Source organism: Nocardia sp. NPDC047038, from assembly GCF_040644075.1.
GTDB classification, from domain to species: Bacteria; Actinomycetota; Actinomycetes; order Mycobacteriales; family Mycobacteriaceae; genus Nocardia; species Nocardia sichangensis.
Window position 1 is genome coordinate 886,690 of record NZ_JBEYVQ010000002.1, and the last position, 57,518, is coordinate 944,207.

Consider the following 57,518-nt stretch of genomic DNA (forward strand, 5'->3'; position numbering starts at 1 on the left):
TCACGAGCAGGCGTCGGCGCATCATGTGGTCGTAGGTGTCGACTTCTCGCCGCACTTGCGGTCGCGGCCCGACCACGCTCATGTCGCCGCGCAGCACGTTGAGGAACTGCGGCAGCTCGTCGAGACTGTACTTGCGCAGGAATCGTCCGACCGGCGTGACGCGGGGATCGATCTTCATCTTGAAGAAGACCGGATTTGCACCCTGCTGTGCGATCAAAGCTTCGGCATATCGGTCGGCATCGTCGTGCATACTGCGAAACTTGATCATGCGGAAGGGCAGGCCGTATCGGCCGATGCGTTCGGACAGGTAGAAGACCGGGCCGCGGCTGGTGGTCTTCACCGCGATCGCGATCACGAGGAACACCGGCAGCAGCAGTAGCAGGCACATCGTCGCGAAGACGATGTCGAAGGCCGTTTTGCTGACCGACCGAGCCCGCTCGTACTGCGGTTCGGCGATGTGCATCATCGGCATTCCCGCGACCTGCCGATTGGTGAGCCGGGATATGGCGATGTCGACCGCCCCTGGCGCCAGCATGAACTCGACTCCCAGCGCATCCAGTTCCCAGGCGAGCCTGCGCAACTCGGTCGGACCGAGATGCCGGGTCGGACCGATGGCGACGGTGTCGGCGTGGGTGTGCAGGACCGCCCGCAGCACGGCGCTGTCGTCGCCGACGACCGCGACCGTGCCGCCGGTGAACGCCAGCGGCGCATCTCCTGGTTGCCCACCCGGCACGCAGGCGCCGACAACGTTGTACCCGGCGCCCGGGTCTGTGGCGAACGCCGCGGATATCGCCGCGGCCGCTTCGGCCGTACCGACCACGAGTACGGCCGAACGATAGCGTCCCCGGCGGCGTGCCCTGGCAAGCTGGTGGCGCCACCACAGTCGTCCACCGACCACCGCGAGTACGCCCGCCGGAAAGGCGATCGCGAGATACCCTCGGGCGAACTTGATTTCGAGTGCCAGTGACGTGAATGCCAGTACGCCGAACAGGTGCATCGTCGCCGACATCAGCCGCCGGAATTCCTCGACACCGCTGCCGACCAGCTGCGGCGCACGGCTGCCCGCACTACCGAGGATCGCGAACCAGCCCGCGACCAGCGCCCCGGACACCATCGTGTAACCGACCCGGTACGGCCCTTCCCAGGCCAGCGGCGGAGCGCCGCCCTCATTGAAACGGATCAGCTGCGCACTCCCCACGGCGATGGATACGGCGGCGAAATCGGTGATGGCGAGGCGGCGTACGTACTCCGATCGCCAGGCCTTACGGGTCGAGACGGTAACCGGGGTAACCGTGAGGGATCGTGGGATTTCGGCGGTCCCATGCCATTCCGGGACAGCCTTGGATTTCATCAAGAGAACACCCCTCCTGGGGCAACGGTGGAATTGCTACCCGATCCGAGGATCGGCTGTCCCGGCAGCGTCCCGACCGCCTCTACCGAGCGCTTCCTCGGCACTTGATCGGCAAGTGTCACAACATTTCTCGCCGGTCAGAAGGTGTGCGCGAGGCAGCGTGATCGGGATGTTAACTGATGCGAATCCACCCAGCGACCCATTGTGATGCGCGTTTGGAATAACACCACGAGTTCGAATATGAAATGTGCCCTATATCACAGTTAGTAACGCGGATGTGTAACCCGGCCGATATTGCCGTCGGTACGCTGAAGGTCGCAAACAGGTGCGGTCGGTACTACGAATGACGTTCTCGTCGCGCGCATCTCGTGATACGCCGGGCAGCTTCTGCTTCCGTGTGCCGCGACAGGCGTTCCGGCGGGCCGGGGCGTTTCGAGCAAAGGATCGGATCTGTGCGCTGTCGACTCTGTGACTCCGACAGGCTGTCCAGCATTCTGGACCTCGGCGCCACACCGCCGTGCGAATCGTTCCTCACCGCCGATCAGCTCGACCTGCCCGAGCCGACCTATCCCTTGCACCTCCGGGTGTGCGCCGACTGCCTGCTACTGCAGATTCCGGCGCTGATCACGCCGGAGGACACCTTCACCGAATACGCCTACTTCTCCTCCTACTCCGACAGCTGGGTCCGGCACGCGGGCGAGTTCGTCGACACCGCGACCGCACGGCTGGGGCTGGGTAGGAACTCCTTCGTGGTAGAGGTCGCCAGCAACGACGGCTACCTATTGCGCCACGTCGTCGACCGCGACATCCGATGCCTGGGCATCGAGCCATCGGCCAACGTCGGAGCGGCGGCTCGCGAGTCGGGCGTGCCCACCGAAACGGCCTTCCTCGACGAGGATTCCGCACGCCGCGTCCGTGCCGAACACGGCCCCGCGGATCTGGTGATCGCGAACAACGTCTACGCCCACATCCCGGATCTGCGCGGGTTCACTCGTGCGCTGCGCATCCTGCTGGCGGATGACGGCATGCTGACCATCGAAGTCCACCATGCGCTGAACTTGGTCGAGTTCGGTCAGTTCGACACCATCTACCACGAGCATTTCCAGTACTACACCGTGCTGTCGGCGCAGCGTGCGCTCGCTGTCGCCGGATTGACCGTGGTAGATGTCGATCGGCTACCGACGCACGGCGGATCGATCCGGCTGTGGGTGCGCCCCGACGCCGCCGCGGAGGCGGTGAGCGACCGGGTGCGGGTGGTGCTCGACCTCGAGCGCGCCGCCGGACTGCACTCGGTGGCCGGCTACACATCGCTGCGGGAGCGTGCCGAGTCGGTGCGGCACGAGTTGCTTCGGTTCCTGCTCGACTGCAGGCGCCAGCGCAAACGCGTCGCCGGATACGGTGCACCGGGCAAGGGCAACACACTGCTCAACTACTGCGGGATCCGACCTGACCTGCTCGAGTACACCGTCGACCGCAACCCCTACAAACACGGCAGATTCACACCGGGAACGCGAATCCCGATCCACCCGCCAGCCCGGCTCGACGCCGATCGCCCGGACGTGATCGTGGTGCTGCCTTGGAATCTCGAGTCCGAGATCACCGCACAGTTGCGGCATGTCGCCGAGTGGGGCGGTCGGCTCGCCTATCCCTTGCCCGAGCTGCACGTGATCGACCCGGCGTTCCCGGCTCGCACGGTGCAGGCCGGAGCCGAGTCGAAAGGAAACCGGCGCCGATGAAAGTCGTCTTGTTCTGCGGTGGCTACGGCATGCGCATGCGCGGAGGCAGCGATGACATGGTGCCCAAGCCGCTGCAACTCGTCGGCCCGCGCCCCTTGCTCTGGCATGTGATGCGGTACTACGCGCACTACGGCCACACCGAATTCATCTTGTGCCTCGGATACGGCGCCGAGCACATCAAGAATTTCTTCCTCACCTACCGGGAGTCGGCGTCCAACGACTTCGTGATCCGCAACGGCCGGGTCGAGTTGCTCGGCAGCGACATCGATGATTGGACGATCACCTTGGTCGATACCGGCGTGGAGTCGGCCATCGGGGAGCGCCTGCGCCGGGTGCGCGAGCATCTCGGCGACGACGAGCACTTCCTGGCCAACTATGCCGACGTCCTCACCGACGCTCCCCTGGACGAGATGATCACCCAGTTCCACGCTTCGGGGGCGGCGGCATCTCTCATGGTGGTGCCGCCGCAATCGTCGTTCCACTGCGTGGACCTCAGCCCTACCGGTGAGGTCAAGGACATCGTTCCCGTGGCGAATATGCCATTGTGGGAGAACGGCGGCTATTTCGTGCTCGGCCGGGAGATCTTCGACCTGCTGCCACCCGGCGGAGATCTGGTGGAGGACGCTTGCGGAGCGCTCGCAGGCCAGGGCCGGTTGTTCGGTTACCGCCACGACGGATTCTGGAAGCCGGCGGATACATTCAAGGAGCGCGCCGAACTCGACGCGGCCTACCACAGCGGACACCGGCCATGGATGGTGTGGGAGCCGTGATCGCGCTGTTTCCCCCGCGGCCCGCCGAGATCGCCCTGCTCGGCGCGCACTGCGATGACATCCCGATCGGCATGGGCGCCACGCTGTTGTCGCTGACCCGCGCCCATCCGAGTATGCGGGTGCGCGCGCTGGTCCTCTCCGGTGCGGGCACCGAGCGCGAAGAGGAGGAACGGGCGGCGCTCACCGCCTTCTGCGCCGGACGGACACCGGAGTTGACGGTGCTCGACGTCCCGGACGGACGAGCACCGGCGCACTGGGATCGGATCAAGACGGCCGTAGCGGAGTTTCGCCGGGCGGGTGAACCGGACCTGGTGTTCGCCCCGCAACCGGGCGACGCGCACCAAGATCACCGCACGCTCGCGGAGCTGGTGCCGACCGAGTTCCGCGACCACCTGATCCTCGGCTACGAGATCCTCAAGGCGGAGGTCGACACACCGGCGCCGACCGTGTTCCACCCGGTCGACGCGGAGCTGGTCCAGCGGAAGTCGCAACTGCTGCACCGGCATTACCCGTCCCAGACCGGTCGCGACTGGTTCGACGAAACCGCGTTCCTCGCCTCCGCGCGGATCCGCGGCGTGCAGTGCCGCACCGAGTACGCCGAAGCCTTCGTGGTGAACAAGGCCGTCATTCGATGGGAGAAGCAGTGACAACGATGCGAGTCCTGGTCACCGGGCATCAGGGATACCTGGGCACCGTCATGGTCCCGATACTGCGGGCCGCCGGGCACGAGGTCATCGGGCTCGACACCGGGTGGTTCGCCGACTGCCTGCTCGGCGAGTTCGCCGGTGACCCGGTGGGCCTGCGCCTCGATCTGCGATCGGTGGGGATCGAAGACCTTCGCGGCATCGATGCGGTCGTCCATCTCGCCGCGCTGTCCAATGATCCTTTGGGCGCGCTCGCGCCGGAAGTCACCCACGAGATCAACCATCGCGCCTCGGTGCGTCTGGCTCGGCTCGCGAAAGAAGCCGGTGTGTCACGGTTCCTGTACGCCTCCACCTGCTCGGTGTATGGGGCCGCCGGAGACGAGCTGGTGACCGAGTCGGCGCCGCTGCGGCCGATCACCCCGTATGCCGAGTCGAAGGTGCGGGTCGAAGACGACGTCGTGGCGCTGGCCGACGACCACTTCGTTCCGGTGTTCCTGCGCAACGCCACCGCGTTCGGATTCTCGCCTCGCCCCCGCGCTGACATCGTGCTCAACAATCTCGTCGGTCACGCCGTCCTCACCGGTGTGGTCAAGGTGCTCTCCGACGGCACGCCCTGGCGGCCGCTGGTCCACGCCCGCGACATCGCGGCAGCCTTCGAACGCTGCCTCACCGCACCGGCATCGGCCGTCGCCGGCCGGGCGTTCAACATCGGGACCGAGCGAAACAACCTCACCGTTGCCGAGATCGCCGAGTCGGTGGTGGCCACCGTGCCGGGGTCGCGGCTGCTGGTCACCGGCGAGACCGGGGCCGACCCACGCTCCTACCGGGTCGACTTCTCCGCCGCTCGCACGGTGCTCGGGTTCGAGGCGCGGTGGTCGGTGCCCGACGGCGCCGCCGAACTCTACCGTGAGTACACCGAACGCGGCCTCACCCAGGACGCCTTCTTCCAGCGATTCACGCGACTCACGTGGCTCCAGCGGCTGCGCGCGTCCGGCGCGCTGGACCCGCGGCTGTGTGCGGTCACCGCGCCGGCGACAGGGTAGCCCGCAGATGCTCCCATCGTCCGGCGTTCGCGTCGCGATCCGACATCACCGTCACCGGCAGCGGCCAGGCGATCGCCAAGTCCGGATCATCGAAGGCGACGCCGAGATCCTCGGCGGGATCGTGCGGCCGATCGATGCGGTAGCACACGTCGGCGGTGTCGGTGAGTGCTTGGAATCCGTGCAGGAATCCCGGCGGCACGTACAGGTGCCGGAACTCCTCGTCGTCGAGCCGGAACGCCTGCGTCCGGCCGAACGTCGGCGACGACGGCCGGATATCGACCAGCACGTCGTGCACCGCGCCGTGTGCGCAGCGGACCAGCTTGGCCTCGCCGCGCCCGGATCGGCCGTGCATGCCGCGCACCACCCCCCGGCGCGACCGGGACTGCGAGTCCTGCACAAAACTGGCGGAAATTCCCGGAATCCCCAGGTGAGAGTCGAATTCGGCGGCATCGAAGGTCCGGGTGAAAAGGCCCCGGTCGTCCCGGACGGGCGCTGGGATCAGCACCACCACGTCGGCCAGGTCGGTCTGCTCGATACGCACACCGGCATCGTGTCATGACCGGCCGCTGCCGCGCCTGCTCCGGCGCCGTTCTGCACACCGTCCTGGATCTCGGGACGGTGCCCGCGGCCGATGATTTCCCGCCCGCGGCACGACCGGTGACGCCGGCGGAGACCACGCATCAGCTGCGGATGGTGCGGTGTGCGCGATGCGAGCTGGCACAACTCGCCGAAGACGAGACCGTGGGGTCCGAACCCCGCGGAGTGGAGCCGCGGGCTCTCCGTGATCAGGCCGCTGACGCGATCGCGCGGGTCGACGCGGCCGGCCTGCTGCGCGGCGACACGGTCATCGAATTCGGCAGCCCGCACGGTGGTTCGTGGCTGCCGTTGCTGGCCGAGCGTGGCTGCGCGGAAGCCGACGCCGCGCAGGCGGAGCTGGTCCTGGACTGTTTCGGCATCATGCACGAACCCGACCAGCGTGCAGCCTTCGCCGCCCGCGCCGCGGCCGTCGCCCCGGGCGGATTGTTGCTGTTGCAGTACCACTCGCTCGCCGCCATCGTGGCACAGCGGCAGTGGAACGCGTTGCGCCACGGGCATTTCGCGTACTACTCCCTGCATGCGCTGAGCCTGGCGCTCACCGGCGCGGGCATGAGCGTGACCACCGCGTGGGAGTTCGACCTCTACGGCGGGACGGTGCTGGTGGCAGCTCGACGCGGGCCCGCAGCGCCCGACCGCACCGTGCGCGAGATCCTGTCCCGCGAACGCGAGATCATCACCCCGGAATCGCTGCGCCTGCTACAGCGGTTCGTGGACGATCACGTGCGCGCGCTGCGGACCTGGCTGATCGATGCGGCCGCAGCCGGGCAGCGAGTCTATGCCTACGGGGCGGCGTCCCGGGCGGTTGCCCTGCTGTCGCTGGCTGGTGCGCACCAGGGGCTTGTCGCAGGCGTCGCCGACGTCGCGCCCGCCAAGCAGGGACGCCGAATGCCCGGTACCGACATCCCGATCATCAGCCCACGGGAGCTGATCGAGTCAGCACCCGACCGGGTGCTGTTGACGCTGCCCGACCTGCTGGGTGAAGTGTCGTCCGGACTTCCGGAACTCGACGGTCGCTGGTTCCTCGACGATCCCCGCGGACCCAGAAAAGGAGGTGTGGACGACCGCCACACCCCCTGGGCCGCCCCCGGCCAGCAGTTCACGAGCGAAGGACAGCCGTACCGATGAACACCACCCCTCGGATACGCCGACACCGGCTGCACTGGCCGGCTGACTCGGTCGCACCGGCCACTGCGCTGATGATCGTGGCTGTCTTGCCGATGTGCGGCGGCACCGCCGCTGTCGACGGCACGAGCTCGACGGTGTGATCGACAGTGGACCCTACCGGACAGAAGCAACCGCGATCGTGCTCAGCGGCCTACCGTGGCCCGCGCTCGCACCCGCAGCCGCGTCCCCAACGCCCGGACCAGACGCAGATCACCGGCCAGCACGTCGGCCGGACGCACGAGATCCGGGTGATCGGCGCCCAGGCGATGATGGAATCGCAGCTGCTCGGTGAGCTTGCTACGGGTCGAGGTGCGACTGCACAGGTTGAACGAGGAGTTCCGCCACGCGGCAACGATGTCGCCGAGCCCGACGAAAGCGCCGCGGCTGCCGACGCGGGCGAACAGGTCCACATCCATCGGAAACACCAGGTCGCCGCGCAGTCCGCCGACGGCGTCGTAGTCGGTACGCCGGAACATGGCGGCCGCGGTGGGGCCGAAGTCGGCCGGTCCGCGACGCACGATCATCCGGGCCAGATGGCGGCTGCCGTGCCTGCCGACCAGCTGCGGCAGCCCAAGCCCCGTCTCGAGCATGTCGCCGGACTCGTCGATCACGTCGAACCTGCCCGCGCACAACGCGATCGCGTCGTCGTCGAACTCCGCCGACTGCGCGGTGAGGGCGCCGGGACGCAGGATGTCGTCGGCGCAGACCACCTTCACGAGGTCCCCGGTGGATTCCCGGATCGCCCGGTCCCAATTGGCGCCGATCGGCAGTACCCGATCGTTGCGCAGCACACGCACGCGCGGATCGCGCCGCGCTCGCGCGATGTCACCGGTGCGGTCGGTGCTCGCGTTGTCGAGGATCACGACTTCGAAATCGAGATCTTGGGCCAGCACCGAGTCCAGGGTCGCGGACAGAGTTCGTTCCGCGTTGTAGGCCGGCACGCACACCGACAGTTTCCGCATCCCAAGCCGCCCCTTTGCCAGAATCGCGATCGGACATTGCCTCGTAATTGCCGAAACTATGCCACATTTCACCGCGAGTTGGCATCTGCATTCGGAATTCCCAGTGCTGGATATCGGTTAACGCACCTCTGCGCGACCAGGATGAATCCGGCGTGCAGCCTTATACTTTCCGGCCGTGAACGAGTTCGGCAGACGACTTCACGGTGCGGCGAACGGGACGAAGGGATCGGGTCATGACGAGTGCGTCCGGCGCGGTGAAGGTGCACATGACCGGATCGGAATGGTTCGGCGCCGCGCCCGGCGGGCTGGGCCGATATTTCACGGACTTACACGGCGCTTTATCGGATATACCAGGGATTTCGATGTCGGCCGCCGCTTTCGGCCTGCCCGACCGGACGCATGCCGGGGCGCGATCCTGGGGGCCGGTCGGCGGGTCGACCCTGCGCCGCGCCCGCACCGCGTTCTGCGCTCGCGACGCATTGGACCCCGGCACGGTCGTGGATCGCCACTTCTGCCTCTACGGCCCGGCCGCCAGGGACGGGCGTGGTCGCCGGCTACCACTCGTCGTTCATTTCCACGGCCCGTGGGCGGCGGAAAGTCGAATGCACGGACAGCATCCCGTCGCAGCCTTCGCCAAATACCTCATCGAACGTATGCGATACGTTTGCGCGGATCGTTTCGTTGTGCTCTCGGAACACTTCCGCAACGTGCTGTGTGACGATTACCGCATCGCGCCCGATCGCATCGAGGTGATCGCGCCCGGGGTCGATCTCACCCGGTTCCGCCCCGCCCCGGTCCCCGCGTCTGCGCCGGTCGTGCTCTGTGTGCGTCGGCTGGAGCGCCGGATGGGGATCGATGTGTTGCTGCGCGCCTGGCCCGGGGTGCTCGCCGAACACCCGGAGGCTCGTCTGGTCATCGTCGGAACCGGCAGCGCCGAGGCGGATCTCCGGCGCGCAGCCACCGAGGGTGGGCTCGACGGCAGCGTCGAGTTCACCGGCCGGATTCCCGACCATGAGCTGGCCGCCCGCTACACCTCCGCCGCACTCACGGTGGTGCCGACCGTAGCCCTGGAGGGATTCGGCCTGATCGCCCTCGAGTCGCTCGCCGCGGGCCGGGCGCCGGTGGTCACCCGGTGCGGTGGTTTGCCCGACGCCGTGCAGGGCCTGGATCCGTCGCTGATCGTGCCGCCCGGCGACCCCACCGCGCTCGCGGCTCGGATCAGCGCGGCGATCGCGGGCTGTCGGCCCACACCGGCGCAATGCCGCGCCCACGCGGAGACTTTCAGCTGGCATGTCGCCGCCCGGCGGCACGCGGCGCTGTACCGGGAGCTCGTATGAGCGGACCCGCCGTCTTCCTCGGCCATACCGCCGCGCCCTCCGGAGCCGAATTGGCCACCCTGCGGCTGCTGCGCACACTGCGGACGCAGGGCACCGAAGTGGCGCTGGTGTGCACCGAGGACGGCCCGGTGATGGCTCGTGCCCGCGACGCGGGGATCGAGACTCGGGTCGTGACAGGCCGATTCGACAGCCGGGCGATGACCACCGCATCCGGCCCGTTGCGGCTGATCACCGGGTTTCTCGCGTTGCTGCGGCTGGGCTGGACGGTCGGTGGCGCGGTCCGCGAGCTGCGCGCTCGGGTATTGGTCGCGGAGAGCAGCAAAGCGCTCGTGCTGGGGGCGGTCGCGGCCCGCCGCGCGCGGGTGCCGCTCGTCTGGCAGGTCCACGACCGGGTGTCCCGGGACTACTTCGGCTTGCTCCCGGCCACCACGATCCGGCTGCTGGCCGCCCTGGTCTGCCGGGGACTGCTCGCCAACAGTCACGGCACCCGTGCCACGCTGCCCGCGCGTATCCCGGCGGCCGTCGCCTATCCGGGCGTCGCCCTGCCTGCCGCGCCGCCGTCGCCGCGCGGCCGCGCGGCCGCCGACGCGGTCGTAGTCGTCGTGGGACGGTTGAGCCCCTGGAAAGGCCAGGACGTATTCCTGCGAGCCCTGGCGGCGGTGCCGACCCGGCCTGCTGCGGTGTACCTCGTCGGCGGCACGTTCTTCGATGAACAGCCGTTTCGGCAGTACTTGGAACGACTCGCCGACGAACTCGGTCTGGCCGTGACCTTCACCGGTCACGTCGACGACCCCGACCGGTACCTCGCCGAGGCCGACGTGCTCGTGCACTGCTCGGTGCTGCCCGAGCCGTTCGGGCAGGTGGTCGTGGAGGGTATGGCCGCGGGCTGCGCGGTGATCGCGACGGTGCCCGGCGGCCCGGCCGAGATCATCGACGACGGGCGTACCGGCCGATTGGTTCCTGCCGGTGACGAAGCCGCCCTCACCGCGGCTCTCACCGAACTGCTCGGCGATCCGGCCGCACGCGCCCGGATCGCCGCCGCGGGCGCCGACCGCGCGCGCGACTTCGACATCCGCGCCACGGCACATGTGGTCACCCGCTTCCTCGACGAGGTGGCGCCGCCGTGACCGAACCCGATTACCTGGCCACGCTCACCACCGACGTCTTCCCCCGCGTCGAACTGCCCCCGCGCCCCCGCGGGGTGCACCGGCGCGCCGACGGGGCGCGCGGGCCGGGAGGCGGTGGCGCGCACAGCAAGCCGAGCCGGTTCGAGGTGCTCGGCGATATCGCCCTGGTGAGTTTCGGCAGATACGGTCAGTACATCGTCACGGTCGTGACCGTGCCGTTGATCGCCCGGGTGCTCGGCGCCAACGGCCTCGGCCTGCTCGCCATCGGCATGTCGGCCTACTTCATCGGTTCGCTTGTCGTGGATCTGGGAGTCACGCAGTTCCTGTCCGCCCGCGTGCCGGAGATCAACGCGCGCAAAGACACCCGCTTGCGGGAGATCAACCAGCTGCGCGGCGACTATCTGGCCATCCGGCTCACCACGGCGACGCTGTTCGGTGCCGCGCTCGCCGTAGCCTCGGCCGTGCGCGTGCCGGAAGCAGCGCAGATGGTGCTGCTCGGGCTGTTCGTCGGTGGCTTCTGGTCCCTGTCGGAGGACTGGCTGCTGATCGGTGAGGGACGATTCGGCACCTCCACCGCGTATCAGACCATCGGCCGACTGTGCTATCTCGGGCTGCTGGTCGGCTTGCTTCCCCAGCTGCCGAACTCGCACATCGCCCTGCTGTGCTTACTGCTGTCCTCCGTGCCGACGGTGGCGTTGACATGGTGGGACGCCTGGCGCCGGTACGGGTCGCCTGCTCGTCCTCGCTACTACGGCGTCGTGCTGCGCCGCAGCGTTCCGGTGTTCGTCTCCCGGTTGCTGGTCACCGGCTACGGCCAGGGCGCGGCGACGCTGTATTCGACCGTGCTCGACGCCATCTCGCTGGGGCTGTACTCGGCGGGCGACCGCCTGGTGCGCGCGGTCCAATCCCTGCTCGACGCCATCGGCTTCGCGCTGCTGCCACGGATGGCCCGGCGCGGCGACGACCACGGGTTCTGGCGGCACAGCCTGCAAGCGCTGGCCGTGACCGTCGCCGTCGCCGCACTCGCTTCGGTCGGCATCTGGCTGGCCGCGCCACTGCTCATCCGGCTGGTCTTCGGTACCGAGTTCGCCGCGTCCACCGGCCTGTTGCGGATCGAGGTGCTGATTCTGCCCGCCACGACGGTCACCTCCTTCATCACCACGGCCATCCTGCCGGTGCGCCAGGACACCACCGGCGTCCTGATCGGCGCGCTGCTGGGGACTCTCGTCGCCGCGGGCGCACTGGTGCTGACTGTGCGGACCCGCTCGGTGCACACCCTGGTCTACGGCCTGCTGGTGGCCGAAATCACCGTCGCCACCTGGCATTTGCTGCGGGTGCGCTTCCTGACGCGCCGGGATCGGGCCGAAGCCGACACCGTGCCGCTGCCGATCGTGCCCCGGAAGGAAATCCGACCATGAGAATTCTGTTCGTCGGCGACGACTGGCTCGGCAGCAACGCGCGTTCGCTGGCCGACGGCTTCCGTCAAGCCGGCCACGACGTGCTCGTGGTCGACTCCACACCGGTGACCCTTCCGGCCAGGCTGTCGCCGCCGTGGGTGTACGCGAAGGCGACCGGCCGACGCGACCGGCGCACAGTCGAACGGGTACACGCCGAGATCGAACGAAACGCTGCCACCTTCCGGCCCGAGATGCTGTTCGTGTTCAAGGGAATCCATCTGGACCAGCAGCGACTGCTCGACGTGCCCGCCGCGTTGCATGTGCACTACAGCCCTGACGACGTGTCCAATCCCGAGAACCTGACCGATGCCTACCTGGCCGCCGAACCCGGCTGGGACCTCATCGTCACCACCAAACAGCACAACGTGCCGGAGTTGCTGGCGCGTGGCGCCCGTGCCGCGGGCTTCGTGCTCAGCGCCTACGACCCGGCCTGGCATCATCCGGCGGCGCGCCGAGGCACAGGTGATCATCTGGTCGGCTTCATCGGAGTGTGCCGACCCGACCGACGCGCCGAACTGGTGTCGCTGGCACGCCGCTACGGACCGCGCATGCTGGTCCGCGGCCCCGGCTGGCGCCGGGTTCCTGAGTTGCGCGCCACCCGCGCCGTCGTCGGCGGCGCGGTGTACGGTCCGGAATACTCCGCGGCGGTCGCCCAGGTGACAGCCAATCTGGTGCTGCTCAACTCCGGCAACCGCGACACCCACACCTGCCGTACCTTCGAGGTGCCCGCGGCCGGTGGATTGTTCGTCGGTGAACGCACCGGCGAACACGCCGAGCTGTTGCGCGACACCGTCGAGTGCTTCCTGTTCGACGGCACCGACGAACTGGTCTCGATTCTCGATTGGGTGGCCGCCCACCCGGAGCGCGCGGCCGAGGTCGCGGCGGCCGGGCACCGGCGGATCACCGCCGAGGGGCATCGTTACGTGGATCGTGCCCGGCAGATCGTCGGCCTCGCCGCGGAGGTCGGGAACTGAACGCCTACACCGATATAGCCGCCGTCGCGGCTGCACTGGTCACCGTTGCGGCGGCCGCGCTGTGGGTTCCCGGCATCGCCCGCGTGTTCTTCATCGCGCAGGCCCTGTTCTGGTCGCTGTCCTACGTGGCGCGGCCGCTGGTGCTGCTCGCGGTGCTGCCCGATCCGCACTACGGCGACAACATCTCCGACCCCCGGCTGGCCGGACTGGGATACGACCGCGGGATCGGTCTGGTGCTCGACCACGTGGTGTTCGGCTTGTGGTGTTACGCGCTACTGGTGATCGGTTACGCGCTCTGGCGGCGGCGGCACCCCCCGAGCGCCGTCCCGGCCGCTGTCGAAGACCCCGACGTGATGCCCACGCTGATCGTGCTCTACGGGCTCGGACTGTTGGGCCGGGCGGCATCGGTGGCCACCGGATCGCTGGGCGCGGCCGGTGAGGTCAGCAGCGGCAACCCCCTGCTCAGCTTCGTCGCCACGTTCGCAGGGATCGCGGCGCTCGGAATGATCGTCTTCCTCCGGCCTGCACGGCCGCAGACCACGGCGCTGGCGCTCGGCGCGCTGTTCGCGGGCGAGCTGTACTGGTCGTCGGCCGTGCAGTCCAAGACACCGATCCTCGCCGCCGCACTCGCGCTGGCCGTGCGGTTTTCGATGCTCGGCTGGAACCGGCGCACCACGATCGGCGTGGTGCTGATCGGCGTGCTCGGCGTCGCCGGATTCGGCTGGCTGCAGTCGTTCAAGAACTCCGGCACGGCCGCGCTCGACGCGGCCCTCGTCGACTCCCGCTACCCGGAGAACGTCCGGCCGTTCCTGAGTATCCTGCGGCGCTTCGACCTGCTCGAAGCCGCCACCGACGCGTACTTCGTCGGCCCAGGGGGCTGGCTGTCGCCCGGCGAGGTTCTCCACCACGCGAGCCTGAGCCTGATCCCGGCGCAGGTACTCGGTATCGAGAAGCTCCAATCCGGTACGGCCTGGGCGATCGACGTGCGCGGCGCGTCGGTGGATATGAGCACCGTGTCGGTGTCCCTCGCGGAGGGCAACGTGAACGAAGGCTATCTGCTCGGCGGTGAGGTCGGCGTGCTCGTCGCCGTCGTGTTCACCTTCGGGCTGTTGCTCGCGTGGGAGCGCTCACTGTATTCGCGGTTCTTCCCGGTCCTGGTGCTGGGGCTCGCGATCACCGGCGCCTCCACCCTGTTCGAACGCGGGATTCTCGGCAGTTTCGAGAATCTCGGCAAGTTCGCCCAGTCGGCTGTGCTCGCCTGGTTCGTCCATCTGATCGTCACGGAATTCCGCCGCCGTCCGACGCCGCTCCCGTCACCGGCGCACGCTTCAGCAGTTACGAAGACATGAGGTCGCAGTCCATGGGTTTGATCGATATCTGGCATATCGTCCGGCGGCGGTGGATGCTGATCGCCGCCATCGCGCTGACCGTCACGGTGGCCGGCGTCTGGTACGCCTCCTCCCGCGCCGTGACGTACGTGGCCAGCAGCACGATGTACGTCTCGATGGCCACCGGCACCTCGGTCAACGACTCCTACCAGGGCGGTCTGGCGGCCCAGCAGCGCGTGCGGTCCTATCTCGAACTGGCCACCAGCGCCGCGGTCGCGGAGCGGGTCGTCCACGACCAAGGGCTGACGGAATCGCCGGACGAGTTCCGCGGGCGGATCACCGCCTCGTCGCCGCCCGCAAGCACGATCCTGGAGATCGCGGTCTCCGCGCCCACCGCGCAGCGGGCGCGTGATCTCACCGACGCCACGGTCGCCCAATTCCGGGCTCTGGTCGACAGTCTCGAATCCATCGAATCAGGCGCTGCTCCCGCCGCCCGCGTCTCGGTCGTCGACCGTGCCCGGTTACCGGCCGCTCCGGCAGGCCCCGGCACGAGCCGGTTCGTCGCCATGGGCTTGTTCGGTGGACTGCTGCTCGGCTTCGCGGCCGCATTTCTGCGCGAACGCACCGACCGGCGTATTCGCACCAGTAGCAACCTCGCCGAGGTCGCGCCGGTCCCGGTGGTCGCCGCCTTCGACCACGGAGAATCCACCTCCGAGGCGGCCCGGCGACTGCGTAATCACCTGCGGGGCGCCCAGATCATCGAATGCACCAGCCTCACCGACCGATCACTATCAAAGGTGGCGAACACCCTGGCGCTGGCCTTCGCCGATGCCGGTCATCCGGTGATCCTCGTCGACGCCGACACCTCCGGCGACGGAAGCTCCGGCACGGTGCCCGGTCCAGGCCTGACGACGCTGCTGCGCGGCGGTGTACCGCTGGACCGGGCGATCACCGAGGACTGGGGCGGGACCGGGGTCGCGGTGCTGCCGATCGGGCACATCGAGCCGGATACGTCCGACCTGATCGCCTCGGAACACTTCGCCCATCTCATCGCCGATCTGCGCGAGCGCTATTACCGCGTGATCATCGAGACCGCACCGGTCAGTCGTGCCGCCGACGCGGTCGCCGTCGCGCCGTTGTCCGATGCCATCCTCGGCGTCGCCGATCTCGGCAGACTCACCGAACCGCGGCTGCGTACCGCCCTGACCGCGTTCGGCACGTCCGGGCCGACCGGCGTGGTCGGCTACCACGCGCCCGGATCGGCGGCGGACCGACTGGTGGGATGGTTGAGGGTATGAGCGACGACATTCTCCGGCGGCGCCGCTTGCTCGCCGCGACTCTGGGTGCGGCGGCGGTACTTCCGATCACCGCCGCCTGCACCACAGCCGAGCCGGACGACCCGCAGTTCCGGTCGCCCACCACCGATGCGCCCGCGGCACGTAACGTCCGGGACTTCGGAGCCGTCGGAGACGGTATCGCCGACGACACCAAGGCTTTGGCCGCAGCCGTGGCCAAGGACCCGGACGAGCCGCTGGTGCTCTACCTGCCCGCCGGGCACTACCGGGTCGAGTCGATGCCCGATCTGCCGGACTACGCCACGATTCTCGGTGACGGCGCCGACGTCACCACGATCGTCTACGCGGGCGAGGGCACTCTGGTGCGGCTGCGCAAGCGCAGCCGGGTCCGTTTCGCCAGGCTGGGCATCTACACGACAGGTCCCGGCTCGACGGCGGTCGACCTGTCGGAATGCTTTCGCTGCTCCTTCGACGCGGTGGTACTGCGCGGCAACCACCTCAGCGACAACCATCCGCGGTACCTGACCCAGCGCGGAGTCGTGTTGCGCGACAACACCGGCGGCACCGCCTTCATCAACTGCGACATCAACAACTTCGGGATCGGACTGACCACATCCTGTATCCAGAACTACGTCACCTCCTCGAAGTTCACCAGTAATCACACCGGCGTCCTCGGCACCGGCAACGACCACAACGCCGGGCTGGCGCTCACCAACGTCGAATTCGTCTCCGACCAGAACCCGCTCACCACCCACCGGCACCTGCGGGTCGACGGCGCCGCCAACGACTGGTGGCTGACCAACGTGTGGTTCGAAGGAGCCGACGTCGCCGTGTCGGTCGGCGAGAACGGGCGCGGCGGGCCCGCGCAGTTCGGCATGGTCAACGCGAAGGTCGCGGCCCGTTCGGTCGGGCTCGAACTGAACTACTGCCGACAGCCGTATCTGGCGAACGTCATCTTCGACGCGGAGTCACAGCCGCCGGGCATCCCGGTGCGCGTGGATCCGGTCGGCTGTCCGGAAGGCACCGCGCTCGGATTGATCTCGGGGATCACCGACGACATTCCCGTCGAGACGTTTCCGGGCGGCTGGAACGTCATCGGCCGCAAGGGCATGCGCACTCCGCGGTTCACCGGCACCGTGGTGTCCCAAGCGGGACCGCACGGCGCGGACGTGTTCCAGGCACAGAGCAGCGACGGCGCCGTCCGCGCCGCGGTGACCGCCGACGGAACCTGGGTTTGCGAGCACGCCGACAACGGTCCAGTGCTCAAGGCGCCCGACGGCGGCTACTGGCGGCTCACGGTCTCCGACGACGGAAAGCTGGGCACGGTCGCGCTCGGCAGGAAGCGTCCCGGCGGATGACCCGACGACAGTACCGCCGTATCGAAACGCAGCCGACCATCACCGGTCCACTCGGAACGCCGGTGCGGTTGCGGCCGCCGCGCTTCGACGATTTCGCTGAGTGGCGGCGGATCCGGCTCCGTGACCGCGCGATCATGGAACCCTACTGGGTCAGCTCGGAGCAGGACTGGCCCGACCGCCACACCGCCCGCCACTGGGTGCGGGAATGCCTGGACAACTGGGCCGAGGCACGCGCCGTGCGGCGGGTGAGCATGGTCATCGAGGTGGCCGGGCGGTTCGCCGGACAGATCGAACTGGCCTCGATCGATGCGGCGGCGGGCAGCGCCGAACTCGGCATCTGGATCAGCTCCGCCGTCGCGCGCGGCGGTATCGGCGCTCTTGCCTTGACCATGATGACGGACTTCGGTTTCGACAGCCTCGGCCTCATGCGAATCACCGCACCGATCGCACCCGGCAACATCGCCGCGGCCAAGGTCGCGGCCACGGCGGGCCTGCGGTACGAAGCCCGGATGACCACCTATTTCGATGCCGGTGGCGCACGCCGCGACCACGAGCTGTGGGCGGTGACCCGCCCCGATCGGCCCGACCTCGGGTTCACCGCCGTCTACCTGGCCCGGCAGCGCCTCCACCCGACGACGACGCAACTGCCCGCCGCCCCCGCTGTCCCGCACGGGCCGCCCCGCGTGAGCATCGCAGCCGCGCGTCTGCGGTACCAGCTTTCCCGATTGCGCCGGGTGTTCAGGTGGTTGCGGGGCAGCGCCGCCGTCGCCCTCTCCGACTCCGATGAAAGCGGCGGGGTGCTGGTGCGGTCACGCCGTGTCTCCGATTTCCGGCAGCGCCGCGCGGCCCGTATCCGCAACCGGGCGACGCTGGCACGCGATCCGCACATGTCACCCGCCGCGTGGCTGCGCCGGCATTCCCTGCGCCACTGGCTGGCCGAACTCGCCGAAGCAAGGGCAGGCCTGCGTTCCGGGCCTGGGCTGACGCTGACGATTCTCGACGACGGCCGTTTCGTCGGGGAAGCCCGGCTGCACGGGCTGGACATGTTCGATCGCAATATCCGGCTCAGCGTCTGGACCGACGCGTCGGTTCGCCCGGAAACCCGCGCGAGCGTGCTCCGCCTACTGGTGCGCCATGCGACCGAACGGCTCGAGATTCTCCGCGTCGCCATCGCGATCCCCGTGTCCGACGTCGCCGCAGCGGCTGCGGTCGCCGCGGCCGGGTTCGCCGAGGAGGGACGGATGCGCGGACACCTCGATGTCTTCGGACCTCGCGGCGATCACGACCTCTGGGCGTACAGTCATCCGGCCCGCACGGCTGTCCCGGATGACGCGCCGGTCCGTGGGGAGCCGGTCCCGTGAGTTCGGCGACCGGGCGCGCCCCGGCGCACGACCACAACACCTCCGGCCGTCCCGCGACCTCCTCGACGCCGGAGCGTATCCCCGCCCGGCACTTCACCGGCACCGCTCTGCTGTACCGGCTTCCGCCGGTATCCTGCCCGCACCGCATACGGAGCACCAGATGACTCTGCACCCCGACCTCCCACCGCACCACGGGTTCGCCCGCAGCAATGCGCTGCAGCGTCGGCTGCACGAGCTGGTGCCGGGCGGCGCGCACACCTACGCCCGCGGAGCCGATCAATACCCCGAGCAGATGGCGCCGATATTGGTGCGCGGCAACGGATGCCGAGTCTGGGATGCCGACGGCAACCAGTACGTCGAATACGGGATGGGACTGCGTTCGGTCACCCTCGGCCACGCTTGTGCACCGGTTCTCGACGCCGTGACGACCACGATCGCCGACGGAGTGAACTTCAGCAGGCCGACCGAACTGGAACTGCTCGCGGCCGAGGACTTCCTGGACCTGGTCCCCGGTGCGGACATGGTCAAGTTCGCCAAGAACGGCTCCGATGCCACCACCGCCGCCGTCCGGCTGGCCAGGGCCGTGTCCGGTCGCCAGCGGATCGCCGTCTGCGAGCAGCCGTTCTTCTCGGTCGACGACTGGTTCATCGCGACGACACCGATGTCGGCGGGCATCCCCGCTCAGGTCGGCGCCGAAACCGTCCGGTTTCCCTACAACGACGTCGACGCCCTCGCCGTGGTCCTGGCGGGCGACACCGTGGCCGCGGTCGTCATGGAGGCGGCCACCGCGACCGCGGAACCCGAGCCAGGCTATCTCCAAGCCGTGCGCGCCCTGTGCGATCGGCACGGCACCCTGCTGGTGTTCGACGAGATGATCACCGGATTTCGCTGGGCCGCAGGCGGCGCACAGTCCGTCTACGGCGTAACTCCCGACCTGTCCTGCTGGGGCAAGGCCATGGGTAACGGATTCCCCATATCGGCGCTCGCCGGACGGCGCGAGTACCTGGAACGGGGCGGTCTGCGCACCGACGCCGACCGCGTGTTCCTGCTGTCCACCACGCACGGGCCGGAAACCAGTGGGCTGGCGGCCTTCCGCGCGGTCGCCGCGGCCTACCGGACCGGCGATCCGATCGCCCGAATGGAAGCGGCCGGCGCCGCACTGGCGACCGGGTTCACCGCGCTGGTAACCGAACTCGGGATCGGCGACCACCTCCGGGTCCGCGGTCGCTCCTCCTGCCTGATCTTCGAAACCCTCGATTCCCGCGGGAACCCATGCCAGGCGTTCCGCACGTTGTTCCTGCAAGAACTGCTGCAACGCGGAGTACTCGGGCAATCCTTCGTCACCTCGGCGGCACACGACCACGACGCGATCGCCGCCACCCTGTCGGCTTGCGCGGCCGCGGCCCAGGTGTACCGGACCGCTCTCGAACGCGGCACCGTCGATGGACTGCTGCGCGGACGATCGGTCGCTCCCGCGATTCGCCGCACCGCCGCGCCGCGGCAGATCGAAACGAGCACATCTCGATGACCACACCCCGCATCGCCATCGTCCACGAACGGTTCACCGAATTCGGCGGATCCGAAGCCGTCGTGGGCGAATTCGCCCGCACCTGGCCCGGTGCGGACATCTACGCCCCGATCGTCACGCCGGACGGAATCCGCCTGCCCGTCCGGCATGTCCACGACACCTGGCTCTCCCGCGCCCACACGGTGACCCGCGGTCGGCACGCCCCGCTGCTGCCGTTCGTCCCCCGTTCCCTGCGTCGTATGCCGTTGCGGGGCTATGACGCCGTGGTCGTCAGCCACCACTCGTTCGCCACTCAGGCCGCGTTGGCCACCGACGCGCCCGTGATCGCCTATGTGCACAGCCCCGCGCGATGGGCCTGGGATCGAGAGTTCCGCATCCGCGAAGCCGGCGGACGGACCGGCCAGTTCGCCCTCGGCGCCCTGGGCGCACTGGCCCGCCGCACCGAACTGCGGGCCGCGCCGCGCCTGACCCAGGTGATCGCCAACTCGACCGCCGTCGCCGACCGGATCCGCGACTGGTGGGGCCTGACCGCCACCGTGATCAATCCCCCCGTCGATGTCGACCGTTTCACCCCCGATCCCGCACGTGCCCGGGAGGACTTCTTTCTCTGCGCCGGTCGCCTCGTTCCCTACAAACGCGCCGATCTCGCCATACGAGCCGCGCAACTCGCCGGCGTGCGGCTGGTCGTGCTGGGCGCCGGTCGTTTCCGGCCTCAGCTCGAAGCCCTCGCCGGACCCGAGACAACTTTTCTGGGCGCCACCTCCACCGACGTCCTGCGGGACATGTACCAACGCTGCCGCGCCCTGCTCATGCCCGGCGTGGAAGATTTCGGCATCGTCCCGGTCGAAGCCATGGCCTGCGGTACCCCGGTGATCGCCATCGGCGCGGGCGGCGCGCTCGACACGGTACGACCGGGCACGACCGGCGAACACATCGCTCCGGGCGCCGATCCCGACGTCGTCACCCGCCTGGCGGCGGCGATGGCCGACTTCGACGCCGCCCGCTACGACCCGCGCATCGTCCGCGCCCACGCGGAAACGTTCGCACCAACCGCGTTTCGGGCACGGATGGCCGCGTGCGTCGCTCAGTAAGCGGCCCCCCAGCGAAGTACCGAACGCTGTTTGCTCGGCGAGCGTGATCTGCCCGGCCGCATGGTCGAGCGCGTCTGCTCACTCGTCGAGCCGGTCGTAGCAACGGCTGCCGTGACGTATCACAGGTTCTCCGGGATGGGAACGGATGCGCAGGGGGGCAACGTGTTCCGGGTCGATGATGGTCGGTATGGGCGGCATCGTCGACTTCGTTCGGGCCAGGCGCATCAGTGTGCATCCAGCTGTAGAGCGTCGGTGACCCGTGCGGGTGCTGTTGACGGCGAGTGGGTCGCGCGGCGACAGCGAGCCGATGTTGGGGCTCGCGCTGTGGTTGCGGGAATTCGGAGCGCGGGTGCGGGTGTGCACGCCACCGGATATCGCCCCGCGTTGCGCTGACCTGGGGGTGCCGATAGTGCCGCTGGGGCCGCTGAAGGCCGGTTCCCGAGCCGGGAGACCGTCGCGGGCTGAGCTGTCGCGATTTGTGACGGACTGGCCCAGAATGCAATTCGACACGATCGCCACTGCGGCCGCAGGATGCGACGTCGTGGTCGCGGCCGGCGTGACCCAGGTCGCGGCCCGGTCCGTCGCCGAGAAGCTCGGCATCCACTACCAGTATGTGAGCTATCAGCCGACCAGTCTGCCCTCGCCACATCACCCGCCGATGCCGCTGCCGGGCGATCGACCCGCACCGGAGGCGATCGACAACCAGTTGCTGTGGGAAATCGACACCCACGGTTGGAACGCACAGTTCGGCCACGCGCTCGATACCGGCCGGGCGGCGCTCGGGCTAGGGCCGGTAACCGATGTACGCGACCACGTCATCACCGAGAGTCCGTGGCTGGCCGCGGACCCGGTGCTGGGTCCATGGCCGCAATCGCCGCAACTGAACGTGGTGCAGACGGGTGCCTGGATCGTGTCCGACGAACGCGCCTTGCCCACCGACTTGTCGGCGTTCGTGGACGCGGGCACACCCCCGGTGTATGTCGGATTCGGCAGTATGCCGATGCGCAGCGAAATCGCCCGGGCGGCAATCGAGGCGATCCGCGCCCACGACCGCCGAGTCCTCCTTTCCAGCGGCTGGGCCGAGCTGGCCCTGATCGATGACCTGCCCGACTGCATGGCCATCGACGAGGTCAACCATCAAGCGCTGTTCGGCCGGGTCGCCGCCGTCATCCACCACGGCGGCGCGGGCACGACGACCGCCGCCGCCCGGGCGGGCGTGCCGCAAGTGGTGGTACCCCAGATGATGGACCAGCCGTACTGGGCACGCCGGGTGGTCGACCTCGGCATCGGCGCGGCGTGTGCGGAAGCCGACCCCAGCGCAGCGTCATTGTCCGCCGCCCTCGACATCGCATTGGCGTCTACCACCCGAGCGCGCGCGAATGAAGTGGGCGGCATGATCCGCTCGGACGGGGCGGCGGTGGCTGCGAAACTGCTGATCGACGGGATCAATTGAGTTTCGGCTCGTAGCCAGCGCGATTCCGCGAGTGCTCATTCAGGTCAGCATTCCCCGCACTTCGGCAATCCGCCGATCCAGCCGTGCCGAGTGCGCGGTGGCGGCAGCCTTCTCCGCCTGCCGGATGGTTGCGCGCGCTGCGTCCAGTTCACGCTTCCTCAGGAAAGACTCCGCGAGCCAGGTGCGGTAGAGGGCCACTTCGCGGGTTCGGTCGGCCGAGAGTTGCCCGATCGCGCGGGACAACAGTGGGCTCGCTTTGGCTGGTTCGCCCAGCTCGACGAAGCACCTGCCTGCCATCACGTCTATCTCGGTACGGTCCATCCAATACACCCACTCCGGCTCAGGAATGTCCGATGACCTGCGCTCATACGACTCGTCGACCGCATCGAGCGCTCGTTCGGCTCCTTCGCGATCACGCGACCGTGCGCATGCCCACGCCAAGCGATCGGTCAGCAAGGACCGGACCACCGGAGGTGCATCTATCGCTCCCTTGACGGCGGTACGTGCGAGCAGCGCGGCCTCACTGGGATTGCCGATATTGGCGATCTGATAGCTGAGGCTGGATAAAAGTTGCGCCGTCAATACGCGGTCTCCGGCATCATCGGCGGCCGATGCGCCGCTCAGGTACAGCCGCTGGGCGTCGTCATATCTACCTGCGTCGCCGGCCACCCACCCGGCGAGTTGTGCGAGCTCACCCGCGACTGTCAACAGCCGCTTGCCCACTCGTTCGGAATAGCTGCATTCCGTGATGACTTCCCGTGCGCTTTCGAACTCCTGCAATACCAAGGGGAACAAGTCCTCGCCACCGACACTGTCGTCCAGATGCCGAAGCTGGATCACACGGTGTTCCATTTCGGTCGCCAGCGATTCTCCGACGCGCCGACCAGTCGAGGCACGCGCCTTGGGTACGGGATCCGCCACCAGCCATTCGTGCGCGACTCGGATCGGGTCCGGTGATGGCGTCATGAGGGCACCAATCGGAATATTCAGTGCCCGTGAGTAGCCAATGATGTGCTCTTGCTTCACATCGCGCTGCCCGTTCTCCAACATGCCGAGCAGCGACTTGCTGTAGTTGGTCTTCGCCGCGAGCGCGGCCAGGCTGACGCCCCGGCTCAGCCGCGCAGTGCGGAGCAGAAATCCAGGATTCTCCATGGAGCCGACGCACCCCCGGTTCTGTGGACTCTTGTGGACTGTAAATCGATTCCGCGCCCCACCGATCGATCCGAGACTACTACGTACCGCCTGGTAGAGGCGGGTCCGAATCGTATGGGAGTGGGGGTTACGAATGGAAACGCGTGGAGATACACCGTTGTCGCGGTGCCGGTTCTATCGGCAGGAGTGCGGTCTGCCCGCTGTGGTCGACCCGCCGGAACTCGGGCGGATCGTCATGCGAGCGGGGTCGGTGTGGGCGATGACGATGCCTATTCGCCTCGGGCAGGCGGTGAAGGCGCACATGCACAACAGAAGCGTCCCGTTGGGACCGATTGTGGGACATCCGCGTTCGGGGCGCTGGACCTTCCTCATCCAGCCCGATCTGCCCGATGACGTGCGGTTGTTCGCCGAACTGTTCCGGCTGGACGTGTCGGTCGCGCGGACGGGAGCGACGATCGCGCTGCCTTCGCCAACCGCTGCGGTAGGCGCGATCCGGCACTGGATAGTGCCGCCGCGCACCGCCTTCCGCCCGTCAGGCAGGTTCGTAGTCGAAGCCATCCGGGCCTGGGCAGATCAGATGCCGCGTACTCGGCACAGGTCGGGGACAACTCATGTCGGATGACGAATTGCGCACGAGGCGGTTCCTCCGCGTCGATGAGTCGCGGTTCCGGCGCGCGCATGACAACCCACACTGGCCGGTATCCAGTCCCGCGAATGCCAGAAAGGCGCTGGAACTGCACTACGAATGCGACTACTCATCGTGCGCGACGCTCGTCGCGGCGGTGATAGCCAGCCGCGAGGACTACCGATACTTCCGCCGCACCGAAACGAACGCCGCCGGAGTCCAGAGCGATTGCGCGACGTCCACACCGGGACCAGGTGCGTGATGTGTGGCGATTCATCCATGAACCCATCGAACGACGTTCACGTGAGCGTATTCCTACACGGACTGCGAATGGATTTCGCCGCATGCGCCACGGCGGCGATGACCTTCGCACGGGAATGGCGGCACACCCATTACTCCGACGCGGTGGAGATCCTCCCGGACGGCGCACACGGCTTGCCCCGCCTCCCTTGTGAACGCTTGTATTGCGATCGTTCGCGCCCGATCAACGGAAGCGGGTGAGTGCGCGGCACGGAGACGGGGCGGGTACCTCACCTCGGAGGAACGAGGTCGGCGGCACGCCCATCAGGCTGCGGAAATCGGCTGTCATGTGGGACTGGTCGTAGTAGCCGGTGCCTGCCGCGATGTCGGCCCACGGTGTGTCTTCGGCTCGGGACAAGACGCGCCGGACGCGGTCGATGCGGGCGAAGTGTTTCGGGGAGACGCCGATTCCGGTGGTGAACAGGTTGCGGAGCTGGCGTTCGCTGACGGAGAGGCGTGTGGCGAGTTCCGGGACCGGGAGCGGGTGGGCGGCGGCGATGGTGGCTACGGCGGTGGCGAGCAGTCGGCGGTGGGCACGCTGGGCCGGATCGTCGGGGATGCGGCGCGGCAGTTCGTTCTCCAGGTACGGCACGACCTCGTCGTGCTCGAGTTCGATCAGCTCGGCGGCGAGGTGCGCGACCGGGCCGGGTAGGTCGTCCAGTCGCGCTACGCGATCGGTGAGGTCCGCCGCAGGGACTCCGAGCAGGGTGGGGACGGCACCGGGCGCGAGTCGAAGGCGCACGCAACCTGCGGGTTTGCTCGCGCGCGAGTAGCTGGCCTTCGTCTGCGGGCCGACGACGAGCGCGGCGCGGGTGGCTCCGGCATCTCCGTGTTCGGCGCGCAGCACGATCGTGGTGGCCGTCTGTGGAATGTGCGCGAACGGCTCGGAGAGGTCGAGCACGGTGGGGATGCGGCCGAGTTCGACCAGCCACGGCCGCAGCGACTCCGGTGCGGGTTCGGACGTCTCGACCAGATCGGCGGTCACGACGCGCGGCAGGGCGATCACCGGATCCACTGTAGGCAGTCGCGGCCGCGCCAGGTGTGCCGGAATTTCCTAGAGACCTGCGCGAACGCCCGGCACCGTGGTCCACATGATCGTGATCACGGGTGCGACCGGCACCATCGGCAGTGAAATCGTCCGGCAGTTGAGCGAGCGGGGGATATCGGTTCGCGCAGTCACCCGAAACCCGGACCGGGCGGAGGTGCCCGCCGGGGTAGAAGTGGTGCGCGGCGATTACACCGACCTCGCGTCCATGGCGAAGGCGATGGCCGGTGCGGAGGCCGCGTTCGTCGTCGGCGTGCTGGGCCCGGAATATGTGGAGGCCGACCGGGCACTCATCGCCACCGCGCGGGACGCGAAAGTTGCCAGGATCGTCAAACTTTCCGCCATCGGCACCGGCGATGCCGGACTCGGCCGAGTCGGAACCTGGCATTTGCCCGGTGAGCAAGCCGCACGCGAGAGCGGAGTCGACTGGACTATTCTGCGCCCCAGCGCTTTTGCCTCCAACACCCTGAGCTGGGCCGCCGCGATTCATGCCGGGCAGCCGGTGCCGAATATGACCGGCTCCGCCGCACAGGGTGTGATCGATCCTCGTGACGTCGCCGGTGTCGCCGCCGAAGCGCTGGTTTCCGCCGAGCACGCGGGCCGGATCTACACCCTCACCGGGCCGGAATTGCTCACCACGCACGATTTGGCCGCCACTTTGGCTACCGTGACCGGCCGGACGGTGGAGGTTGCCGACATTCCGGAAAACGAAGCGCGGCAACACATGCTCGCTTCCGGAATGTCCGCCGAATTCGCGGACGGTGCGCTTGCGGGGCAAGCCTATGTGCGTGCGGGACACAACGCGATCGTCACCGACGACGTGCGGCGGATACTCGGGCGGGCGCGAACTTTCGCCGAATGGGCTGCCGACAATGTGCGGGCATTCGATGCCGCGGTGCGCACGTCATAGGGTATATGTGATTGGCCTCACATCGAATTGCCGAACGCTGCCTGCTCGGCAAGGGTGACATGACTGGCCGCGTGGTCAGTGCGTTTACACGAAAAGGGGATTCGGATGCGTCGACGGGTCATGACGGTCTTGGTCGCGCTCGTAGCGGGAGGTTCGGCAGCGGCGTTCGGCGGGGCGAGTGCCTCGGCGGTCGCGGTGAATCCGTTCCCCGGTGGCACGGAGGTCTACTTCGACAACGGTGAATCCGCGGCGATCGCGAACCTGAACCTCGGACCGGTGCTGAGCCAGGTGGCCGTCGCATGGTCGCCCGGAGCGAAAGCGCTTCTCGGCGAAGGGATCACCGAGCACGCCCAATGGGCCGCCGAAACCCCGACCGGCGGGGTGTCGATCGAGGTCTACGGGGCATTCATCCAACCGTCGCTGGTCACCGTCACCACGCTGCGCGGCTGAGTTTTTTTCGTTTCGGAATTCGGTGTGCCAGAGGTATGCTCGCCCATGGCGTTATGCGCATGAGACCTCCTGGCGGATGCCCGGACGGGACGACACTACGTGTGCCGTCCCGTCCGGTGTTTCATCATCGTGCTCGGTTGCCCGCGGTTTCCGGGAACGCGTCCTGAGCGGCCATTTCCTGGGCGATCGCCGTCGCGAAGGCGTCCACGTCGGCCTCGGTGGTGTCGAACGAGCACATCCAACGGACCTCGCCGGTGCGCTCGTCCCAGGTGTGGAAGCGGAAGCGTTTCCGCAGCCGCTCGGCGACCTCCCGGGGCAGTATGGCGAAGACGGCGTTGGCCTGGACCGGCCGTACGATCTCGACACCCGGTACCAGGGCGACGGCCGTGGCCAGCCGGGCCGCCATCGCGTTGGCGTGCCGCGCGTTGCGTAGCCACAGGTCACCTTCCAGCAGCGCGACGAACTGCGCCGACACGTACCGCATCTTGGAGGCCAGCTGCAACGCGGCCTTGCGCAGGTACTGCACGCCGCGCACCGCGTCCGGGTCGAGCACCACGATCGCCTCACCGAGCATCAGGCCGTTCTTGGTGCCGCCGAACGACAGCACGTCCACCCCGGCGTCAGTGGTGAACGCGCGCGGCGGCAGGTCGAGCGCGGCGGCCGCGTTGGCCAGCCGAGCGCCGTCCACGTGCAGCAGCATGCCGCGCTCACGCGCCAGCGCGCCGATCGCCGCGATCTCACCGGGCGTGTAGAGGGTGCCGAGTTCGGTGCTCTGGGTGATGGAGACGACCTTGGGCTGGGCATGGTGCTGATCGCCGAAGCCCCATGCGTACCGGTCGAGCAACTCCGGCGTCAGCTTGCCGTCCGGAGTGGGCACCGGGATCACTTTCAGCCCGGCCACCTTCTCGGGTGCGCCGCACTCGTCCAGGTGGATGTGCGCGGACTCCGGGCAGATCACGGCGCTCCACCGGTCGCACATCGCCTGCAACCCGACCACGTTCGCGCCGCTGCCGTTGAAGACCGGATAGACCTCGGCACGCTCGCCGAAATGCCCTTTGATCAGCTCGCGTAGCCGGGCGGTGTGGACGTCCTCGCCGTAGGCCGGCTGATGTCCCTCGTTCGCGGCGGCCAGCGCCGCCATGATCTCCGGGTGTACAGAGGCGTTGTTGTCGCTGGCGAATCCGCGTAGCGGCTCGCTCTCGGTAGCGTTGTCGCTCACCGGTCCTCCGGTTCCGTGCTATCGGGCTGTCGTGCGGAAGCCACGCAACCGCAGGCTGTTGCTGACCACGAAGACCGAGGAGAACGCCATCGCGGCGCCCGCGAGCATCGGGTTCAGCAATCCCGCCATGGCCAGCGGGATCGCGGCCACGTTGTAGGCGAAGGCCCAGAACAGGTTGCCTTTGATCGTCGTGAGGGTGCGGCGGGACAGGCGGATCGCATCCGCCGCCGCCCGCAGGTCGCCGCGGACCAAGGTCAGATCGCCCGCCTCGATGGCCACGTCGGTGCCGGTGCCCATGGCCAGGCCCAGGTCGGCCTGGGCCAGTGCCGCGGCGTCGTTCACACCGTCGCCGACCATCGCGACCACTTTGCCCTCGGCCTGCAACCGCTTGACGGTGTCGACCTTGTCCTGCGGCAGCACCTCCGCGATCACCTCATCGATGCCGACTTGCGCGGCGATCGCGTCGGCGGCGGCCCGGTTGTCGCCGGTCAGCATGATCGGGGTGAGCCCGAGGGCGCGCAGCTGGGAAATCGCTTCGGCCGAGGTGGGTTTCACCGCGTCGGCCACCACGAGCACGCCGCGCGCCTCGCCGTCCCAGCCGACCGCGACGGCGGTCTTTCCTTCGGCTTCGGCCGCGCGCATCGCCCGGGTCAGGTCGTCGTCGAGATGCTGTGACCAGTCGGCGAGCAGCCGCGCGCGGCCGACGACCACCGCGTGCCCGTCTATCGTGCCCTGCACGCCCAGGCCCTCGACGTTCGCGAAATCCTCGACCGGCTTCAGCTCACCCACCCGCTCGCGGGCGCCCTTGGCGATGGCCTGGGCGATCGGGTGCTCGGAGGAATCCTCCAGCGCCCCGGCCAGTTCCAGAATCCGTTCGACCTGCTCACCCTCGGCCGCGACGACATCGAGCAGCGTCATCTTGCCCGCGGTGACGGTGCCGGTCTTGTCCAGCACGATCGTGTCCACCCGCCGGGTCGACTCCAGCACCTCGGGACCCTTGATCAGGATGCCCAGCTGCGCGCCGCGTCCCGTGCCGACCATCAGCGCGGTCGGCGTGGCCAGTCCGAGCGCGCACGGGCAGGCGATGATCAGCACTGCCACCGCGGCGGTGAACGCCGCGGCCACCGAACCGCCGGTGCCGAGCCAGAATCCGAGCGTCGCGACCGACAGCGCGATGACGATCGGCACGAAGATTCCGGAGATCCGGTCGGCCAGCCGTTGCGCCTGCGCCTTACCGGTCTGTGCGTCCTCGACGAGCTTCGCCATCTGCGCCAGCTGGGTGTCGGAACCGATCCTGGTGGCGCGCACCACGATCCGGCCGCCCACGTTGACGGTCGCGCCGACCACGGCGTCATCCGTGCCGACCTCGACCGGCACCGACTCACCGGTGAGCATCGAGGCGTCGACGGCCGAGGAACCTTCCACCACGACGCCGTCGGTGGCGATCTTCTCGCCCGGCCGCACCACGAACCGGTCGCCGACCGTCAGCTGCTCCACCGGAATGCGCAGCTCGGTTCCGTTGCGCAGAACCGAGACCTCCTTGGCTCCCAGCTCGAGCAGGGCACGCAGCGCCGCACCCGCCCGCCGTTTGGCGCGCGCCTCGAAGAAGCGTCCGGCCAGGATGAACGTGGTGACGCCCGCCGCGGCCTCCAGGTAGATGCTGCCGGTGCCGTCCATCCGGGAGATGGTGAACTCGAACGGGTGCGTCATGCCCGGCCTGCCCGCGGTGCCCCAGAACAAGGCGTACAGCGACCAGCCCAGTGCGGCCAGCGTTCCCATCGAGATCAGGGTGTCCATGGTCGCGGCGCCGTGGCGCAGATTGGTCCACGCCGCGCGGTGGAACGGCAGCGCGCCCCACACCACGACCGGCGCGGCCAAGGTCAGTGACAGCCACTGCCAGTTGGTGAACTGCAAGGCCGGGATCATCGCCATGGCGATCACCGGCACCGACAGCGCCACGGAGATCAGCAGTCGGGTGCGCAGGCTCGCCGCGGGATCTTCCTCGGCGGCGATTTCTTGTGGCTTCGGGGGCGCGGGCAGGGCGGCGGTGTAGCCCGCTTGTTCGACGGTGGCGATCAGGTCGTCGGGCGAGACGTCACCGGTGACGTCCACCCGGGCCTTCTCGGTGGCGTAGTTCACGGTCGCGGTGACGCCGTCGAGCTTGTTGAGTTTCTTCTCGATCCGGGCGGCGCAGGACGCGCAGGTCATTCCACCGATCACGAGTTCGACCTGCCCGGAGGGCTGCGGTTGTGTCGCGGTGGTCATCGTGGGTGCTCCGTTCTGTGCGGCGGTCGGCGGGTCAGTGCACGTGGCCGTCCGGCGCCTGCTGCTGACCAGTGTGTTCGTTGTGGCTCGAGGCGTCTACGGCGGGGGTACCCGGCGCGACGGCCAAGGTGAATTCGGCGGTGCGGACCACGCCCTCGTGCTGGAAGTCGAGGAACAGGCGGTAGTCGCCCGCGCTCGGCGCCGTGACGGCGAAGGTGATGCCGGGTCCGGCCGCGGTCACGCCGTCGCCGGGGTGGCCTTCCGGATGGACGTGCAGATAGCCCAGGTCGGCGGCGCGCAGGGCCACCAGATGGCCGTAAGCGCCGAGGTAGGGCTGTAGGTCGGTCACCGGCTTGCCCGCGCGGCTCACCGACAGCGTCACCTTGGAAGCCCGGCCGGGAACTACGGTGCCGTCCAGCGTCACGGTGTAGTCGCCGACGTTGGTGGTGGAGGTCGCAGCGGGCAGCTGCTGGGGGTCGTAGACGCCCGCCACCAGCAGGTCCGCGCCGAGTGTCAGGTTCTCGCCGCCCTGCGGAGTGAAGTCGGCGAACACGCGATAGTCACCGGCGCGGCTGAGGTCGAGCGGGACGCTCCAGGTCCCGTCGGCGCCGAGCACCGGGTGGACGTGCTGGAAGGCGGCCATATCGCGGCGCACGACGATCAGGTGCAGATCCTTCTCGTGGCTGCGCACGTAGCGGGTGACGGGCTTTCCGTCCCGGTCGAGGATGGTGAAGCGCAGCGGTACGTTCGCCGCGGCGGTGGCTCGGGTGGTGTCCAGCCGCAAGGTGTAGCCGCGGTCGGTCGCCATCATTCCTCCGGGTAGTGCGTGGTCCTCGCCTTGGGCGGTGCCGTGTGCGTTCGAGTCGTGGGCGGCGGGTTCGGTGGGCTCAGGCCCGATGGTCGCACCGGCCGCGAGGGCGATCCCGAAGACCGCGGCGAGGCCGAGGGCGAAACCGCCGAATTTGATGGTCGCGTTCATCGGAGTACTCCGTCCGTCAGCCCGCGACCGCGTAGCCGGCGCGAACCACCGCCGCGGCGAGTTCGGCGCGTTCGATCGGGGTCGCGCTATCGACGGTCACCAGTCCGTCGGCGAGGTCGACGGCCACCGACTCGACGCCGGAGATGCGGCCGATCTCGGTGCGGACCGATGCGGCGCAGCCGCCGCAGGTCATGCCGGTGACGGTCACGGTGGTGGTGCTCATGGTCGGTGTCCTCCTGCTGGTTCGTCTGCTTCTCGATTTCTACCCTACCCCCCTAGGGTATCTACATGTCAAGTCCGGAGCAGACGAAAGCCCGGCCCGCGACGAGTCGCGGACCGGGCTGTGTGGGTCGGGATCAGCGGTAGGTCACCAGCGCGACGGCGGGTGCCGAGACGACTTGCACATCGGCCGAGTCCGACACCTTGACGTGCAGGAATCCGCCCTCGATCGCGATGTGGACGTCATCGACGGTGCGTGCGGCCCGGCCCTCACGGTCCACCAGGGAGTAACCCTCGACCAGGACAACCTTGCTCGCGGGCCGCCATTTCGCTTCCATTCCCGTGCCTTTCGTCGGTGCCGCGGGCGGGAAGTCGAGTTCCGGCTCGGCGACATGGTTGAAGTAGTTGGACAAGACGTTCAATGCGACATGGCCGACGATCTCGCTCAGTTCGGCGTCGCTGACGCCACGGGCGCGCGCCGAGGCGAGCGCTGCGTCGTCGAGCCGGCCGCGGGAGCGGAGGACGTCACGGGCGACGCGCAGGATCGCGTCGGCGTGCGGGTCGTCGGCGCGCGCCGCGCGGGTGTCGACGATCGCCTGCTCGGTGAAACCCATCCGGTCGGCGCGCATGGTGTGCGCGGCGGTGCAGTAGTCGCAGCCGTTCTCGCTGGCGACCAGCAGGGCGAGTTGCTCGCGCAGTCGGGCGGAGAGCTTTCCCTTGGTCAGCGCGTCGCGCAGGTTCAGGTATCCGCGCAGGGTGGCGGGGCTGTTCGCCATGGCGGCGTAGAGATTCGGGACCCGGCCCAACTGGCGCTGTACCTCGGCGAGCAGATCGGCCTGCTCGGCGTCGGCGGAGTCGGTGGACACAAGGGGCAGGCGGGACATCGAAGCCTCCAGCTCGAACAAGATGGTACCGATAGGTTCCGAATCAAGACGGTACCGATTGTTTCCGTATTGGTCAAGTCGGATGGTACTGATCAGTTCCGTTCTGCTACCGTGGCGTTATGCCAACCCAGGCCAAGCAACGTTTGCTCACCACGGCGGAAGAACTGTTCTATGCCGAAGGCATTCGTGCCGTAGGCATCGATCGCCTGCTCCAGGAGTCCGGCGTCGGCCGGGCTTCCTTCTATCGCCACTTCGCGAGCAAGGACGACTTGGTCGTCGCTGTGCTGGAGGATCGCGACCGCCGGTGGCTGGACTGGCTGCGCGAATCGGTCGAACAGACCGTCGACCCGGCCGCCCGTCCGCTCGCGGTCTTCGACGCTCTGGCCGAACGGTTCGCCCGCAACGACTTTCGCGGCTGCGCGTTCATCAACACCATGGTCGAGGTGGCCGATCGCGAGAGTGCTGCCCATCAGGTCGCCGATCGGCACAAGCGCCGCGTGATCGAGTACTTGAACGAACTGCTCAGCGAGGCGGGGAGGTCCGACGCCGCGGAACTGGCCGCCGAACTCGCGCTGCTGGTCGACGGGGCGATCGTGACCGCCGTTCGCGAGGGGACTCCGGACGCGGCCTCCCGGGCACGGGCCATCGCGGAGCGGCTGCTCGCTGCGCCATGAGCGCCGGCGTACCACCGCAAGTCCGCAGGTAGCGCCATCGTGTACTCGTTCGCAGCACTTCGACCCGTGGCGACCGGTGCGTACTCCGCTTCGTCGCTGGGGCGCTTGGCGGACTCGTCGCGGGGCGGTCATGCCGGCGTCGAGCCGAATGCGCGTCAGCAGGAGCGCGGCGGCGGAAGCGTCGCGCCGTGGCGGCTCGATCGAACGAGCACACAGGTGCCGCCCCACTAACTCATGCCGGGGGCGGCATCTGCTTGGATCAGGCGGAGTGCAGATTACGTGCCGTGGGTGAGGTCTCGGTCGTGGCCGGGTCGGGGTAGGTGCCGAAGAGGCGGTCGGCGGTACCGGAACTGGTGACCGTGAACCAGTAGTGCTCGTTCTTGTAGTGGTGGTGGCGATGGTTGCGCCAAACCGCCCGGTAGAGCGAACCTTTCGGCTTGTAATCGGTGTGGATCAGGTAGTGCGTCCACTCGTAGCCCAGGCCGAGCAGGGTGATGGTGATCAGAAAGGTCAGGCCGAGGCCCGAACGGGGGAAGGCGAAGGCCGCCAGCGCGATCAACACCACGACCAGCATCGCCAGCGTTTTCGTCGGGATGAAGATCAGCGGGATGTCGCGCGGATCCACGTGATGCTCACGGTGCTTGCGGGCCAGTTCGCTGTCGAGTGCGATCGGGCCGAGCCGCCGTGGCCGCCAATGCAACACCGTAACGTGCACGATCCACTCGAACACCGGGAACGCCGCCAGCATCACGGCGGGGACCAGCAGATCGGTGAGCTGCCAATCGCCGACGACGACGCGAGCGATCAGCGCGCCCACCAGCGTGGTCCCGATCATCCACGGCGAGGGGTGCCGGAGGAATTCTTCGAATGCCTGGCCGAGGGTGAGTCCGCGCCGCAGCGCCCGCTCATCCCTGCGTACCCGCGCCCGTGCGTCCGTGTCGATCGAAGCGTGTTCGGATGCTTTCGGTTTGGTCATGATCGTTCCTAGCTGTGCGTGACCGGCGGTCCGCCGAGGACCTCGATCAGGGCGGTGGTCGCCGGCTCGAGCAGCGCCCGAGCAGTGCCGGCGGCCTTCTGCGGCCGGCCCGCGGCGATGGCGGCGGCCAGTTCGCGGTATGCCTCGACGTTGCCCACCTCGGCGGACATGATCGGGGCCAGCGCCGCGAGCGCCGGTTCATAGGCGGCGCGCAACATGTTGAACATCAGCCGGAACACGATCGAGTCGGCCGCGTCCACGACGTGATCCCAGAACTCCATCGCATGCCGTTGCTGTGCGATCGGCTCCTGTTCGGCGGCAAGCGCTTCGAGGGAAGCCTCCAGCAGGGGACGAACCTCGCCCGCGCCGATCGCGCCGACCCGGCGCGCGGCCAGCTCCGCCACCTTCGGCCCGTTGTGCAGGCGGGCCTCCAGAATGCTGCGTGCGACCGCGGGGTCCAGTTCCCCGGCCTGCACCAGCAGCCTGGGCAGAACCTCGAGCCCCGCGCCGCGCCGATAGTCCAGCACGGTCGTCGCGTCTCCCTGGCGCACCGACACCAGCCCGGCCGCGGCCAGCCGCTGCAAGGCTTCCCGCACCGCGGGCCGGGACACCCCGAGCGCCTCCGCCAACTGCCGCTCACTGGGCAAGGTCGCCCCGGGCGCCAGCTCACCGCTGAGCACATCCGCGGCGATCTGCTCGAACACGTCCGCCGACACCGATCGCTTGACCACAGGTTGCAACGCCATGCGTCTACTGTGCGCCTCAGTGGTCAGGAGGTCAAGTGGTCAGACCAGATGCGCGGTCTATGTCCTGCCCGGTCCGGAGGTTCGGAATCTTTGCCGAGATCGGACATACTTCTCGAGTTCCGAGGACCGAGCCGGGAAGGCGGATGAGGGGCGCAGACTTACCAGGTGCGGGTGGGCCGGCGGAAGTGGCCCGTCAAGGGGCGCAACGGATCGCGCGGGCACTGACCGCCGGTTCCTCACAAATCAGCCGGCGACAGCACGAAGTGGCGGACGCGACGCGAGCCTCTGTCAGAGGTTTGCTATACCAGGACCACGCCTGCGCGATTCCGCTCGATTCTGCTGGTCGAGCGCTGATTCGTGATAACGCGGTGTACGGAGGTCGCAATGAGACCGCGCACACGGAATGGCTCGGAGAGCTCCGTGGCCGCGGGGTCGACACCGACCGGGCGATGTCGGATCTGGAGACGGTCTGGGACTACCTGCGTTTCGACCCCAAATGGGCATTCGATCCAGAACGCGACTACGGCGGCATCATTTTCTTCGGCAGCCGAGACATCGGCGGAGCCTCGGTGATCGCGAACCTGGTTCGCGATCGAGGTCTCGATGACGTGCCTGTGGTGTTCTCCGGATATCGCGGCGAGGCAGCCAAGTTCCGGCTGGCGGCGGAGAAGCTGAATCTGAACCCGAACCAAATCATCGAAGAACCATTCGCCCAGAACACCGGCCAGAACGCGGTCTACTCCGTCGACATGCTGCAAGCGCACGGTCGCGATGTCTCGTCGGTGATCGGTGTCTGCACCCCGTTCCACTCGCGGCGGGTGTGGGGAACCCTCGTGAAACAATGCCCAGACGTCGAACACGTCTCCATCTCCGCCGCAGACGTCTCGCTCGAGAACTATATGAAATACGGGAACCGGCCCGACGCCGATACAGCGCCGCATCCGAAGTCCATCGTCGCCATCACCATGGGCGAGATCAAACGGCTCGACGAGTACCCCCGCGAAGGCCACTGCGTCCAGGAGAACATTCCGGGTAACGTGCGCGACGCCTATGACAGGCTGAGCGATATCTTCCGGCCCGCAGAACGCCGGTTCTGAGCGGGGCGGCGACGTTCGGAACAGTCCGCGTCTACAGCTGCCGGGGCGGCGGTCCCAATTCGGTGGCCCGCGTGCCACCTGGCGAGCTAGCATCACTCGGCCGTATTCGAAGGTGGAGATCACGAGGAGGTGGGGCGGGATGACCGCGCCGAAGCCCGCCGTCACGCACGACGCCCGGACTGTCCATTCGTCCCGGGTCCCGGTCTGATCCTTTTCGTCCGGCGTTTGTGCCGAGCCCTTGGGCTCCTGTGACGGTGGTGCTGTGTCCGCGACCGGGCCCGGCCATCATGAACACGGAGAATCCGAGTTGAGTTCCATCATTGATTGGCGCGTGCGCGCCGAAACCGACGCCGATATCCCCGCGATCCACGAGATCAACGTCGCGGCCTTCGAGCGAACCGAGGAGGCCGAGCTGGTCGACGCACTGCGCGACGACCCGGCATGGATCGACGGCCTGTCGATCGTCAGCACGCTGCCGGACGGCACGCCGGTCGGCTTCGCGCTGCTGACTCGCTGCCACGTGGACACCACGCCCGCGCTGTGCCTGGGCCCGTGCGCGGTGCTGCCCGGCTACCAGAAGACCGGCGCCGGTTCCGCCGCGATCCGAGCCGGGCTCGCGGCTGCCGCGCGGATGAACGAGCTCTTCGTCATCGTGCTCGGTCATCCGACGTACTACCCGCGCTTCGGCTTCGGCCGGGCGTCCGAGTACGGCATCGGCCTGAGTATCGAGGTGCCGGATGAGGCGTTGATGGCGCTGACGCTGGACCCGGCGCACTCGCCACCGCGCGGCACGGTTCGCTACGCCGCGCCGTTCGGCATCGACTAGTACTGTCGGCCTGGCAGTACCGGCGGTGGGCGTCGCAGGATTCGGCCCACCGCCGGTCTCGAGCACGGTGGTCTATCGGTGATCGTCGATGCGCGCCATGCACAACCTCACTCTCGCGATGCGGGCGTGCGGTCGCACAGACGGACGGCCTCGCGTGCACTCCTACGAATGCGAACAATCGGCGCTGCGGTGCTCGTGGTCGGGCGGTCAGGTGGGGTCGGAGCCCTGCACGGCGGAGAGCCAGATCGTGCAGGCGGCGGCAATGGTGGTGGCGGCCAGAAAGACCGAGAAACCGCCACCGTCGAGGTAGACCCACAGGAGGGCGGCGATGGGGGCGGCGACGGTGGATTGGGAGTCGAGCAGGAGGCGGCGCCGCAGGCGGGTGGCCTTTGCGATGTGGGAGGGTGCGCCGGGGTCGGGGCGGCTGGGGTTGTCGATGAGACGGCCGGGCGGTTCGACGTCGCGCATGCGGCCGGACGGGTAGAAGCGTCGTCCCGCGACGTGAATCGTGCGGTCGGTGAACTCCCCTTCGGTTTCGGTGAGAGTGACCAGCGCGGGATCGAAGTACACCGGAACCCACCGCGGGCGACCTGTGCCGCCCACCTCCAACCACGACCGGCCGACCAAGCGATGCTGCTGACGGATGCGGGCAACCCGAACGGTCGGCGCGGTGGACGGACGACGGAATCGGAGTATGCCGAATGCGAGGGCGAGCCGATATCCGGTGTACCCGCAGACGCCGAGCGCGACGGCAGCGATCGCCGCCACCTGATCCAGAGTGCCGAACGGCGCCCAAGCGACACAGACCGCGAGGGCGCCGATCGTCACGGTGATCGGATAGGCCAGCGGATGGCCCGGTCCGGAACTCACTTCAGGAAACCGACCTTGGTGTAGTCGCGCGAGGCGAGGCCGAACGCACCGTAGTTCGCCAGGTCGGTACGGGCGGCATAGGTGCCAGCCGCCTGGTTCAGCGGTACGGAGTAACCCTCTTCGAAGATCATCCGATCGCATTGGTTGGCCAGCTGAATGGCCTTGTCGGGGTCCAGTTCGGCGACGGTCTGGTCGATCAGCGCGTTGAGTTCAGGGGTGCCGATGCGCGCCTTGTTGCTTTGCAGGTTGGCGGGATCGTAGTAGTAGATCTGCCGCAAACCGCTGAGCGGCAGAACGCTACCGCCCCAGCTGAACTGGGCCAAGTCGAAATTGCCCGGGTCGATGACATTGGTGAACAGGCCGGTGCCCGGCACCGTCTGGATGATCAGCTTCACCCCGACTCTCGCGAGATTCTGCTGCACGATCTGCGCGGTCTGCACCCACTGGTCCTGCTGGTACATCACGTCGCGGAGTTCGAGCTTGCGGCCGTCCTTCTCGCGGACATCGCCGTTGAGCTTCCAGCCGAGCGCGTCCAGCATCCGGGCGGCCTCGTCCGGGTCGTAGGCGATCGGCGCGGCATTGTCCTGGTAGCCCTTCTGCCCCGCCACGAAGACGTGATTGTTCAGTGGCTTGGGATCATCCACGACGCCGTGCTGGGAGGCGGTGACCACTCCCTGCCGATCGATCGCCTTCGAGATGGCGATCCGCAACTGTGGGTCCGCGAGCAGGGAACCGGGTGCCCCATTGAATGTGATGTGGGACCAGGTCGATTCCGGCGTGCGCCGGATGACCACGTTCGCGGCATTGCGCGCCGCGCTGACGTTCTCGATGCCGGACATGTAGGCGATATCGAGTTCGTTGTTCTGGATCGCGGGCAGCCAGGCCGAGTGGTCCAGCACGCTGAAGGTGACGGAATCCAGCTTCGGCGTCTCGCCCCACCATCGGGGATTGCGCCCCAGCACGATGCGATTCTGGCTGCGATCGATGGAGGTGATCACGAAGGGCCCGGCGCTGAGCGGCAGCTCGTTCTTGGCCGCGTTGGTGAAGGTGTCGGGCGTCGCCGTGACCGACTTCGGGTACAGCGGGTTGAACAGCCCTTGCCATTCGCCGTACGGCTGGTCGAAGGTCACCATGGCCTGTCGGTCATCGGCGCCGCGCTCGACCTTGCCCACCCGTTCGAAACCGCCGGTGGCCGAGACGAGGAACGCGTTGTCCTTGCCGCTCAGTGCATTCGCCTGAGACCGGAGGTCTTCCCAGGTGATCGGCGAGCCGTCGGACCACACGGCCTTCGGATTGATGGTGTACTCCACCTGCTGCGGATTGGTTCCGATCAATTTGATGTCGGTGAAGAAGTCGTGCGCGATGCTCAACTGTCCTGCCGCATCGCTGACGAAAGTGGTGGGCATCGTCGCTTCGACTATGGAGAAGACGGTCTCCGTTCCGCCGTCCACATGCAAATAGTTGAAGTTCTCCGGGAAGTTGGTGAGTGCCAGCCGCAGGTGCCCGCCGTCGCGCAGTTCGCTCGGGTCCCTCGGATTGATGTCGTTGGTGGTGCCGATCGTGCTGCTGCCCGCGGTAACACCATTGTCGCCGCCGCATCCCGTGAGCGTCAGCCCTACGACGACCAGCGACAACGCCAGCCGGGCACACGCAGAGGTAATCCGCATGGTGATCCTTCCTGCTCGTTGCGTCCTACGGACCGGCTCACTTCACGAAGCCCACCCGGAGGTAATCCGTGGAAGCCAGCCCGAAAGCGCCGTAGTTGGCCAGGCCCTCCCGGACGGCCACATTGCCGGGCGATTGCGCGATGGGCACCGAGTGGCCGAGGTCGAAGATCATCCGGTCGGCCTTGTTCGCGAGCTCGATCGCCCGCTCGGGGTCGAGTTCGGAGATGGTCTGCTCGATCAAATCGTTCAGTTCGGGCGACCCGATCCGGCCCTTGTTGCTGAGCGTGTTCGCCGGGTCGTACGCGTAGATCTGGGGCAGCGCGCCGAGCGGGAAAATGCTTCGTGACCAGCTGAACTGAGCGATGTCGAAGTTGCCGGGGTCGATGACATCGGTGAACAGGCCGTTGCCGGGGTAGGTCTGGATCAGCAGTTTCACCCCGATCCGCGCGAGATTCTGCTGCATGATCTGAGCCAATTGCACCCAGGTGTCCTGCTGGAACATCACGTCGCGGATCACCAGCTGGCGTCCGTCCTTCTCGCGGACGTCACCGTTGAGTTTCCAGCCCAGTTCGTCCAGCATCCGGGCCGCCTCGTCCGGGTTGTAGGCGATCGCCGCGGAGTTGTCCTGGTAGCCCTTTTGTCCGTCCAGGTAGATGTGGTTGTTCAGCGGCTTGGGGTTCTCCACGATCCCGTTCTGCAGCGCGGTGACGATGCCCTGACGATCGATGCCCTTCGCGATCGCCACGCGCAACTTCGGATCCGCGAGGATCGAACCAGGGGCGCCGTTGAACGTGATGTGCGAGTTGTACGGACGCGAGGCACGCCGCACGATGATGCCCGGTGAGTTGGTCGCGGACTTGACCTCCTCGATGCCCGAGACATCGATGGCGTCGAGTTCGTTGTTCTGCAAGGCGTTGAGGCGGGCCGAATAGTCGAGCACGCTGTAGGTGACAGTGTCGAGCTTCGGCGTCTCGCCCCACCATTTCGGATTGCGGCTGAGCACTATTCGTTGCTGTGCCCGGTCGACGGTGGTGATCACGAACGGTCCCGCCGACTTGGCGAGCCCGTTGCGGTCGCGCTCGTTGAACGCCTGCGGCGTAGCGGTCGATTCCTTCGGCATCAGCTGACTGAACAAGCCCCGCCACTCCGCGTAGTGCTGCGCGAAGGTGACGATTGCCTGACGGTCGTCGACGCCGCGCTCGACCTTGGCCAGTCGGCTGTAGCCCTGGGTCGCGGAGACCCGGTACTCCGTGTTGCGGCCGCTCAGCGCCTCTGCCTGGGACCGCAAATCTTCCCAGGTGATCGGGCTGCCGTCGGACCAGACCGCCTTGGGGTTGATGGTGTAGACCACCCGCTGCGGGTTGGTCTCGGTCAGCGTGATGTCGGTGAAGAAGTTGTGGTCGATCGACAACTCTCCGGCGGCATCGGACGTGATCGGCCCGGGCAACGTCCAGTCGACCACCTCGGCGACGTCACCGTCGGCGTCGACATGGTGCGAATTGAACGTCGGGGGGAAATTGGTGATGGCGAGACGCAGGTTGCCGCCGTCGCGCAATTCGCTCGGCTCGCGGGGATTGATGTCGTTGGTCGATCCGATCGCGTTGGAACCCGACTTCACTTCGCTGCCGCCCGCGCCACAGCCGACCAGCAGTGCGAGCGCCGTGCCGACGGTGAGCGCCCGAACCATCACGTTGCGTGCCTGCCTCCGGCGATTGCGGGTGGGCTGTGCTGGTCTCATTTCACAAATCCGATCTTGGTGTAGTCGTACGACGCCAGGCCCGGGGAGCCGATATTGGCGAGGTCCGCGCGGGCTCCGAAACTGCCGTCGGACTGGGTCAGCGGCAGGGAATGTCCTTCCTCGAATACCTTCCGGTCGACCTCGTTGGCCAGTTCGATCGCCTTCTTCGGGTCGAGTTCGGTCAGCGTGCGCTCGATCAGGGCATTGAGTTCGGGAGAACCGATGCGGCCGTAGTTGCCCTGCAGGTCGTTCGGGTCGTAGTAGTAGATCTGCCGGATCGAGCTCATCGCGAAGGCGTCACCGGAGAAGATGAACTGTGCGGCGTCGAAATCACCGGGAATGATGACGTCGGTGAAATAACCTGCCCCGGGCTTGGTGTCGATGGTGAGCTGCACGCCGATCCGGGCCAGATTTTGCTGGATGATCTGCGCGATCTGCACCCACAGTGGGTCGTTGTACATCACGTCGCGGATTTCCAGCTTGCGGCCGTCCTTTTCGCGGACGTCACCGTTGAGCTTCCAGCCGGCCGCGTCGAGTTCCCGTGCCGCCTGGTCGGGGTCGTAGGCCACCGGGGCCGAATTGTCCTGGTATCCGTCCTGTCCCTGCAGGAAGATATGGTTGTTCAAGGGCTTCGGACTCTCGACCAGACCGTTCTGGGTCGCCGTCGCGATGCCCTGCCGGTCGATGGCCTTCGCGATCGCCACGCGCACGCGCGCGTCCGCGAGAATGGAGCCGGGCGCGCCGTTGAAGGTGATGTGCCGCCAGCGATTACCGGGCGCACGGCGAATCACCAGCCCGTTGGTATTGCGGACCGTCTTGACCTCGTCGATCGAGGTCAGCCGGACGAGATCCAGTTCGTTGTTCTGCAAGGCGGCCGCCCAGGCCGCCTGATCCAGCACGCTGTAGGTGATGGTGTCCAGCTTCGGTGTCTCGCCCCACCATTTCGGATTACGGCTGAGCACGATCCGGCCCTGGACGCGGTCGGTGGATCGGACGACGAACGGACCCGCGCTGAGGCCGAGCCGGTCCACGAGTCCCTTGTTGAACGATTCGGGATTCGCCGTCACCGACTTCGGGAAAAGCGAGGAGTTGCCCGCGAACTGTCCGCGCCATTCGCCGTAGGGATGGTTGAAGGTGAGGACCGCCTGCCGGTCGTCCACTCCGCGCTCGACCTTCTCGACGAACTCGAAGCCGTTGGTGATCGCGATCAAGAAGCGCTTGTCGCGGCCGCTGAGCGCATGCGCTTCCGCGGCGATGTCCTCCCAGGTGATCGGCGTCCCGTCGGACCAGACCGCTGCGGGATTGATGGTGTAGGTGACCTGTTGTGGATTGGTGCCCGTCAGCGCGACATCGGTGAAGAAGTCCTTGTTCACGGTGAGGTTGCCCGCCGCGTCGACGTCGAAAGCGCGCGGCATGAGCGGGCGCTCGACATCGGCGATCTCGCCGTCGTTCCCGTCATTGGACAGGGTGTTCCAGTTCGCCGGGAAGCTGGTGACCGCCAGCCGTAGGTTGCCGCCTTCGCGCACCTCGTCGCGGTTCTTCGGGTTGATGTCGCTGGTGGTGCCGAGCGCGTCGGACAGGCCCGCGGCCGATTCGTCGACGCCGGCCGCGCAGCCCGCGGCGATCAGTGCGATCGCCGCCAAGCCCGCGGTCCACCGCATTCGGTCGAAACGGATCCGCATCGCGCCCTCCTACCTATCTGCTGACTGCCGGCACCGGCACCGCGTCGATCAGCGCCCGCGTGTACTCGTGTTGCGGGGCGGCGAAAATCTGCTCCGCCGGGCCGTACTCCACGATCTTCCCGCGATACATGACCGCGATGTCGTGGGCCAGGTTTCGCACCACGGACAGATCGTGTGAGACGAACAGATAGGAGAGGCCGCGCTCGGTCTGCAGGTCGCGTAGCAGGTTCAGCACACCCGCCTGGATCGAGACGTCCAGCGAGGAGACCGGTTCGTCCAGCACCAGCAGCTCCGGGTCCAGCGCGAGTGCGCGGGCGATGCTGATGCGCTGTTTCTGGCCGCCGGAGAAGTCGCCGGGGTAACGGTCGGAGTGTTCCGGGCGCAGACCCACCTTTTCGAGCAGTTCCGGTACCCGGCGGGCGATCTCGGCGCGCGGCCGCCCGTCGATGCGCAACGGCTCGGCGAGGGCGTCGAAGATCGGCAGGCGGGGGTCGAGGGAGGCGGTGGGGTCCTGGAAGACGATCTGCATTTTGCGGCGGATCTCCCGTTTGCGCGCCTTGCTCAGGGATGCGACGTCGTTGCCCATGATCTCGATGGCGCCCGATTGCGGCGGGACCAGATCGAGGATCTGGGTGAGCGTGGTCGATTTGCCGGAGCCGGACTCACCGACCAGCGCCAAGGTGCGCCCGCCGCGGACCTCGAAGCTGATGCCGTCGACCGCCCTGATCTCCCCCTTGCGGCGGCGCAGCACCACACCGGAGGTGATCGGGAAGACCTTCACCAGGTCCGAAACCCGCAAAACGACGTCCGACTCCACCTGCGCTTCGGCCTCCGGCTCGGCGATCTCGCGCCGATAGGCGTCGAACAGCTCGTCGGTGCCGACCTCGGCGGTGCGGATGCAGGCGGCGGTATGACCCGGTTCGACTGCCTCCAGCGGCGGTTCCGCCGCCCGGCATTCGCCGATCGACACCGGGCAGCGCGGTGCGAACGAGCAGCCCGGCGGCAGCGCGTGCATGGCGGGCGGGGCGCCGACGATCGGGATCAGCGGTCGCCGCGGCGGACCGTCCATGCGCGGGATCGAGCCGAGCAGACCAACGGTGTACGGCATCCGCGGCGCGTTGAACAGCTCGCTCGCGGTGGCGGTTTCGACGATCTTGCCCGCGTACATGACGGCGACCCGATCGGCCAGGGTCGCGGCGATGCCCATGTCGTGGGTGATCATGATGACGCCCGCGCCGGTGATGTCGCGCGCTTTGCGCAGCAGATTGAGGATCTGCTTCTGCACCGTCACGTCCAGCGCGGTGGTCGGCTCGTCGCAGATGATCAGCGCCGGGTCGTTCGCGATCGCCATCGCGATGACGACGCGCTGGCGCTGGCCACCGGAGAACTCGTGCGGAAACGCCTTGGCCCGCACTTCCGGGTCCGGGATACCGACCAGGTCGAGCAGCTCCACCGCGCGCTTCGCGGCATCGCCTCTGCTCGCCTTGCCGTGCGCCAGCAGGGCTTCGGCGATCTGATCGCCCACCCGGTAGACCGGCGTGAGCGCCGAGAGCGGGTCCTGGAACACCATGCTGATGGAACTGCCGCGCAGCTTGGACAGTTCGCGATCGCCCAGCCCGAGCAATTCGCGTCCGCGGAACCGGATGGAACCGGTGATCCGGGCCTGCTCCGGCAGCAACCCCATCACCGCCAGCGAGGACACCGACTTGCCCGAACCGGATTCACCGACGATGGCGAGCACTTCGCCGTCGGAGACCGTGTAGTCGACGCCGCGCACCGCGTCGATGCGGCCCTCCTCGCTGGGGAAGGACACCCGCAGATCGGTGATCTCCAGCAGTGGCGCGGTGGAGGTCGTCGTCGTCATGCCTTCGCCTTCTTCTTCGACCGAGCCCGCTTCGCGCCGGGATCGAACGCGTCGCGCAGTCCGTCACCGACGAGGTTGGCGCACAGCACGGTGATGATCAGCAGACCACCTGCGAACAGGAACAGCCAGGGATAAGTCAACGCTGATTTGGTCCCCGCGGCGATCAGCGAGCCGAGCGACACGTCCGGCGGCTGCACGCCGAAACCGAGGAAGCTCAGCCCCGTTTCGGCCATGATCGCCGAGCCGACGGTGAGGGTGGTGTCGATGATCAGGATCGAGGCGATGTTCGGGATGACGTGGCTGAGGATCACCGTGCGGGTGGGCGCGCCCATGTACCGCGCGGCCCGGACGAATTCGCGATCACGCAGGCTCAGCGTCAGGCCGCGCACGATCCGCGCCGAGATCATCCAGCCGAAGCAGGACAGCAGGAGGATCAGCAGCAGGATGGAACCGCTGCCCTTGGTGCGCGGCGCGAACAGCGCGATGATGATGAAGCTCGGGACCACCAGCAGCAGGTCGACCAGCCACATGATCGCCCGGTCGGTCCAGCCGCCGAGCAGTCCGGCCAGTGAACCGGCGGTGGCGGCGATCGTGGTGGACAACAGCGCCACGCACAGGCCGATGACCAGGGATTTCTGTAATCCGCGCAGGGTCTGCGCGAGGACGTCCTGACCGATCTGGGTGGTGCCGAACGGATGTTCCGGGCTCGGCGGTTTGAGCAGGGCGGTGTAGTCCAGCTGCTGGTAGTCGTAGGGCAGGAAGGGCGGCAGCGCGAAACTGACGACGAACAGCGTGATGAGGACGATGCCGCCCGCGACGGCGGGTTTGTTGCGCAGGAAGCGCCGCAGGACCAGCTTGCGCCGCCCGGTCGCGGCGACCTCGGGCGCGCCTTGGACGATGATCTCGGCTTCGGTCATCCCACACGCACCCTTGGATCGAGAATCGCGTACACGATGTCGGACAGCAGACCCGACACCAGCACGACCAGGCCGGCGAACGCGGTGACCGTCACCACGACGTACAGATCCTGGGCGTTGATCGAGTCGACCAGCCACTCGCCGACGCCGTGCCAGCCGAAGATCTTCTCGGTGAACGTCGCGCCGGTGATCAGGGCGCCGAGACTGTAGGCGAACAGCGTGGCCATCGGGATCAGCGCTGTGCGCAGGCCGTGCTTGTACAGCGCCTTGCTTCGGGTGAGCCCCTTGGCGCGGGCGGTGCGGATGAAATCGCTCTGCAGCACGTCGAGCATCGCGTTGCGCTGGTAGCGGCTGTAGCCCGCCATCGCACCGAGGGCCAGCGCGGTGGTGGGCAGGATCAGGTGCTGGATGCGGTCGAGCAGTTGCGCCCCGAATCCTTCGATCTTGTTCGCCGAGGTCTCGCCGGTGTAGAGGAAGAGCTGCGATCCGGTGAGCGAGTTTACTTCCAGCGCACCGTATTTCAACAGCGTCGCGAGCAGGAACACCGGCGTGCTCAAGATCAGTAGCGACACCACCGTGGTGAAGTAGTCGCTGAACTTGTACTGCCGGATCGCCCCCGCCGCGCCGATCAGCACGCCGAGCACCGTGCCGACCAGGGAGCCGACGATCAGCAGCCGCAGACTCACCGCGACCCGCCGCGGCAGCTCCTCGCTGACCGGTTGACCGGCCAGCGTCGTGCCGAAGTCACCGTGCGGAATGCCCTTCAGCCAGGTGATGTAGCGCTCCGGGATCGGGTCGTTGAGGTGCAGCTCCTCGGCCTTGGCGTCGATCACTGCCTGTGGCGGGCGCGGATTGCGTTGTTCGAGACTGTCCAGCGGCCGGAACGTCAGGGACGCCAAACTGAACGTCAGGAACGAAGCCAGCAGCAACAGCACGACATAGTTGAGCGCGCGTCGTAGCAGGAAGCCGGTCATCAGTCCTCTGGTCTTTCGGCTGGACGGGCCAGCGTCGGTATTAGCCCCCGATCATAAGGACGTGGTTCGCGGCGCGCGTGCCACACGACATCCGGGCATGTCCGGGGCACAGCCGAGCACGGTGGCCGGGCGCGGGCCGGAGGTTGTCCGGCAGGATGGAATGGGTGACGCCCCTGCACCTCCCCAAACCGAAGATGGTCGCCACCGATGTGGACGGCACGCTCATCGATCACGACGAGCGGGTGACCGCGCGGACGAAGGCGGCGGTGGGCGCCCTGATCGCCGACGGTGTGCCGTTCGTGCTGGCCACGGGCCGTCCACCACGCTGGATCGACCCGGTGGTGCAGGGGCTCGGGTACGCGCCGCTGTGCGTGTGCGGCAACGGCGCGGTGATCTACGACAGCGCCGCCGACCGGGTGCTGGTCAGCATGACGTTGGACGTGCCGACGCTCGCCTGGCTCGCCGACGTCGCCGAACGTGCCTTGCCGGGCTGCGGCCTCGCGGCCGAACGCGTCGGCGAGAGCGCGCACGACGCGGTGACGCCCCAGTTCGTCAGCTCGCCCCAGTACGAGCACGCCTGGCTCAATCCCGACGACACCTCGGTCGCCCGGGAGGAGGTCATCGACGCGCCCGCCATCAAGATGCTGATCCGGCTGCCGGGTGCGCGCAGCTCGGACATGCGCACGGTGCTCGCGCCGCTGATCGGCGAACGCGCTGACATCACCTACTCGACCGAACACGGGCTCATCGAACTGTCCGCGCCCGGCATCACCAAGGCCGCGGGGCTGGCGGTGGTCGCCCAGCGGCTCGGCGTGGACGAATCGACCATCGTCGCGTTCGGCGACATGCCCAACGATGTCCCCATGCTGACCATGGCCGGCCACGGTGTCGCGATGCGCAACGCCCACCCCGAAGCCCTCGCCGCGGCCGACGAGATCGCCGAATCGAACACCGACGACGGAGTCGCGCGCGTCCTCGAGCGCTGGTGGGTGTGAGCTGTGTTCGATTTGCCGCGCCTGCGGCGCGGCGTGTTCGCGGCCCCTTTGTGGCTCGCGTCCGAGCGACCGCCGCTGGCGACTTCGTCGCGGACACGGCGGCCGCTCGGACGCGAGCCGGGCCGCGAACGGCGGATGCTCGGTCTCGCTTCGCTCGAAAGACGTGGTTGAGGTTGGCTGGGCGCGCTGGTCTCCGACCTGGGGAAACAGTGCGCGCGGGTGGGGTCCGAGAGGGCCCACGGGGTGTTCGGGGCAATCTGTAGGCCGATTGGTTTGGCGGGCCGAGGCACCGCGGCTTACCGGCATGTCCGATCCACAAGGCCATGGGTATGTGCCTGAACGACTCGGAGCCCGCGCGGGGCGCGAGCTCCGAGGAGAGGCAACTTGTCCGGGATCAATCCTCGGTGAATGGCGTCAGCCCTCAGGTGATCGCGGTGGAGCGGGGAACGCGGCTTCGGCTGGGGCCGGGCCGTGTGGCGGGTGTACGGCGGGGTGCTGCGGGGGTAGCTGTGGCGGACTGGTCGATGCCGGTGCGCCTGCCGGGGCCTGGGCGAGTGAGGTTCGTGCCGCGGGTGCCGGGCCGATCGACGGTGTGGGTGTAGCCGTGGCGGGGGTGCCGTTCTGGATCGGAGCGCTACCCGGAGCCGTGACGGCCGGAGCTCCGTTGGCCGGTGCGGGTGTAGCCGGGGCAGGGGTGCCGTTCTGGATCGGTGCGCTACCCGGAGACGTGGTGGCCGGAGCCCCGTTGGCCGGTGCGGGTGTAGCTGGGGCGGGGGTGCCGTTCTGGATCGGTGCGCTACGAGGAGACGTGGTGGCGGGAGCTCCATTCGCCGGTGCGGCCGGAGCCGGGGGAAGGTGCGGGAGCGGGGCGCTCACCTGCGCCGCGACCGGGTTCCGGCTTACTTCCTCCTGGTAGGTGTCGTTGTAGGTCTTCCATATCGTCGTGACGATGCCGGTGAGCTGGTTGAGGATCAGCGAGCCGTGCTCGAAGTCGGCGCGCAGGCCGTCGGAGACCGGGTGAGCGTTGCGCAGGGGGAGGCCGAGCGCGCCCGTGTCGGCGCCGAGTTGCAGGAAGCGGTCCAGGATGGTGCCGAGCACCTCGACGACCTGTCCGTCCGCGGCGGTGTAGACGTAGCCGTTGGCGAACTTCGCGTACTGCCTGCCCTGCGCGGCGGGCAGCACGTCCGACCGCGCGGCGCCGAGCGGGCCGTTCGGTCCACCGGACTGCGACCAGTGCCTGGCGATGATGTTGTCCTGCACCATGTTCAGTAGCTTGGTGGTCAGCGCGGCGAGGCCCGCGACGTCGGATTCGCCGGGCGGGGCAACCTGGCTGTCGTGCGTGGCGGGGGCGCCCGGCGTACCGGCGGCGATGTCGCGGATCCGGTCCATCAGCGCGTACGCGGCGTCGCCGGGGCAGGTGGTGTTGCCGACGTCGCGATGTGCGAAGACGATCGGCAACCGCACCGCCTCACCCTCGGCGTACGAGGTGAAGGAGGTGCCCTCGGAGTACATCGTGGTGGAGCCTTTGGGATCGAGTCCGGCGACCTTGGTGCGCCAGCCGACGAAAGCGCCGATCGCCTGGATCGCCTCCTGTGTCGGTTGCTCGGACTCGTAGTTGCCCATCAACGCGACGCCCGAGGTGTTCTCGTTGAACCCGCCCGCGTGCGCGCCCTGCACCGGGCGGTCGAGGCCGCCGAAGCGTCCCTCGAAGACCTGCCCGTACTTGTCGACGAGCGCGTTGTAGCCGATGTCGCACCAGCCCAACGTCTTCGCGTGATAGGTGTAGATCGCGCGGACGATGCCCGCCGACTCGGACTTGCTGTAGTCGTTGCGGCCCGCGGTGTGGTGCACCGTGACGCCGCCGAGGTGGTCGTCGTAGGTCGGCTGGTCGCAGCGGATGGATTCGTCGGCGCCCCACTGGGCGCGGGTGATCACGCTCGGTCCGCCGCCGGGCAGCGCGGCGGCGACGCTGTGCAGGTCGCCGTCGGCGGTGGCCCGACCGGGATCGATCAGCACGGCGGTCAGGTCCGCGGACTGCTGGGCCGGGTCATCGGAACGCGCGGCGGGGTGCGGAGCCGGGTCGCCCGGTCGCGACTGGTCGTCCGCGATGGGTCCGGGCTGCGCCACCGGCTGGATCGTCGGAGCTGCTTGCTTACGGGTGACCAGGACCTGCACGGCGTTCGTGTTGCCGACGTAGATCGGCTCCGTGCCGTCGGTCGGGCCGGGACCGGAGTGATCGGTGCGGTAGGTGTCCACCGCCTCGGTGTCGTACCAGGGCCCCCAGGTGCCGTCGGGCTGGCGGGCACGGATCGTGGCCGTGGTGTCCGCCAGTCGGCGCGCGGTGAGTGCGACCATGCTGAACGGGGTGTCGCTGGAGAGTTCCTTCACCTGCGCCCCCACCTGGCTCATCAGTTCGGGGGTCACCGCACCGGGAGACAACGCGGGGGTTTCGGGAGTGGTGCCGGGCTGGAGCCGGGCGGGATCGGCGATGAAGCGCACACTGCTCGTTGGCGCCCCGGAAATCGGCTGACCAGGGGAATTCGCGCTTTCGGACGTTTGACTCGGAGTGAATTCCGAACCGGAGGTTTGAACGGAATTCGAGCTGGGTAGTCGCATTCCTTCCGGTGGCTGCGCGCCCGGTGGCAGCGGCCCGTCCGGAATCGGAATGCCCGCGGCGCTCGGCAGCATGCGCAGGTCGGAAAGATGCAGATCAGGCAGGCTCAATCCGGTGAGTTCGCGCAGCGGCAACACGATATCGGGCGCGCGCGTGAGTGCGACCTCGGCGAGTCCGGCCGCGACGGCGGCCGGCTCGCTGTTGGTGGCGGTGCGGTAGTCGTTCGAATCGCTGAGCATGAGCGTGCCGAGCGGGGCAGCTACCGCGAGGGTGGTGACAACCGGTAGCACGTAGGAGCGTTTCGGTTTGCGGTACCGCACGAGCGTCTCCAATCAGGTCGTACCAGTGATCATGTGTGATTAAGGGTCACTTCCTGATGTATCAATGGTCACAATAGCCACATTTGTCACATGGCTAAACCTCTGGTTGAGGATTATGTGATTGCCTGAATGTAGCTCGATGATTGCTAGCGCGTCTGGAAAACGTGCGGAAAAGGTGGGGATCTACCGGATCTGTTAACCGTGGGAGTGAGCGGATGCATCGTAATACGCGTATGCGGAGATCAGAAAAATGCAGGTAAAGGCGATATCGACGAACCAGGAGCCGGCCAGGCGGCCGCATCGGCGCGTGATCGGCCTCCTGGTGCGCACTTCCCTGTTGCTCATCGGATCCGGAGTGATCGCTGGAGCCCTCGCCGCGCTTCCGGCCCGGCCGGTCGACGCGCCGTATCGCCCGCTGGCCGGACCCGGGCACGGCCGCGGCTCGAGCCAGGTCGGCGCGTTCGAGAGCGCCCGAGCGGGGTGGGGGGCCGACCGCATTCTCGCGCACTACTATCCCGGCGCGACGCTCGGCGCCGTCGCGCCTACCCCGGTCCGGGTCCGCCTCACGGCACAGGACGGCTCCTCGCTCGACGCCTTCGCCGCCACCGGCCTGCGAGTGGCCGGCCGAGAGTTGCCGCCAGGCCAGGCCGCCCACCTCACGCCGCTGCCCGATGGCGGCGCGAATGTGGTGGTGACGGTCGGCTGCGACGGTGAGGTGCTGTGGCAGGCGCCGACCGACGACCCCTGGATTCATCCCATCGACGCACGTCCGAATCGCCCTGTGGCGGAACATCTCACGGTGTGCGGTGGTCCGTCGTACCGCGGCGCCCTCGGCGTCGCCCTCGAGGATGGCGCGGCCCGCACCATCAACCAGGTGGATGTCGAGGACTATCTACTCGGCGTGGTCCCGGCCGAGGTGCCACCCGACTGGGCGGACAAGGGAGCGGCCGAGGCGCTGCGTGCCCAGGCGATCGCGGCCCGCTCGTATGCCCTTGCCGACCAGCGGTATCCGTACGCGCAGACGTGCGACACGACGGCCTGCCAGGAGTATCCCGGTACCGCGCGGGAAGACCCGCGGACGGCGGCCGCCGTCGCGGCCACGGCGGGCGCGGTACTGGTGCGCGAAGGCCGGATCCTGCGGACGGAGTACTCCGCCGCACCGGGCGGTGGGGAACCGGCGGATATCAACACCATGGACGTCGGGCCGGCGCCCGGGGAGCTGCTCACCACCGCTCCGGCCGGCGATCCACGGACGCAGGCGGCGGTCACCGAGTCGGCGGCGGAGGTCACCGAGTCGGCGATCGATGCCGAGTACCGCCGTATCGGCGGCGCGAACAGTTCCCTCGGTGCGCCGGTCGGACCGCAGATGATCCTGCCGCAGCGTGCGGGGATCTACCGGATGTACACCAACGGCATGATCATCGTGACGCCCACGCTGGGCGCGCAGGTCGTGGACTACTCGCGCATGGTGCAGGTGGTTCCGGAAGCGCCCGGTGCGCAAAAGGTTCCGGTCGGCACACCGCCCGCTGGTGCGTCTCCGCCCGAGGCGGTCACGCCTGACGGGATGGCTCCAGGAGCACCTGGGGGTACGACTGCGCCTGGTATCGCTGCCGCGCCCGGCGGTGCCGCCCGGACTGGTGGAGGCCCCGCGATCGGTGGTGGCGCGGCGCCCATCGCGCCCGCCGGAACCACCGCGCTCGATGGTGCCGCTACGTCCGGCGCGGTGACCGCGCCACGCGCGACCCAGCCCGATGGACCCGTGACCGATGGGGTGGGCACACCTGGCGGTGCGGTCTAGCGAATCCGCACGCAAGACGTTGTCTGGCGAATGGGGCCACGTTGCTGTATTTCCCGGGTTGACTTTGACGTAACGTCAACTTGCAAGCTGGTTGCACCGACGAGAGCACGAGGGAAGACGGGTCGTGGGCGGCAAGGAGTGGTCCATCCAGGATCTGGCGAAGGCGGCTGGTACCACCAGTCGCACGCTGCGCCATTACGGGCAGTTGGGGCTGTTGCCGCCCAGCCGGATCGGAGCCAACGGCTACCGGTACTACGACCAGCACTCCCTCGTGCGGTTGCAACGCATCCTGCTGCTGCGTGAACTCGGCCTCGGCCTTCCGGTCATCGCCGAAGTACTTGCCGGAGAGCAGGAAACCGCCGCCGCGTTGCGTACGCACCTGGAACTGCTCCGGCAGGAACAGGATCGGATCCGGCGGCAGATCGAGTCGGTGCGAACCACGCTGCACAAGACGGAAAGAGGTGAACAACTCGTGGCAGCAGAAGTTTTCGACGGCTTCGACCACACGAAGTACAAGGACGAGGTGATCGAACGCTGGGGCAAGGACGCCTACGAGAGCGGTGACCGCTGGTGGCGCTCGATGTCCGACGCGGACAAGAAGAATTTCCAGCAAACCCATCTCGACATCGCCGCCGACTACGGCCGAGCGCACGCCGACGGACTCGCGCCCGACGCCGACGAGGTGCAGGCCATCGTCCAGCGCCACTACGAGTGGATCGGCATCGGCTGGCAGGGTCGTCCGGTGGTGCGGGAGGCGTTCGTCAACCTCGGCGAGATGTACGTCGCCGACCCGCGTTTCGCGGCGAACTACGACGTGCACGGCGCGGGCACCGCCGAGTTCGTGCGCGACGCGATGAAGGTCTACGCCGAGCAGCGGCTGTAGAGCACAACTCTCCGGCGGCCGGTACGCATGTGCGCGTACCGGCCGCCGGATCGCCTGCAGTAGGGCCGATGCAGGGCGATATCGCTGTGCGAAGGCCACTTTCGCCTCGAATATGCCCGGAGAGCGCGGTAAGGTTCGATGCGGAAAAGGGGGGTTCGATGAACGATCCGTACGCGCGGTCCGGGGCGCGGACTGTCGGCGCCGCACCGGCGACATGGCATGGCGCGGTGGCGGCGATAGCGGCATGCATCGGTGGCGGGGCGACCCTTCTCGGGGCGGTGTCCGGCATCAACTTGCTGCGCGGCCTCAACGATCTGAAGTTGGATGCCGCCAAGGACATCGACACTTGGTTGGTCACCCGTCACATCCGAGTCGTGCAGGAAAACTTGCTCGTCGTCTCCGCGCTGCTGGCAGTGGTCCTGATCCTCGGTGGGATCCTCCTGCTGCTCGGCAAGCCGGCCGGGAGGGAATCGGTTCTGATCGGCGCAGGGTGGGGATTCTTCGGCGGCTTGCTCGCGGCGACCTACGGGAACCAATACGGGCTGTCCGCGGAAACGCCTGGCTCGCCCCTCTTCCTGACTGTCGGGGCGGCCCTTTCTTTGATCGCCCTCGTCACTGTCGGGACGAGTCCGCTCGGCCGCAGAGCCACAGCGCCCGCGCCGCCGCAGTCCCTTCCTCGGCCATCGGTGCCGCAGTTCGGCCACCAGGCCCCGGCACCCCCACCTGGCCATCAATCGTCTCAGCCTGGCTACCAGCCCCCGGCGCCCCAGCTTGGCCACCAAGCCCCGGCACCTCAACCCGGCCACTTCCCGCCGGCGTCACAGCCGGGGCCGCATCACTGAACGCTGAGTCAACTTTCGTCGTCGCGGCCGAGCGCGTGCATCAATTGGTGCTCCGTGATCGGAGGCACCGGAAGCGGGTGGGCGGCCTCCGCGCGCAGGCCGTCGAGTATCAGACCGAGGTGGCGCCGCCAGGCGTCGGGGGCGATGTGACTGGTCGCCTCGACGATTCTGGTGTGTGACCAGGTGATGAACGCGATGTCCTCGAGTACCCAGTCGGCGCGCAGCGCGCCGGCCTCCTGCGCGCGGGTGATGATCCGGCGCATCAGGCCGTGGCCGTATTCCTGGGCCTGCGCGATGGCAGGACTGGGCGCGGCCCGCACGGCGAGTTCGCTGAGCAGCCGGTCGGCAGCCTGTAAAGCGCACACCTGCTCCACCAGGTAGACGAACGACTCCCACGGGTCATCGATGGCGAGCGCGTTCTCGGCGATACGGCTGCCCGCTTCGATCCGGTCCTCGACCGCGGCCGCGATGAGGTCGTCGCGGGTCGGGAAGCGGTTGTAGAGCGTGCCGATGGCCACCCCGGCGCGGGCGGCGATCTCTTTCAGCGGCGCGTCGAGACCGCGTTCCTCGAAGACGGCGCGGGCGGCGGTCACGAGCGCGTCCCGATTGCGCTGGGCATCGCTGCGTAACGGCTTGTCCACGGGCCGATCCTACAAATCGGGCAACACGCATATGTTGAGCATTGGTTCAACTTAATGCTACCGTCGACCGCATAACTTGAACCATGTCTCAACTTAACAGGAGTGGCAATGTCCAAGACCATCGCGATCTTCGGGTACGGACCCGGCCTCGGCGTCGGCACAGGACGCCGATTCGGGCGCGAAGGCTTCCGGGTGGCCGTCATCGGCCGGGATCCCGAAAAGGCGCGGCGGCACGCGGAGGAGTTGACGGCCGAAGGCATCGAGGCCGCGGCCTTTCCCGCGGATGTCACGGTTGGCGCGCAGGTCACGGGGGTGATCGAGAAGATCGAGGCGACGTTCGGGCCGATCGACGCGGCCATGCACGGGGCGGCGGGCAACATGAGCGATCGCATCCCTGACACCCTGTCGGTGGACATCCCGTCCCTCGATGCGCCCATCGCGCTGAAGCTGCACTCGCCGATCCTGGTGACGCGCGCGCTCGCGCCGAAGATGGTGGAGCGAGGCGAAGGCGCGCTGCTGTTCTCCTCGGGTTCGTCCGAGCACTACGTGGCGCCCTATCTGGCCAACTTCGGCATCGCCCTGGCCGCGCAGCGCGGTTACCTGCGCCAGCTCGAGGTGGAATTGCGGGGTACCGGCGTCTACGTCGGCTTGCTCAACATCGGCGTGCTGATCGACGGCAGCAAAGCCGCGCAGATCATCGATGAGAATCCGGAAGTGATCCCGGCGGGCCTTGAGATCGTCCGTATGAGCGGCGACGAGCTCGGCGATCACTATTGGCGGCTGTACACCGAGCGGGACAAGGTGGAGCTCGACGTAGGTTTCCCGGTCTGAGACCCGTCCCGAGAAGATCACTCGAGCGCGCACCGGCTCCGGCGGCCGGGAGCACCCGGAGCCCGTGCGCGCTCATTGGGCCGCGGCAGTAAACAACCGGTCAGTTGCCAAAGAAGTCCATTTGGGCAAACATCCGGCGAAATACCGAGGTCAGGGAGGTGAAACCGGGTGCGGCGAGTGGTGTCGCTGAGCGCAGTTCCGACTCCACCCGGACGCGGCGGGGACTTCCGATACTCTGGGCTCCCGTGACCGTCGCATCGTCCCCGGGTACCTCCGTCCATTCCGCCTCACAGTTCGATCTGATCGTCGTCGGCTCCGGATTCTTCGGGCTGACCGTTGCCGAACGCGCCGCCTCCGTGCTGGGTAAACGGGTTCTGGTGATCGAACGGCGCCACCACATCGGTGGCAACGCCTACTCCGAGCCGGATCCGGAAACCGGGATCGAGATCCACAAGTACGGCGCGCACCTGTTCCACACGTCGAACAAGCGGGTGTGGGACTACGTCACCCAGTTCACCGAGTTCACCGGCTACCAGCACCGCGTCTTCGCGATGCACAAGGGACAGGCCTACCAGTTCCCGATGGGCCTCGGCCTGGTCTCCCAGTTCTTCGGCCGCTACTTCTCGCCGGAAGAGGCGCGCGCGCTGATCGCGGAGCAGGCCTCGGAGATCGAGACCAAGGACGCGCAGAACCTCGAGGAGAAGGCCATCTCGCTGATCGGCCGCCCGCTCTACGAGGCGTTCGTCCGCGACTACACCGCCAAACAGTGGCAGACCGACCCGAAGGAACTGCCCGCGGGCAACATCACCCGCCTCCCGGTCCGCTACACCTTCGACAACCGCTACTTCAACGACACCTACGAAGGCCTGCCCCGCGAGGGCTACACGAAGTGGCTGGAGAACATGGCCGCCTCCGACCTGATCGAGGTGCGCCTGAACACCGACTGGTTCGAAGTGCGCGAGCAGTTGCGCGCCGAAAGCCCGGACGCGCCGGTCGTCTACACCGGCCCGCTGGACCGCTACTTCGACTACAGCGAAGGCGAGCTGGGCTGGCGCACCATCGATTTCGAGACCGAGGTGCTGCCGCTCGGCGACTTCCAGGGCACCTCGGTGATGAACTACAACGACGCGGACGTTCCCTACACCCGCATCATCGAGCCGCGCCACTTCCACCCCGAGCGCGAGTACCCCACCGACAAGACGGTGATCATGCGGGAGTACTCCCGGTTCGCGCAGACCGGCGACGAGCCGTACTACCCGATCAACACACCGGAGGACCGGGCGAAACTGCTGGCCTACCGGGAGCTGGCCAAGCAGGAGACCGCCACGGCGAAGGTCGTCTTCGGCGGCCGTCTCGGCACCTACCAGTACCTGGACATGCACATGGCGATCGGCAGCGCACTGAGCACGTTCGACAACGTGCTGCACCCGCATCTGGCGGATGGTGCGCCGCTCGTGGACCAGGAGGCTTAGGAGCGGAATGACCTCCCAATCCATTTTGGAAGACATGACCACCGAGACCCGCGCCAAGTCGCTGTTGCAGCGCATCATCCTGCCGCGGCCCGGCGAGCCGCTGGACGTGCGCACGCTCTACGTCGAGGAGTCGCAGACCAACGCCAGGCGCGCGCACGCGACCACCCGCACGTCGCTGTCGATCGGCGCGGAGTCCGAGGTCTCCTTCTGCACGTACTTCAACGCCCTGCCCGCGAGCTACTGGCGGCGCTGGAGCATCCTGTCTTCGGTGGTGCTGCGGCTGGAACTGGCCGGTCACGGCCGGGTGGACGTGTACCGATCCAAGGCCGACGGCTCGCGAATCCACGTGCAGGGCAAGGAATTCGCGGTCGCGACCGGCGCCGACTCGGTGGTCGTCGAATTCGAGACCGACCTGGGCCCGTTCGAGGACGGCGGCTGGATCTGGTTCGACATCACCACCGACACGG

At 67.9% G+C, this 57,518-nt stretch carries 51 protein-coding genes (2 of these 51 only partly in view); 30 read left to right on the forward strand and 21 right to left on the reverse strand.

Features of this window, described 5'->3' with window-relative positions:
• Positions 1-1,351, reverse strand: the 5' portion of a protein-coding gene (locus ABZ824_RS12200; protein WP_356963302.1) for a sugar transferase. It extends 167 nt beyond the left edge of the window; only the first 1,351 of its 1,518 coding nucleotides appear in the window; it begins with the start codon at positions 1,349-1,351; the stop codon falls past the left edge of the window.
• Between the two features lie 452 nt (positions 1,352-1,803).
• Here ABZ824_RS12200 and ABZ824_RS12205 point away from each other — a divergent pair, with 452 nt between their 5' ends.
• From ABZ824_RS12205 to ABZ824_RS12220, 4 genes are read left to right on the forward strand one after another with little or no spacing between them, the layout of a single operon-like run.
• Positions 1,804-3,087 carry a class I SAM-dependent methyltransferase gene (locus ABZ824_RS12205; protein WP_356963303.1) on the forward strand — a complete coding sequence of 428 codons (1,284 nt, stop codon included), beginning with the start codon at positions 1,804-1,806 and terminating at the stop codon, positions 3,085-3,087.
• Positions 3,084-3,857, forward strand: coding sequence for a glucose-1-phosphate cytidylyltransferase (locus tag ABZ824_RS12210; protein WP_356963304.1), 774 nt, complete (start codon positions 3,084-3,086; stop codon positions 3,855-3,857). The genes ABZ824_RS12205 and ABZ824_RS12210 overlap by 4 nt, the downstream gene beginning before the upstream one ends.
• Complete coding sequence (locus ABZ824_RS12215; protein ID WP_356963305.1) at positions 3,836-4,504, forward strand: PIG-L family deacetylase; 669 nt, start codon at positions 3,836-3,838, stop codon at positions 4,502-4,504. The genes ABZ824_RS12210 and ABZ824_RS12215 overlap by 22 nt, the downstream gene beginning before the upstream one ends.
• Positions 4,505-4,509: 5 nt before the next feature.
• Entirely contained in the window at positions 4,510-5,544 is a 1,035-nt protein-coding gene (locus tag ABZ824_RS12220; protein ID WP_356963499.1) for an SDR family oxidoreductase, read from the forward strand.
• Here the strand turns inward: ABZ824_RS12220 and rfbC are convergent.
• Positions 5,522-6,085, reverse strand: coding sequence for a dTDP-4-dehydrorhamnose 3,5-epimerase (rfbC, locus tag ABZ824_RS12225; RefSeq protein WP_355073246.1), 564 nt, complete (start codon positions 6,083-6,085; stop codon positions 5,522-5,524). The genes ABZ824_RS12220 and rfbC overlap by 23 nt on opposite strands.
• A 14-nt stretch (positions 6,086-6,099) precedes the next feature.
• Between rfbC and ABZ824_RS12230 the strand changes: the two genes are divergently transcribed.
• Positions 6,100-7,266 carry a class I SAM-dependent methyltransferase gene (locus tag ABZ824_RS12230; RefSeq protein WP_356963306.1) on the forward strand — a complete coding sequence of 389 codons (1,167 nt, stop codon included), beginning with the start codon at positions 6,100-6,102 and terminating at the stop codon, positions 7,264-7,266.
• Positions 7,267-7,448: 182 nt separating this feature from the next.
• Here ABZ824_RS12230 and ABZ824_RS12235 read toward each other — a convergent pair whose 3' ends face one another.
• On the reverse strand, positions 7,449-8,267 hold the full coding sequence (locus ABZ824_RS12235) for a glycosyltransferase family 2 protein (RefSeq protein WP_355073243.1): 819 nt from the start codon (positions 8,265-8,267) through the stop codon (positions 7,449-7,451).
• A gap of 260 nt (positions 8,268-8,527) precedes the next feature.
• On the opposite strand from ABZ824_RS12235, the gene ABZ824_RS12240 reads away from it, so the two are divergent.
• The 12 genes from ABZ824_RS12240 (at position 8,528) to ABZ824_RS12295 (ending at position 22,576) form a co-directional block, all read left to right on the forward strand.
• Complete coding sequence (locus tag ABZ824_RS12240; protein ID WP_356963500.1) at positions 8,528-9,604, forward strand: glycosyltransferase family 4 protein; 1,077 nt, start codon at positions 8,528-8,530, stop codon at positions 9,602-9,604.
• The gene (locus ABZ824_RS12245; RefSeq protein ID WP_355073241.1) at positions 9,601-10,731 is read left to right on the forward strand and encodes a glycosyltransferase family 4 protein; all 1,131 of its coding nucleotides are present in this window, start codon (positions 9,601-9,603) and stop codon (positions 10,729-10,731) included. Before ABZ824_RS12240 ends, ABZ824_RS12245 begins: the two co-directional genes overlap by 4 nt.
• Positions 10,732-10,877: 146 nt before the next feature.
• On the forward strand, positions 10,878-12,149 hold the full coding sequence (locus tag ABZ824_RS12250; protein WP_356963501.1) for a lipopolysaccharide biosynthesis protein: 1,272 nt from the start codon (positions 10,878-10,880) through the stop codon (positions 12,147-12,149).
• Positions 12,146-13,162 carry a glycosyltransferase gene (locus tag ABZ824_RS12255; protein WP_356963307.1) on the forward strand — a complete coding sequence of 339 codons (1,017 nt, stop codon included), beginning with the start codon at positions 12,146-12,148 and terminating at the stop codon, positions 13,160-13,162. Before ABZ824_RS12250 ends, ABZ824_RS12255 begins: the two co-directional genes overlap by 4 nt.
• Positions 13,163-13,245: 83 nt before the next feature.
• Positions 13,246-14,511 (forward strand): hypothetical protein, encoded by a 1,266-nt coding sequence (locus ABZ824_RS12260; protein ID WP_356963308.1) that lies wholly within the window; start codon positions 13,246-13,248, stop codon positions 14,509-14,511.
• Positions 14,512-14,522: 11 nt separating this feature from the next.
• On the forward strand, positions 14,523-15,788 hold the full coding sequence (locus tag ABZ824_RS12265) for a Wzz/FepE/Etk N-terminal domain-containing protein (protein WP_356963309.1): 1,266 nt from the start codon (positions 14,523-14,525) through the stop codon (positions 15,786-15,788).
• Positions 15,785-17,143 (forward strand): glycosyl hydrolase family 28-related protein, encoded by a 1,359-nt coding sequence (locus tag ABZ824_RS12270; RefSeq protein ID WP_356963310.1) that lies wholly within the window; start codon positions 15,785-15,787, stop codon positions 17,141-17,143. The genes ABZ824_RS12265 and ABZ824_RS12270 overlap by 4 nt, the downstream gene beginning before the upstream one ends.
• Positions 17,140-18,504 carry a GNAT family protein gene (locus ABZ824_RS12275; protein ID WP_356963311.1) on the forward strand — a complete coding sequence of 455 codons (1,365 nt, stop codon included), beginning with the start codon at positions 17,140-17,142 and terminating at the stop codon, positions 18,502-18,504. The genes ABZ824_RS12270 and ABZ824_RS12275 overlap by 4 nt, the downstream gene beginning before the upstream one ends.
• Complete coding sequence (locus ABZ824_RS12280; RefSeq protein ID WP_356963312.1) at positions 18,501-18,668, forward strand: hypothetical protein; 168 nt, start codon at positions 18,501-18,503, stop codon at positions 18,666-18,668. The genes ABZ824_RS12275 and ABZ824_RS12280 overlap by 4 nt, the downstream gene beginning before the upstream one ends.
• Positions 18,665-20,032, forward strand: a complete 1,368-nt coding sequence (locus ABZ824_RS12285; protein WP_356963313.1) for a glutamate-1-semialdehyde 2,1-aminomutase — start codon at positions 18,665-18,667, stop codon at positions 20,030-20,032. Before ABZ824_RS12280 ends, ABZ824_RS12285 begins: the two co-directional genes overlap by 4 nt.
• A complete protein-coding gene (locus ABZ824_RS12290; protein WP_356963314.1) occupies positions 20,029-21,123 on the forward strand; it encodes a glycosyltransferase in 1,095 nt (364 codons plus the stop codon). Before ABZ824_RS12285 ends, ABZ824_RS12290 begins: the two co-directional genes overlap by 4 nt.
• A 259-nt stretch (positions 21,124-21,382) precedes the next feature.
• Positions 21,383-22,576, forward strand: coding sequence for a glycosyltransferase (locus ABZ824_RS12295; RefSeq protein WP_356963315.1), 1,194 nt, complete (start codon positions 21,383-21,385; stop codon positions 22,574-22,576).
• Between the two features lie 39 nt (positions 22,577-22,615).
• Here ABZ824_RS12295 and ABZ824_RS12300 read toward each other — a convergent pair whose 3' ends face one another.
• A complete protein-coding gene (locus tag ABZ824_RS12300) occupies positions 22,616-23,728 on the reverse strand; it encodes a helix-turn-helix transcriptional regulator (RefSeq protein WP_356963316.1) in 1,113 nt (370 codons plus the stop codon).
• Between the two features lie 133 nt (positions 23,729-23,861).
• Between ABZ824_RS12300 and ABZ824_RS12305 the strand changes: the two genes are divergently transcribed.
• Positions 23,862-24,350, forward strand: coding sequence for a DNA-directed RNA polymerase subunit beta (locus ABZ824_RS12305; RefSeq protein ID WP_356963317.1), 489 nt, complete (start codon positions 23,862-23,864; stop codon positions 24,348-24,350).
• Positions 24,351-24,837: 487 nt separating this feature from the next.
• On the opposite strand, the gene ABZ824_RS12310 is transcribed toward ABZ824_RS12305, so the two are convergent.
• Positions 24,838-25,659 carry a helix-turn-helix domain-containing protein gene (locus tag ABZ824_RS12310; RefSeq protein ID WP_356963318.1) on the reverse strand — a complete coding sequence of 274 codons (822 nt, stop codon included), beginning with the start codon at positions 25,657-25,659 and terminating at the stop codon, positions 24,838-24,840.
• An 85-nt stretch (positions 25,660-25,744) separates the two neighbouring features.
• Between ABZ824_RS12310 and ABZ824_RS12315 the strand changes: the two genes are divergently transcribed.
• Both ABZ824_RS12315 and ABZ824_RS12320 read left to right on the forward strand, forming a co-directional pair.
• Complete coding sequence (locus ABZ824_RS12315; RefSeq protein ID WP_356963319.1) at positions 25,745-26,608, forward strand: SDR family NAD(P)-dependent oxidoreductase; 864 nt, start codon at positions 25,745-25,747, stop codon at positions 26,606-26,608.
• Positions 26,609-26,713: 105 nt separating this feature from the next.
• Positions 26,714-27,058 (forward strand): hypothetical protein, encoded by a 345-nt coding sequence (locus ABZ824_RS12320; protein ID WP_355073219.1) that lies wholly within the window; start codon positions 26,714-26,716, stop codon positions 27,056-27,058.
• Between the two features lie 124 nt (positions 27,059-27,182).
• Here the strand turns inward: ABZ824_RS12320 and ABZ824_RS12325 are convergent, their stop codons facing one another.
• The 5 genes from ABZ824_RS12325 to ABZ824_RS12345 all read right to left on the reverse strand — a co-directional run bounded on the left by ABZ824_RS12325 (position 27,183) and on the right by ABZ824_RS12345 (position 32,624).
• A complete protein-coding gene (locus tag ABZ824_RS12325; protein WP_356963320.1) occupies positions 27,183-28,277 on the reverse strand; it encodes a low specificity L-threonine aldolase in 1,095 nt (364 codons plus the stop codon).
• An 18-nt stretch (positions 28,278-28,295) separates the two neighbouring features.
• Complete coding sequence (locus ABZ824_RS12330; RefSeq protein ID WP_356963321.1) at positions 28,296-30,542, reverse strand: heavy metal translocating P-type ATPase; 2,247 nt, start codon at positions 30,540-30,542, stop codon at positions 28,296-28,298.
• Positions 30,543-30,576: 34 nt separating this feature from the next.
• Positions 30,577-31,521, reverse strand: a complete 945-nt coding sequence (locus ABZ824_RS12335) for a hypothetical protein (RefSeq protein WP_356963322.1) — start codon at positions 31,519-31,521, stop codon at positions 30,577-30,579.
• Between the two features lie 16 nt (positions 31,522-31,537).
• Positions 31,538-31,744: a heavy metal-associated domain-containing protein gene (locus ABZ824_RS12340; RefSeq protein WP_356963323.1), complete on the reverse strand. Its 207-nt coding sequence runs from the start codon at positions 31,742-31,744 to the stop codon at positions 31,538-31,540.
• A gap of 133 nt (positions 31,745-31,877) precedes the next feature.
• Positions 31,878-32,624, reverse strand: coding sequence for a carboxymuconolactone decarboxylase family protein (locus tag ABZ824_RS12345; protein ID WP_356963324.1), 747 nt, complete (start codon positions 32,622-32,624; stop codon positions 31,878-31,880).
• Between the two features lie 119 nt (positions 32,625-32,743).
• Here ABZ824_RS12345 and ABZ824_RS12350 point away from each other — a divergent pair, with 119 nt between their 5' ends.
• Positions 32,744-33,298 carry a TetR family transcriptional regulator gene (locus tag ABZ824_RS12350; protein WP_356963325.1) on the forward strand — a complete coding sequence of 185 codons (555 nt, stop codon included), beginning with the start codon at positions 32,744-32,746 and terminating at the stop codon, positions 33,296-33,298.
• 259 nt (positions 33,299-33,557) lie between these two features.
• On the opposite strand, the gene ABZ824_RS12355 is transcribed toward ABZ824_RS12350, so the two are convergent.
• Together ABZ824_RS12355 and ABZ824_RS12360 are read right to left on the reverse strand one after the other, a co-directional pair.
• Positions 33,558-34,274, reverse strand: coding sequence for a sterol desaturase family protein (locus tag ABZ824_RS12355; RefSeq protein ID WP_356963326.1), 717 nt, complete (start codon positions 34,272-34,274; stop codon positions 33,558-33,560).
• An 8-nt stretch (positions 34,275-34,282) separates the two neighbouring features.
• Positions 34,283-35,020, reverse strand: a complete 738-nt coding sequence (locus ABZ824_RS12360; protein ID WP_356963327.1) for a GntR family transcriptional regulator — start codon at positions 35,018-35,020, stop codon at positions 34,283-34,285.
• Positions 35,021-35,469: 449 nt separating this feature from the next.
• Between ABZ824_RS12360 and ABZ824_RS12365 the strand changes: the two genes are divergently transcribed.
• Both ABZ824_RS12365 and ABZ824_RS12370 read left to right on the forward strand, forming a co-directional pair.
• Positions 35,470-36,117, forward strand: a complete 648-nt coding sequence (locus tag ABZ824_RS12365; protein WP_356963328.1) for a YdcF family protein — start codon at positions 35,470-35,472, stop codon at positions 36,115-36,117.
• 307 nt (positions 36,118-36,424) lie between these two features.
• A complete protein-coding gene (locus tag ABZ824_RS12370; RefSeq protein ID WP_356963329.1) occupies positions 36,425-36,943 on the forward strand; it encodes an N-acetyltransferase in 519 nt (172 codons plus the stop codon).
• Between the two features lie 207 nt (positions 36,944-37,150).
• Here ABZ824_RS12370 and ABZ824_RS12375 read toward each other — a convergent pair whose 3' ends face one another.
• Genes ABZ824_RS12375 through ABZ824_RS12405 form a run of 7 tightly spaced genes read right to left on the reverse strand, consistent with a single transcriptional unit; the run spans position 37,151 to position 46,655 of the window.
• Positions 37,151-37,813 (reverse strand): hypothetical protein, encoded by a 663-nt coding sequence (locus ABZ824_RS12375; RefSeq protein ID WP_356963330.1) that lies wholly within the window; start codon positions 37,811-37,813, stop codon positions 37,151-37,153.
• Positions 37,810-39,480 (reverse strand): ABC transporter family substrate-binding protein, encoded by a 1,671-nt coding sequence (locus ABZ824_RS12380; protein WP_356963331.1) that lies wholly within the window; start codon positions 39,478-39,480, stop codon positions 37,810-37,812. Before ABZ824_RS12380 ends, ABZ824_RS12375 begins: the two co-directional genes overlap by 4 nt.
• A 37-nt stretch (positions 39,481-39,517) precedes the next feature.
• On the reverse strand, positions 39,518-41,167 hold the full coding sequence (locus tag ABZ824_RS12385) for an ABC transporter family substrate-binding protein (protein WP_356963502.1): 1,650 nt from the start codon (positions 41,165-41,167) through the stop codon (positions 39,518-39,520).
• A 47-nt stretch (positions 41,168-41,214) separates the two neighbouring features.
• Entirely contained in the window at positions 41,215-42,900 is a 1,686-nt protein-coding gene (locus ABZ824_RS12390; protein ID WP_356963332.1) for an ABC transporter family substrate-binding protein, read from the reverse strand.
• A gap of 13 nt (positions 42,901-42,913) precedes the next feature.
• Entirely contained in the window at positions 42,914-44,764 is a 1,851-nt protein-coding gene (locus ABZ824_RS12395) for an ABC transporter ATP-binding protein (protein WP_356963333.1), read from the reverse strand.
• Positions 44,761-45,681 carry an ABC transporter permease gene (locus ABZ824_RS12400; RefSeq protein ID WP_355073166.1) on the reverse strand — a complete coding sequence of 307 codons (921 nt, stop codon included), beginning with the start codon at positions 45,679-45,681 and terminating at the stop codon, positions 44,761-44,763. Before ABZ824_RS12400 ends, ABZ824_RS12395 begins: the two co-directional genes overlap by 4 nt.
• Positions 45,678-46,655 carry an ABC transporter permease gene (locus ABZ824_RS12405; RefSeq protein WP_356963334.1) on the reverse strand — a complete coding sequence of 326 codons (978 nt, stop codon included), beginning with the start codon at positions 46,653-46,655 and terminating at the stop codon, positions 45,678-45,680. Before ABZ824_RS12405 ends, ABZ824_RS12400 begins: the two co-directional genes overlap by 4 nt.
• Before the next feature lie 155 nt (positions 46,656-46,810).
• On the opposite strand from ABZ824_RS12405, the gene ABZ824_RS12410 reads away from it, so the two are divergent.
• Positions 46,811-47,650, forward strand: coding sequence for an HAD family hydrolase (locus tag ABZ824_RS12410; protein ID WP_355073162.1), 840 nt, complete (start codon positions 46,811-46,813; stop codon positions 47,648-47,650).
• A 414-nt stretch (positions 47,651-48,064) separates the two neighbouring features.
• Here the strand turns inward: ABZ824_RS12410 and ABZ824_RS12415 are convergent, their stop codons facing one another.
• Positions 48,065-50,584 carry an N-acetylmuramoyl-L-alanine amidase gene (locus ABZ824_RS12415; RefSeq protein ID WP_356963335.1) on the reverse strand — a complete coding sequence of 840 codons (2,520 nt, stop codon included), beginning with the start codon at positions 50,582-50,584 and terminating at the stop codon, positions 48,065-48,067.
• Positions 50,585-50,891: 307 nt separating this feature from the next.
• Here ABZ824_RS12415 and ABZ824_RS12420 point away from each other — a divergent pair, with 307 nt between their 5' ends.
• From ABZ824_RS12420 to ABZ824_RS12430, 3 genes are all read left to right on the forward strand, one after another.
• Positions 50,892-52,382, forward strand: coding sequence for a SpoIID/LytB domain-containing protein (locus tag ABZ824_RS12420; protein WP_356963336.1), 1,491 nt, complete (start codon positions 50,892-50,894; stop codon positions 52,380-52,382).
• A gap of 124 nt (positions 52,383-52,506) precedes the next feature.
• Positions 52,507-53,265: a MerR family transcriptional regulator gene (locus tag ABZ824_RS12425; protein ID WP_356963337.1), complete on the forward strand. Its 759-nt coding sequence runs from the start codon at positions 52,507-52,509 to the stop codon at positions 53,263-53,265.
• Between the two features lie 158 nt (positions 53,266-53,423).
• Positions 53,424-54,107 (forward strand): hypothetical protein, encoded by a 684-nt coding sequence (locus ABZ824_RS12430; RefSeq protein WP_356963338.1) that lies wholly within the window; start codon positions 53,424-53,426, stop codon positions 54,105-54,107.
• Between the two features lie 8 nt (positions 54,108-54,115).
• Here ABZ824_RS12430 and ABZ824_RS12435 read toward each other — a convergent pair whose 3' ends face one another.
• Complete coding sequence (locus tag ABZ824_RS12435; RefSeq protein ID WP_356963339.1) at positions 54,116-54,748, reverse strand: helix-turn-helix domain-containing protein; 633 nt, start codon at positions 54,746-54,748, stop codon at positions 54,116-54,118.
• Positions 54,749-54,856: 108 nt separating this feature from the next.
• Between ABZ824_RS12435 and ABZ824_RS12440 the strand changes: the two genes are divergently transcribed.
• From ABZ824_RS12440 to ABZ824_RS12450, 3 genes are all read left to right on the forward strand, one after another.
• Positions 54,857-55,579, forward strand: coding sequence for an SDR family oxidoreductase (locus tag ABZ824_RS12440; RefSeq protein WP_355073147.1), 723 nt, complete (start codon positions 54,857-54,859; stop codon positions 55,577-55,579).
• A gap of 245 nt (positions 55,580-55,824) precedes the next feature.
• Complete coding sequence (glf, locus tag ABZ824_RS12445) at positions 55,825-57,051, forward strand: UDP-galactopyranose mutase (protein WP_356963340.1); 1,227 nt, start codon at positions 55,825-55,827, stop codon at positions 57,049-57,051.
• A gap of 7 nt (positions 57,052-57,058) precedes the next feature.
• Positions 57,059-57,518, forward strand: the start of a protein-coding gene (locus tag ABZ824_RS12450) for a glycosyltransferase (protein ID WP_356963503.1). Its footprint extends 1,475 nt past the window's final position; 460 of the gene's 1,935 nt are visible here — the first part of the coding sequence; its start codon is at positions 57,059-57,061; the stop codon falls past the right edge of the window.

Excerpts from the sequence above, each read along its gene's own strand:
- ABZ824_RS12220 (WP_356963499.1), top strand. The coding sequence starts at position 4,510 with ATGCGAGTCCTGGTCACCGGGCATCAGGGATACCTGGGCACCGTCATG.
- ABZ824_RS12245 (WP_355073241.1), top strand. The coding sequence starts at position 9,601 with ATGAGCGGACCCGCCGTCTTCCTCGGCCATACCGCCGCGCCCTCCGGA.
- ABZ824_RS12215 (WP_356963305.1), top strand. The coding sequence starts at position 3,836 with ATGGATGGTGTGGGAGCCGTGATCGCGCTGTTTCCCCCGCGGCCCGCC.
- ABZ824_RS12270 (WP_356963310.1), top strand. The coding sequence starts at position 15,785 with ATGAGCGACGACATTCTCCGGCGGCGCCGCTTGCTCGCCGCGACTCTG.
- ABZ824_RS12320 (WP_355073219.1), top strand. The coding sequence starts at position 26,714 with ATGCGTCGACGGGTCATGACGGTCTTGGTCGCGCTCGTAGCGGGAGGT.
- ABZ824_RS12235 (WP_355073243.1), bottom strand. The coding sequence starts at position 8,267 with ATGCGGAAACTGTCGGTGTGCGTGCCGGCCTACAACGCGGAACGAACT.
- ABZ824_RS12330 (WP_356963321.1), bottom strand. The coding sequence starts at position 30,542 with ATGACCACCGCGACACAACCGCAGCCCTCCGGGCAGGTCGAACTCGTG.
- ABZ824_RS12335 (WP_356963322.1), bottom strand. The coding sequence starts at position 31,521 with ATGAACGCGACCATCAAATTCGGCGGTTTCGCCCTCGGCCTCGCCGCG.
- ABZ824_RS12290 (WP_356963314.1), top strand. The coding sequence starts at position 20,029 with ATGACCACACCCCGCATCGCCATCGTCCACGAACGGTTCACCGAATTC.
- ABZ824_RS12400 (WP_355073166.1), bottom strand. The coding sequence starts at position 45,681 with ATGACCGAAGCCGAGATCATCGTCCAAGGCGCGCCCGAGGTCGCCGCG.
- ABZ824_RS12345 (WP_356963324.1), bottom strand. The coding sequence starts at position 32,624 with ATGTCCCGCCTGCCCCTTGTGTCCACCGACTCCGCCGACGCCGAGCAG.
- ABZ824_RS12265 (WP_356963309.1), top strand. The coding sequence starts at position 14,523 with ATGGGTTTGATCGATATCTGGCATATCGTCCGGCGGCGGTGGATGCTG.
- ABZ824_RS12390 (WP_356963332.1), bottom strand. The coding sequence starts at position 42,900 with ATGCGGATCCGTTTCGACCGAATGCGGTGGACCGCGGGCTTGGCGGCG.
- ABZ824_RS12410 (WP_355073162.1), top strand. The coding sequence starts at position 46,811 with ATGGAATGGGTGACGCCCCTGCACCTCCCCAAACCGAAGATGGTCGCC.
- ABZ824_RS12440 (WP_355073147.1), top strand. The coding sequence starts at position 54,857 with ATGTCCAAGACCATCGCGATCTTCGGGTACGGACCCGGCCTCGGCGTC.
- ABZ824_RS12405 (WP_356963334.1), bottom strand. The coding sequence starts at position 46,655 with ATGACCGGCTTCCTGCTACGACGCGCGCTCAACTATGTCGTGCTGTTG.
- ABZ824_RS12315 (WP_356963319.1), top strand. The coding sequence starts at position 25,745 with ATGATCGTGATCACGGGTGCGACCGGCACCATCGGCAGTGAAATCGTC.
- ABZ824_RS12355 (WP_356963326.1), bottom strand. The coding sequence starts at position 34,274 with ATGACCAAACCGAAAGCATCCGAACACGCTTCGATCGACACGGACGCA.
- ABZ824_RS12350 (WP_356963325.1), top strand. The coding sequence starts at position 32,744 with ATGCCAACCCAGGCCAAGCAACGTTTGCTCACCACGGCGGAAGAACTG.
- ABZ824_RS12360 (WP_356963327.1), bottom strand. The coding sequence starts at position 35,020 with ATGGCGTTGCAACCTGTGGTCAAGCGATCGGTGTCGGCGGACGTGTTC.
- ABZ824_RS12395 (WP_356963333.1), bottom strand. The coding sequence starts at position 44,764 with ATGACGACGACGACCTCCACCGCGCCACTGCTGGAGATCACCGATCTG.
- ABZ824_RS12300 (WP_356963316.1), bottom strand. The coding sequence starts at position 23,728 with ATGGAGAATCCTGGATTTCTGCTCCGCACTGCGCGGCTGAGCCGGGGC.
- ABZ824_RS12285 (WP_356963313.1), top strand. The coding sequence starts at position 18,665 with ATGACTCTGCACCCCGACCTCCCACCGCACCACGGGTTCGCCCGCAGC.
- ABZ824_RS12365 (WP_356963328.1), top strand. The coding sequence starts at position 35,470 with ATGTCGGATCTGGAGACGGTCTGGGACTACCTGCGTTTCGACCCCAAA.
- ABZ824_RS12385 (WP_356963502.1), bottom strand. The coding sequence starts at position 41,167 with ATGGTTCGGGCGCTCACCGTCGGCACGGCGCTCGCACTGCTGGTCGGC.
- ABZ824_RS12275 (WP_356963311.1), top strand. The coding sequence starts at position 17,140 with ATGACCCGACGACAGTACCGCCGTATCGAAACGCAGCCGACCATCACC.
- ABZ824_RS12340 (WP_356963323.1), bottom strand. The coding sequence starts at position 31,744 with ATGAGCACCACCACCGTGACCGTCACCGGCATGACCTGCGGCGGCTGC.
- ABZ824_RS12230 (WP_356963306.1), top strand. The coding sequence starts at position 6,100 with ATGACCGGCCGCTGCCGCGCCTGCTCCGGCGCCGTTCTGCACACCGTC.
- ABZ824_RS12430 (WP_356963338.1), top strand. The coding sequence starts at position 53,424 with ATGAACGATCCGTACGCGCGGTCCGGGGCGCGGACTGTCGGCGCCGCA.
- ABZ824_RS12255 (WP_356963307.1), top strand. The coding sequence starts at position 12,146 with ATGAGAATTCTGTTCGTCGGCGACGACTGGCTCGGCAGCAACGCGCGT.
- ABZ824_RS12305 (WP_356963317.1), top strand. The coding sequence starts at position 23,862 with ATGGAAACGCGTGGAGATACACCGTTGTCGCGGTGCCGGTTCTATCGG.
- ABZ824_RS12210 (WP_356963304.1), top strand. The coding sequence starts at position 3,084 with ATGAAAGTCGTCTTGTTCTGCGGTGGCTACGGCATGCGCATGCGCGGA.
- ABZ824_RS12380 (WP_356963331.1), bottom strand. The coding sequence starts at position 39,480 with ATGCGGATTACCTCTGCGTGTGCCCGGCTGGCGTTGTCGCTGGTCGTC.